The sequence below is a fragment of the Virgibacillus oceani genome (assembly GCF_041521345.1).
GTDB classification, from domain to species: domain Bacteria; phylum Bacillota; class Bacilli; order Bacillales; family Amphibacillaceae; genus Virgibacillus_N; species Virgibacillus_N oceani_A.
Map to the genome: position 1 here is coordinate 115,343 of NZ_JBGOHB010000006.1, position 55,287 is coordinate 170,629.

The 55,287-nt window shown below is 40.0% G+C and carries 47 protein-coding genes, 1 tRNA gene and 1 pseudogene (1 of these 49 running past the window's edge); 38 read left to right on the forward strand and 11 right to left on the reverse strand.

What is annotated here, in order from left to right; genetic code table 11:
• The 4 genes in view from ACDX78_RS06630 to ACDX78_RS06645 are tightly spaced (at most 4 nt apart) and all read left to right on the forward strand, a layout consistent with a single transcriptional unit that may run on beyond the window.
• On the forward strand, positions 1–708 hold the 3' portion of the coding sequence (locus ACDX78_RS06630; protein WP_486026350.1) for an ABC transporter ATP-binding protein. The gene continues 75 nt to the left of window position 1, outside the view; the window shows 708 of its 783 coding nt (coding positions 76–783); its start codon lies off the left edge, out of view; its stop codon occupies positions 706–708.
• Positions 709–711: 3 nt separating this feature from the next.
• Positions 712–1,719: an NAD(P)/FAD-dependent oxidoreductase gene (locus ACDX78_RS06635; RefSeq protein WP_486026352.1), complete on the forward strand. Its 1,008-nt coding sequence runs from the start codon at positions 712–714 to the stop codon at positions 1,717–1,719.
• 3 nt (positions 1,720–1,722) lie between these two features.
• The gene (locus ACDX78_RS06640) at positions 1,723–2,700 is read left to right on the forward strand and encodes an ABC transporter substrate-binding protein (RefSeq protein ID WP_486026354.1); all 978 of its coding nucleotides are present in this window, start codon (positions 1,723–1,725) and stop codon (positions 2,698–2,700) included.
• Between the two features lie 4 nt (positions 2,701–2,704).
• Positions 2,705–4,690, forward strand: a complete 1,986-nt coding sequence (locus tag ACDX78_RS06645) for an iron ABC transporter permease (RefSeq protein WP_486026356.1) — start codon at positions 2,705–2,707, stop codon at positions 4,688–4,690.
• A gap of 284 nt (positions 4,691–4,974) precedes the next feature.
• Here the strand turns inward: ACDX78_RS06645 and ACDX78_RS06650 are convergent, their stop codons facing one another.
• Positions 4,975–5,931 carry an arsenic resistance protein gene (locus ACDX78_RS06650; RefSeq protein WP_486026357.1) on the reverse strand — a complete coding sequence of 319 codons (957 nt, stop codon included), beginning with the start codon at positions 5,929–5,931 and terminating at the stop codon, positions 4,975–4,977.
• Positions 5,932–6,059: 128 nt separating this feature from the next.
• On the opposite strand from ACDX78_RS06650, the gene ACDX78_RS06655 reads away from it, so the two are divergent.
• Together ACDX78_RS06655 and ACDX78_RS06660 are read left to right on the forward strand one after the other, a co-directional pair.
• Positions 6,060–6,608 carry an Ada metal-binding domain-containing protein gene (locus ACDX78_RS06655; protein WP_486026359.1) on the forward strand — a complete coding sequence of 183 codons (549 nt, stop codon included), beginning with the start codon at positions 6,060–6,062 and terminating at the stop codon, positions 6,606–6,608.
• Positions 6,609–6,617: 9 nt separating this feature from the next.
• Positions 6,618–7,238 (forward strand): annotated as a pseudogene (locus ACDX78_RS06660) (DMT family transporter); the annotation flags it as partial.
• Positions 7,239–8,008: 770 nt separating this feature from the next.
• Here ACDX78_RS06660 and ACDX78_RS06665 read toward each other — a convergent pair.
• From ACDX78_RS06665 to dat, 3 genes are all read right to left on the reverse strand, one after another.
• A complete protein-coding gene (locus ACDX78_RS06665; RefSeq protein WP_486026361.1) occupies positions 8,009–10,027 on the reverse strand; it encodes a S9 family peptidase in 2,019 nt (672 codons plus the stop codon).
• A 59-nt stretch (positions 10,028–10,086) separates the two neighbouring features.
• Positions 10,087–10,602: a DNA topology modulation protein gene (locus ACDX78_RS06670; protein ID WP_486026363.1), complete on the reverse strand. Its 516-nt coding sequence runs from the start codon at positions 10,600–10,602 to the stop codon at positions 10,087–10,089.
• A 150-nt stretch (positions 10,603–10,752) separates the two neighbouring features.
• A complete protein-coding gene (gene dat, locus ACDX78_RS06675) occupies positions 10,753–11,622 on the reverse strand; it encodes a D-amino-acid transaminase (RefSeq protein ID WP_486026365.1) in 870 nt (289 codons plus the stop codon).
• Positions 11,623–12,329: 707 nt separating this feature from the next.
• Between dat and ACDX78_RS06680 the strand changes: the two genes are divergently transcribed.
• The 14 genes from ACDX78_RS06680 (at position 12,330) to ACDX78_RS06745 (ending at position 30,140) form a co-directional block, all read left to right on the forward strand.
• Positions 12,330–12,485 (forward strand): helix-turn-helix domain-containing protein, encoded by a 156-nt coding sequence (locus ACDX78_RS06680; protein ID WP_486026366.1) that lies wholly within the window; start codon positions 12,330–12,332, stop codon positions 12,483–12,485.
• Between the two features lie 256 nt (positions 12,486–12,741).
• Positions 12,742–12,815: transfer RNA gene (locus ACDX78_RS06685), tRNA-Gly, on the forward strand.
• 430 nt (positions 12,816–13,245) lie between these two features.
• Positions 13,246–14,949 carry an ABC-ATPase domain-containing protein gene (locus tag ACDX78_RS06690; protein ID WP_486026368.1) on the forward strand — a complete coding sequence of 568 codons (1,704 nt, stop codon included), beginning with the start codon at positions 13,246–13,248 and terminating at the stop codon, positions 14,947–14,949.
• A 17-nt stretch (positions 14,950–14,966) separates the two neighbouring features.
• On the forward strand, positions 14,967–16,112 hold the full coding sequence (gene queG, locus ACDX78_RS06695; RefSeq protein ID WP_486026370.1) for a tRNA epoxyqueuosine(34) reductase QueG: 1,146 nt from the start codon (positions 14,967–14,969) through the stop codon (positions 16,110–16,112).
• An 81-nt stretch (positions 16,113–16,193) separates the two neighbouring features.
• A complete protein-coding gene (locus ACDX78_RS06700) occupies positions 16,194–17,039 on the forward strand; it encodes an amidase domain-containing protein (RefSeq protein ID WP_486026372.1) in 846 nt (281 codons plus the stop codon).
• A 42-nt stretch (positions 17,040–17,081) separates the two neighbouring features.
• Entirely contained in the window at positions 17,082–17,555 is a 474-nt protein-coding gene (trmL, locus tag ACDX78_RS06705) for a tRNA (uridine(34)/cytosine(34)/5-carboxymethylaminomethyluridine(34)-2'-O)-methyltransferase TrmL (protein WP_486026373.1), read from the forward strand.
• 459 nt (positions 17,556–18,014) lie between these two features.
• Positions 18,015–20,879 (forward strand): 2-oxoglutarate dehydrogenase E1 component, encoded by a 2,865-nt coding sequence (locus ACDX78_RS06710; protein WP_486026375.1) that lies wholly within the window; start codon positions 18,015–18,017, stop codon positions 20,877–20,879.
• Positions 20,866–22,140, forward strand: a complete 1,275-nt coding sequence (gene odhB, locus ACDX78_RS06715; protein WP_486026377.1) for a 2-oxoglutarate dehydrogenase complex dihydrolipoyllysine-residue succinyltransferase — start codon at positions 20,866–20,868, stop codon at positions 22,138–22,140. The genes ACDX78_RS06710 and odhB overlap by 14 nt, the downstream gene beginning before the upstream one ends.
• Positions 22,141–22,560: 420 nt before the next feature.
• The gene (locus ACDX78_RS06720; protein WP_486026379.1) at positions 22,561–23,853 is read left to right on the forward strand and encodes an NCS2 family permease; all 1,293 of its coding nucleotides are present in this window, start codon (positions 22,561–22,563) and stop codon (positions 23,851–23,853) included.
• A 129-nt stretch (positions 23,854–23,982) separates the two neighbouring features.
• Complete coding sequence (locus tag ACDX78_RS06725) at positions 23,983–25,176, forward strand: NupC/NupG family nucleoside CNT transporter (RefSeq protein WP_486026381.1); 1,194 nt, start codon at positions 23,983–23,985, stop codon at positions 25,174–25,176.
• 139 nt (positions 25,177–25,315) lie between these two features.
• Positions 25,316–26,386 (forward strand): undecaprenyldiphospho-muramoylpentapeptide beta-N-acetylglucosaminyltransferase, encoded by a 1,071-nt coding sequence (locus tag ACDX78_RS06730; RefSeq protein WP_486026383.1) that lies wholly within the window; start codon positions 25,316–25,318, stop codon positions 26,384–26,386.
• 569 nt (positions 26,387–26,955) lie between these two features.
• Entirely contained in the window at positions 26,956–27,993 is a 1,038-nt protein-coding gene (locus ACDX78_RS06735; protein WP_486026385.1) for an ABC transporter substrate-binding protein, read from the forward strand.
• 80 nt (positions 27,994–28,073) lie between these two features.
• Entirely contained in the window at positions 28,074–28,928 is an 855-nt protein-coding gene (locus tag ACDX78_RS06740; RefSeq protein ID WP_486026387.1) for an ABC transporter permease, read from the forward strand.
• Between the two features lie 3 nt (positions 28,929–28,931).
• Positions 28,932–30,140 carry a quaternary amine ABC transporter ATP-binding protein gene (locus ACDX78_RS06745; RefSeq protein ID WP_486026389.1) on the forward strand — a complete coding sequence of 403 codons (1,209 nt, stop codon included), beginning with the start codon at positions 28,932–28,934 and terminating at the stop codon, positions 30,138–30,140.
• A 717-nt stretch (positions 30,141–30,857) separates the two neighbouring features.
• Here the strand turns inward: ACDX78_RS06745 and ACDX78_RS06750 are convergent.
• Positions 30,858–31,427 carry a beta-class carbonic anhydrase gene (locus tag ACDX78_RS06750; RefSeq protein ID WP_486026391.1) on the reverse strand — a complete coding sequence of 190 codons (570 nt, stop codon included), beginning with the start codon at positions 31,425–31,427 and terminating at the stop codon, positions 30,858–30,860.
• A gap of 413 nt (positions 31,428–31,840) precedes the next feature.
• Here ACDX78_RS06750 and ACDX78_RS06755 point away from each other — a divergent pair, with 413 nt between their 5' ends.
• Both ACDX78_RS06755 and fdhA read left to right on the forward strand, forming a co-directional pair.
• Positions 31,841–32,071 (forward strand): hypothetical protein, encoded by a 231-nt coding sequence (locus tag ACDX78_RS06755; protein ID WP_486026393.1) that lies wholly within the window; start codon positions 31,841–31,843, stop codon positions 32,069–32,071.
• 309 nt (positions 32,072–32,380) lie between these two features.
• Positions 32,381–33,634 (forward strand): formaldehyde dehydrogenase, glutathione-independent, encoded by a 1,254-nt coding sequence (gene fdhA, locus ACDX78_RS06760; protein WP_486026395.1) that lies wholly within the window; start codon positions 32,381–32,383, stop codon positions 33,632–33,634.
• 366 nt (positions 33,635–34,000) lie between these two features.
• Here fdhA and ACDX78_RS06765 read toward each other — a convergent pair whose 3' ends face one another.
• Positions 34,001–34,156: a hypothetical protein gene (locus ACDX78_RS06765; RefSeq protein WP_486026397.1), complete on the reverse strand. Its 156-nt coding sequence runs from the start codon at positions 34,154–34,156 to the stop codon at positions 34,001–34,003.
• 142 nt (positions 34,157–34,298) lie between these two features.
• On the opposite strand from ACDX78_RS06765, the gene ACDX78_RS06770 reads away from it, so the two are divergent.
• The 5 genes from ACDX78_RS06770 (at position 34,299) to dhaM (ending at position 38,747) form a co-directional block, all read left to right on the forward strand.
• Entirely contained in the window at positions 34,299–35,129 is an 831-nt protein-coding gene (locus tag ACDX78_RS06770) for an MIP/aquaporin family protein (RefSeq protein ID WP_486026399.1), read from the forward strand.
• Positions 35,130–35,141: 12 nt separating this feature from the next.
• The gene (gene glpK / locus ACDX78_RS06775) at positions 35,142–36,635 is read left to right on the forward strand and encodes a glycerol kinase GlpK (RefSeq protein ID WP_486026401.1); all 1,494 of its coding nucleotides are present in this window, start codon (positions 35,142–35,144) and stop codon (positions 36,633–36,635) included.
• A 107-nt stretch (positions 36,636–36,742) separates the two neighbouring features.
• Positions 36,743–37,738, forward strand: a complete 996-nt coding sequence (gene dhaK, locus ACDX78_RS06780) for a dihydroxyacetone kinase subunit DhaK (RefSeq protein ID WP_486026403.1) — start codon at positions 36,743–36,745, stop codon at positions 37,736–37,738.
• A 15-nt stretch (positions 37,739–37,753) separates the two neighbouring features.
• On the forward strand, positions 37,754–38,374 hold the full coding sequence (gene dhaL / locus ACDX78_RS06785) for a dihydroxyacetone kinase subunit DhaL (RefSeq protein ID WP_486026405.1): 621 nt from the start codon (positions 37,754–37,756) through the stop codon (positions 38,372–38,374).
• 1 nt (position 38,375) lies between these two features.
• Complete coding sequence (dhaM, locus tag ACDX78_RS06790; protein WP_486026407.1) at positions 38,376–38,747, forward strand: dihydroxyacetone kinase phosphoryl donor subunit DhaM; 372 nt, start codon at positions 38,376–38,378, stop codon at positions 38,745–38,747.
• A gap of 283 nt (positions 38,748–39,030) precedes the next feature.
• Here dhaM and ACDX78_RS06795 read toward each other — a convergent pair whose 3' ends face one another.
• The 3 genes from ACDX78_RS06795 to ACDX78_RS06805 are packed head-to-tail and all read right to left on the reverse strand — an operon-like array spanning position 39,031 to position 42,132.
• Positions 39,031–40,302, reverse strand: coding sequence for an ATP-grasp domain-containing protein (locus ACDX78_RS06795; RefSeq protein WP_486026409.1), 1,272 nt, complete (start codon positions 40,300–40,302; stop codon positions 39,031–39,033).
• A gap of 26 nt (positions 40,303–40,328) precedes the next feature.
• Positions 40,329–41,567 carry an MFS transporter gene (locus tag ACDX78_RS06800; protein WP_486026411.1) on the reverse strand — a complete coding sequence of 413 codons (1,239 nt, stop codon included), beginning with the start codon at positions 41,565–41,567 and terminating at the stop codon, positions 40,329–40,331.
• The gene (locus ACDX78_RS06805) at positions 41,557–42,132 is read right to left on the reverse strand and encodes an NAD(P)H-dependent oxidoreductase (protein WP_486026413.1); all 576 of its coding nucleotides are present in this window, start codon (positions 42,130–42,132) and stop codon (positions 41,557–41,559) included. The genes ACDX78_RS06800 and ACDX78_RS06805 overlap by 11 nt, the downstream gene beginning before the upstream one ends.
• 125 nt (positions 42,133–42,257) lie before the next feature.
• On the opposite strand from ACDX78_RS06805, the gene ACDX78_RS06810 reads away from it, so the two are divergent.
• The 6 genes from ACDX78_RS06810 (at position 42,258) to sigI (ending at position 50,521) form a co-directional block, all read left to right on the forward strand.
• Complete coding sequence (locus tag ACDX78_RS06810; RefSeq protein ID WP_486026415.1) at positions 42,258–43,169, forward strand: LysR family transcriptional regulator; 912 nt, start codon at positions 42,258–42,260, stop codon at positions 43,167–43,169.
• A 782-nt stretch (positions 43,170–43,951) separates the two neighbouring features.
• Positions 43,952–45,712 carry an ABC transporter ATP-binding protein gene (locus tag ACDX78_RS06815; protein WP_486026417.1) on the forward strand — a complete coding sequence of 587 codons (1,761 nt, stop codon included), beginning with the start codon at positions 43,952–43,954 and terminating at the stop codon, positions 45,710–45,712.
• On the forward strand, positions 45,705–47,741 hold the full coding sequence (locus tag ACDX78_RS06820; protein WP_486026419.1) for an ABC transporter ATP-binding protein: 2,037 nt from the start codon (positions 45,705–45,707) through the stop codon (positions 47,739–47,741). Before ACDX78_RS06815 ends, ACDX78_RS06820 begins: the two co-directional genes overlap by 8 nt.
• A 22-nt stretch (positions 47,742–47,763) precedes the next feature.
• Positions 47,764–48,579, forward strand: a complete 816-nt coding sequence (locus ACDX78_RS06825; RefSeq protein ID WP_486026420.1) for a S1C family serine protease — start codon at positions 47,764–47,766, stop codon at positions 48,577–48,579.
• 77 nt (positions 48,580–48,656) lie between these two features.
• Positions 48,657–49,373 carry a PRC-barrel domain-containing protein gene (locus tag ACDX78_RS06830; protein WP_486026422.1) on the forward strand — a complete coding sequence of 239 codons (717 nt, stop codon included), beginning with the start codon at positions 48,657–48,659 and terminating at the stop codon, positions 49,371–49,373.
• Between the two features lie 416 nt (positions 49,374–49,789).
• On the forward strand, positions 49,790–50,521 hold the full coding sequence (sigI, locus tag ACDX78_RS06835; protein ID WP_486026423.1) for an RNA polymerase sigma-I factor: 732 nt from the start codon (positions 49,790–49,792) through the stop codon (positions 50,519–50,521).
• A 67-nt stretch (positions 50,522–50,588) separates the two neighbouring features.
• Here sigI and ACDX78_RS06840 read toward each other — a convergent pair whose 3' ends face one another.
• Positions 50,589–50,825 (reverse strand): YhdB family protein, encoded by a 237-nt coding sequence (locus ACDX78_RS06840; protein ID WP_486026425.1) that lies wholly within the window; start codon positions 50,823–50,825, stop codon positions 50,589–50,591.
• Positions 50,826–50,994: 169 nt separating this feature from the next.
• Here ACDX78_RS06840 and ACDX78_RS06845 point away from each other — a divergent pair, with 169 nt between their 5' ends.
• The 5 genes from ACDX78_RS06845 (at position 50,995) to ACDX78_RS06865 (ending at position 55,104) form a co-directional block, all read left to right on the forward strand.
• Positions 50,995–51,705 carry a YhcN/YlaJ family sporulation lipoprotein gene (locus tag ACDX78_RS06845; RefSeq protein ID WP_486026426.1) on the forward strand — a complete coding sequence of 237 codons (711 nt, stop codon included), beginning with the start codon at positions 50,995–50,997 and terminating at the stop codon, positions 51,703–51,705.
• Between the two features lie 184 nt (positions 51,706–51,889).
• Complete coding sequence (locus ACDX78_RS06850) at positions 51,890–52,531, forward strand: class I SAM-dependent DNA methyltransferase (protein ID WP_486026428.1); 642 nt, start codon at positions 51,890–51,892, stop codon at positions 52,529–52,531.
• A gap of 14 nt (positions 52,532–52,545) precedes the next feature.
• Positions 52,546–53,007: an S-ribosylhomocysteine lyase gene (locus tag ACDX78_RS06855; protein WP_486026430.1), complete on the forward strand. Its 462-nt coding sequence runs from the start codon at positions 52,546–52,548 to the stop codon at positions 53,005–53,007.
• 27 nt (positions 53,008–53,034) lie between these two features.
• The gene (locus ACDX78_RS06860; protein WP_486026432.1) at positions 53,035–53,955 is read left to right on the forward strand and encodes a PLP-dependent cysteine synthase family protein; all 921 of its coding nucleotides are present in this window, start codon (positions 53,035–53,037) and stop codon (positions 53,953–53,955) included.
• Between the two features lie 12 nt (positions 53,956–53,967).
• Positions 53,968–55,104, forward strand: coding sequence for a bifunctional cystathionine gamma-lyase/homocysteine desulfhydrase (locus ACDX78_RS06865; protein ID WP_486026433.1), 1,137 nt, complete (start codon positions 53,968–53,970; stop codon positions 55,102–55,104).
• A gap of 85 nt (positions 55,105–55,189) precedes the next feature.
• On the opposite strand, the gene ACDX78_RS06870 is transcribed toward ACDX78_RS06865, so the two are convergent.
• Positions 55,190–55,287, reverse strand: a 98-nt coding sequence (locus tag ACDX78_RS06870) for an IS3 family transposase (protein WP_486026446.1), incomplete at its 5' end; no start/stop codon positions are given.

The window sequence follows — 55,287 nt, forward strand, 5'->3', positions numbered from 1 at the left end:
AGAGGGAAAATTACCACGGTAATTGGTCCGAACGGCTGTGGAAAATCTACACTAATTAAGACGATTTCCCGTGTATTAAAAGCCAAAAATGGTGCTATTTATTTAGACGGAAAGGCAATCAGCGAGACTTCTACAAAAAATATAGCGCGTAGAATGGCTATCTTACCGCAATCTGCGGAAGCACCTGCTGGTTTAACGGTGAGGGAACTTATTACATATGGACGCTTTCCTCACCAATCGAAGTTTGGCAAGTTAAAACAGGACGATCTTGATGCGATTGATTGGGCGCTTGAGGTAACAGGGTTAAGTCAATTAGAAAAACGCCCGGTTGAGGCATTATCTGGCGGTCAGCGTCAGCGCGTTTGGATTGCCATGGCGCTCGCACAGGATACAGAAGTTGTTATTTTAGACGAACCAACAACATATCTGGATATGGCACATCAGCTTGATATTTTGCAACTACTGGAGAAGCTGAATAGAGAACAGCATAAAACGATCTTAATGGTACTCCACGACTTGAATCACGCTTCCCGGTTTTCACATCATATGATTGCCATGCGGGATGGAAAATTAGTCCAGCAAGGTGCACCACATGAAGTGATGACAGCACCGAATCTTCAAGAAATTTTTCAGATTCAGGCGATGCTAACGGTATGTCCATTTAGTCAAAAACCTATTTGCCTTTCATATGGCATGAAGGAGGCGTAGCCCATGTATGATGTGACGATAATTGGAGCAGGCCCAGCAGGGTTATACGCGGCTTTTTATAGTGGGTTACGTGGGATGAAGACAAAAATCATAGACAGTCAGCATGTATTAGGCGGAAAGCTGCATGCTTATCCTGAAAAGATGATCTGGGATGTCGGCGGGATGAGACCACTCTTGGGAGAGCAACTCATTACCCAGGTTTCTGAACAGGCCGTTCTTTTCGATCCAGCTGTTGTGCTAAATTCCAAAGTGGAGGGAATTTCAAAACAAGAGGATGGATTCCTGCTGTCTACCGAAAAGGGAAAAAGTCATGCTAGTAAAACGGTTATTCTGGCAACAGGGAGTGGTATCCTTACACCGAAAAAGATCGGTCTAGCGGGTGAGGATAGATTCATTCAAACAAATTTACATTATACAGTGAAATCACTAGCCCGTTTTAAAGATAAAGTCGTGTTAATATCAGGTGGTGGCAATTCGGCAGTAGATTGGGCAAATACCTTAGAGCCTATTGCTAAAAAGGTATATGTAACCTACCGCAAGGACCGCCTGACTGGACATGAAGCAGACATTCAAAAACTAGTAAACAGCTCTGTAGAAGTGATCTATGAATCTGTTATTACCGGGTTAAATGGAAAAGAATCTATTGAGCGCGTTACCTTGAATGAGGCGGAACAGCTCCCAGTTGAGGAAGTTATCATAAATCATGGATATGACAATCAAAACGACTTACAGCAGCATAGCGATGTTGACATAAACATGCATCCCGAGTTCGGTATCCAAGGAACCAGTATGGGAGAAACCTCTGTGCCAGGAATTTTTGCTGCAGGAGATGCAATTAATTATGACGGGAAGGTCCATTTAATTGCCGGCGCATTTCATGATGCAGCGAATTCTGTGAATCGGGCAAAGCAATTTGTAGAGCCTACTGCTGTTAAAACAGGAATGGTCTCATCTCATCATGAATCATTTAAAAATAAAAACAAAAAATTATATGCAGAATTGGAGATATAAGCAATGAAAAAGATTTTATTTGTATTATTAGTTGTTGTACTTATTTTAACAGGTTGTATGCAAGAAGATAATAAAGGAACTAATTCATCCGGTTCTGAAGACACAGAAAGCGAAAAAATCGTGATTGAAGATGGGTTTGGTGAACAGGCGTTTGACCAGGCACCAGAAAAAGTGGTCGCATTGGAATGGAGTATTGTAGAGGAATTATTAGCTGTTGGTGTACAACCAGTTGGTGTGGCAGATATTGAAGGTTTCAACAAATGGGTCACCATTGATGCTCAATTAGATGATAGTGTAGCAGAAGTTGGACTAAGAACAGAGCCAAATATTGAAGAGATTGCAAAGCTTGAGCCGGATGTCATTATTGGGATGAAAGGCCATCAGGGTAACCTGAAGGAAGATCTTGAAAAAATTGCCCCTGTTGTCATGTATGATGGTACAACAGAGGAAGCGATTGCAGATTTATATGCCGATATGTTAAAGACATTTAATGAAACTGCAACACTAGTTGGAAAAGCGGAAGAGGCAGAAGAGCATATCAATCATTTGGATGAGCGCATGGCTGAAGCAAAGGAAAAGATCGAAGCAGCAGATCTGCCTACGAAGGATTTTGTGTTTACACAGGCTTTTTCCGTGAATGAAGCACCTACCTTCCGACTATTTACCGAAAACTCCACTGTAAGCCATGTTCTGGAAGGGATTGGGTTAACAAATAAAATTCAGGATCAGGAACCACAGTCAAGTGGATTCATTGAATCGAATGTAGAAGGCGTATCCAACTATGAAGAATCCCTATTCATCCATACGGTGCAAGAGGATGATCCCTTGTTCGATAACCTAGCAGGAAACAGCGCATGGAGTGGCCTGCACTTCGTTGAAGAAGATACAATGTATGATGTTGGAGCAGGGGTATGGACGTTTGGAAGCGTGTTATCAATGGAAACGTTAATCGAGCATGTAGAAGTAGCCCTCGTGAAGTAATGCTATGAATGTAAAGGCTACGCTCTATTTCATTGGAAGTATCCTCTTGTTTCTTGTCCTTGGGCTCATTCATGTGAGCCAGGGACAGGCATCAGGCGAATTTTTCGCCTTTTGGACAGAAGTCTGGCACGATGAACAGCAAATGAACTTCTTATTATATAGTCGCATGCCCCGTTTCGTAATTGGGTGCCTTGCGGGTGCTGCATTGGCAGTAGCTGGCATGCTGTTACAAACGGTGACAAAAAACCCTCTTGCAAGTGCCAGTACACTAGGTATCCATGCAGGAGCCTATTTCTTTGTTGTCTTCTTTACCATTTTCTTCCCTGGTGTCAGTGGTGCTTCTCCAATAGCTGTCACGATGGCCGGGGGTGTATTGGCGGCACTTTGTGTGACGTTTCTTGTAGGGAAGTCACTGGATCCTGTTCGTATTGCGTTAACAGGGATGATTGTGACCATGCTCTTTTCTTCCTTTACAAGTGCGTTACAATTATTATTTCAGAATGAAGTTTCCGGGCTTTTTCTATGGGGAGCAGGCACCTTACTGCAGCTTGACTGGGGCGGGGTGCAATTTGCGGCACCATGGATCCTGATCACCCTGGTTGTTGCACTTATCGTGAGCCGTCGCTTTGATATTTTATTATTAGGTGATGAAACAGCGATTGGCTTGGGTCAGAATATTACGTTAAGCAAGGTGTTGGGCTGGGTCATTGCGATCTTGCTCGCAGCTGTCACGGTAACCGTTGTTGGTCCAATTGGATTTGTCGGCATTATTGCACCGCACTTAGTACGCTTAATGGGCTTCAGAATGCACAGGACTATGATTCTAGGCAATATGGTGGTAGGGGCCAGTTTATTAATCGCGGCTGATATTTTAGTTCGTATCGTCTCGCAAACTTCGGAGTTGCCAGTTGGAGCAATGACTGCAATTGTCGGAGCGCCGTGGCTTGTCTATTTGGCACTAAAAATGAGCTCGCAGTCACGAGCTTCAGGAAATGCTTTAGAAGGAAAAGTACGCATAACTCGCTACAAGCTATTTTATCCAATCCTTGCTATCGTAACGGTATTGATTATTGTAACAAGCCTGTCCTTTGGTGGGACAAGCTTTACAAAATTACTTGCTTTACCACAGGAGCTCATGTATAACAGCTTTGTTTGGGACTTTCGTGTTCCGCGAGTACTGGTAAGTTTCGGTATCGGGATGATGATGGCGATCAGTGGCTTGTTAATGCAAACTGTGTTGCGTAACCCGCTTGCAGATGCCTCCGTTCTTGGGATCACATCCGGGGCCAGTGTGTTTGCCATGCTATTTTTAGTCGTCTTCCCACAGGCACCCTTTATTTTTGTGCCGGTTGGTGCATTAATTGGTGCATTATTAACGATGGGGATTGTCTTAGCCATTAGTGCTCGAAGTGGATTCCAGCCGATGATTCTCTTATTAATGGGGATTGCCATCTCCGCAGTCGGTGCTGCCATTATTCAAATATTGCTCGTAAAGGCAAACGTACATGCCAGCCAGGCCCTGACATGGCTCGCAGGCAGTACATATGGCGTCGACTGGGGTCATTTTATCATTTTTATCATCACCATTATTATTATCCTGCCTATCGTGGTTTCCTTGGCTACTACATTTGATATCTTATCCTTTGGAGATGCTATCTCGATTGGTCTGGGTGTAAAAACTGATCGCATGCGATTACTCATGATTGTCCTTGGGGTCGTATTATCCGCTATCAGTGTTTCCGTTGTCGGGGCGATCAGCTTTGTTGGTTTACTGGCTCCACATATTGCAAGACAGCTTGTAGGACCTAAACTACTCAGGTTATTGCCACTAACATTAGCTATTGGTGGGATTCTACTGCTTTCGGCTGATTTCCTTGGTCGCTTTGTTCTCGCACCTAAGGAAATTCCAGCAGGGATCATCGTCTCTTTAATCGGAGCACCTTATTTACTTTATTTATTAAAGAAAACGAACACGGTGAAGAGTAAATAAGTAGAGGCACCCTTTCTTTGCATAAGCTTTTTATAAAACCGAAACTAAAATTTGTCAGATAAGAATCCATTTTGATCAAACTTTATTTTAAACCTACATTTAATATTTGAAATGATCTATGGGGAAGTCTGTGAAGAAGTATACTTAAACTATTTGGTAGTTTAGTGGAAGAGTCAAAATTAATCTTTGTTCAGCAATCAGGCCAGACTCTTGAGTAAATCTTCTTGAATTAACAGGAATATAGTTCAAGAAAAAAGAACTGCATTCACAGTTCTTTAATGAATTTATTTATTTGTTCTTCCTCTTAATGAAAGTAATTTTTGAGATACAATAGCTAACATAGGTAGCTCAATGAGTGGTCCAATTAACAAAGATAACGCAATTAGTGGTTGATCTGGGAAGGCTGTTACAGCAATAGCTAAAGCAACAGGTGAATTTCGAGCAATAATAGTGAGACTCAGACTCACTGTATCTTCGTAAGAAAACTTCATTGCTTTTCCAACAGTTTGTGCAACAATAAAGTTAATGACAAAGTAAAGTAAAATTGGAATAATTAATATATAAATGACATCAAGGTTGTTGATTAAATAATTGCCTTGAGATGCAAACATGGCTGTGATGGCTAATGATAAAAATATAATCTGTACAGATGAGAAAAAAGGGACGAGTTTCTTATTCAAGAATGTTTCCTTATTCCTCAATAAATAACGAGTTAAATGAGCAAGTGTAAAAGGTATAACTAAAACCAGTACAATACTTTCTATAAAAGTCGATAATGGAACGGGTTGAATGGTTCCTGCAAAAATGAAAAGATATACAGGTAAAAGTAACACCTGAAAAATTAAGTTAATCGGTAATACAGAAGTGGATAATGACACATTACCTTTGGCGATAGAAGTGAACATCAAATACCAGTCTGTACAGGGTGTAACCATTAACATGATAAATCCGATCCATAATGCAGGGTGATCTGCAAGAAAGATTGCACCAAGCCCCCATGCTAATACTGGTGTCCATATAAAATTAAGGATCGTACTAGATCCAAGGAATTTAATATTTGAAAAGGCCTTTTTAAATTGGTCCAATGGAATCGTTAGAAACAACCCATATAGCATGAGTAACAAAAATGGCATTATAAATGACCCTGCATTCTGTGCAAAAAAGGTGAAGTGACCTAGTAAAAGTCCGATGCCTACTGCGATTAAAATAATCGCCGTTTGAAATTTTTCTAATATATTCAAGATTATACCTCCCCAATTAAATAGAAGTAGGCGCGCACTACTAACTCTTTGTTTGATTATGATAACTTATATTGGCTAAAGTTACTTTGATAATATTGACTTCCAATTCGAAAAGAGGATTAGAAACAATGAACAACAAACAATGGAAGGCGATTTATAATAATGATCGTAGTTTTGACGGAAATTTCTATTATGCACTTTCGACAACTAAAACCATATGTAGACCTTCTTGTACATCCCGAACTCCAAACCCCAAGAATGTATCCATATTTAATGATGTTGTTACAGCAATACAAGAAGGTTTTCGCCTCTGCAATCGATGTAAACCCGATCAATTAGAATGGAAGGGATATAAAGAAGAACTGGTAGAAAAAGCAAAGCATTATATCGATCATCATTATGAAATGAATGTCACTTTAAAAAGTTTAAGCAGTATCTTACAAAAAAACTCCTACTATATTCAACGTTCGTTTAAAGAAATATTGGGTATTTCTCCTCTGCGTTATTTACATGAGGTTAGAATCGAAAAAGCAAAAGCACTGCTTAGAAATCATTCTTATTCAATCACAGATGTTGGAATAGAGGTTGGATACAGTGATAGCGCACACTTTTCAACGAAATTTAAGGAATTTGAGAATATAACACCAAAGGAGTTTCGTCAAACAGCTATTAAGTAATTTTAGTGAACAGCGGGGGAATCATCGATATTAACCTCTATGAATCCTCTTTTGGTTGTTATATTTGGAACATTTTTCATGAAAATGACATATGGCTGGCGACAATGGGCCGGTGTTCTTTTAGGTTTTGTGGGCGTATTTATTACACTTAGAGCACAGTTGGACTTACAAATCGGAACACTTTTGGCTTTTCTCTCAGCCGTTTCGTGGGCCATCGAAACGCTGCTGATCAAAAGGTGGGGCATACATATCAATACATGGGTTTTAACTGCCTATCAAATGCTGTTTGGCGGTCTGATTTTATTGATGGGAAGTTTCCTGTTGGAAAACCCTTCATTTCAAATCACAGCCGCATCCATCGCTATTTTGTTATGGCTGGTATTAATGGCCTCCATTGTACAATTTGCCGTCTGGTTTTACCTTTTACAAACAGGCGATCCAGGCAAGACAAGCGCATTCTTGTTTTTGGCACCGTTTTTTGGCGTTCTCACGGGCTTGTTATTGTTGGATGAAATCATTGAATGGTACGTAATACTCGGTGGTGTTTGCATATTCGTGGGCATATTCATGGTTAATTGGAGACCTCAGTCAAGAGTTCAAACAGATAATAATTATTTAGGATCAAGATAATATGGATATGTTTTGAATGATTCGGGAATAAGATTCTAGCTCATAGATTTCTGTTTCTATGAAATATACCTCTCTTGCTTACGATTGGTTGGTTAGTAGATATTTTCCTGTACTGTCCCTCATGGTGTTTTTTATCTATTGATAGTACACGATACTTAATTATTTGTTCCATCCCATGCTGCTAAGAATGTATCCCCATGTGAAATATATACCAAATATAAGCGTTTTCTCCAATGTAGAGAAGCTCTTTTTTTGGATACAAGATTATTTTTAGTTTTAAAGTTTTACCGTAAACAAAAGAATCCATTTTGAAAAAAAGACCGATCAAAATGGATTCTTTCTTCGTGAAATATTTTCCATTTTTATAATAAAAAAGTTTGATTACTTTCTAATGGGATCTTAAACAATTGCGCCCGCTTACGATACACCTGATTCAACTTACATTCATTACATATCTGATTTTTTATTTCGCAAATTCAATGTGTTTCCTTTTTTCACTGGTGTCTAATTCGGGAATACTTTTCTCGTCTAAAGTAATAACCTCATTGATCAACATTTCCAGTTCCACTATTGCATTTTGGGGCGGCCCACCTATTAAGATACGATTCATGCAGTCTTCAAGGTTTTCAGGCTTAATCATCATGTTCTATATTGACTTAAAAATCTGCTTGTAAACATACATTTGGTTCAGGCCAAAAGAACTTTATTGTCAATCAACTTAGAAAACTTAGCTTATCATCATACTTTAGTTGCACTTATGCAGTAAAGTTTTATGCTTTCTTGTCTGCCAAATAATAGTCAAACCAGTCGCAAATATGATTTAGACGCTCCAGTCGCATTTCAGGTTTTCCGCTGCGGCTGAGTTCATGGTTTGCATCTGGGAAGCGGACAAATTCCACATCCTTACGCAGGTGCTTCAATGTAATAAATAGTTGTTCTCCCTGTTCAACAGGACAGCGGAAATCCAGTTCACCATGTAAAATCAGTAACGGAGTTTCCACATTTTCAGCATATTTCAGCGGAGAGAAGTCCCATAGCTTTGCCGGGTCATCCAAAAGGTTTAAACCATGCTCCCATTCGGTGAAAAAGTATCCAATATCACTCACGCCGTAAAAACTGAGCCAATTGGAAATGGAACGCTGGGTGACAGCGGCTTTGAAGCGTTTTGTATGACTGACGATCCAGTTCGTCATAAAGCCGCCGTAGCTTCCACCGGTAACACCAAGCCGATTTTTATCAATAAAGCTGTAGTTTTCAAGCGCATAATCCACTGCACTCATCAAATCGGTGTAATCTCCTCCACCATAATCTGTCCGGCAAGCATCGACAAAATCCTGGCCATAACCATGACTTCCGCGGGGATTTGTATATAAAACAACATACCCTTTTGCCGCCAAAAGCTGCAGCTCATGGAAATAGGTTTGGCCGTACATTGCATGCGGTCCGCCATGGATTTCCAGTATGAATGGATATTTCTTGCCTTCTGTAAATCCATATGGACGCAGCAGCCAGCCCTGAATTTCCCATCCGTCTTCTGCAGTAACGGTTAATGTTTCGGGTTCAGATAACGAAACTTCCTTCAAAAAGCTTTCATTGCCATTAGTGAGCCGCTTCAATGCTCCCTCATTATTCAAATGATAGAAATTACATGGATTTGTCGGTGTACTGATTCCTAGAATGAAAGATTCCGATTCAGCATCATAAGAAAAGCCAAATACATGATTATCATTTTTATAGTGTACTTCAAGTTCACCGTCCTTTGTTACCTCATACAAGCCGGTGGCACCAAAATCTGTTGCAATGAAAAATAATCGCTGTTCATCTTTCGACCAGACAGGACCTGTTTCTGACTGTCCCAATCTGGTGTCCCCAATCATTAAATCACCAAGCTGCATATCCCATTTCTCACTTAAACAAAAACGTTCCTTTGTCGCGGCATCAAATATATACAGCTCATTTAAGGTAGCCCCTTTGTATGCAAACTCATGACCAAAGCTAGAAATTTTATCACCACTCGGGGAAAAGGAGGCACTATGGTAGCTCCCTGTGCCACTGGTTAGCTTAGTTATCTCTTTAGTTGTTACATTTACTGTATAAAGATCATTTTTTAATTCATAATCTGCATCATCACTTAAGTTGGCGGAAAAAAGAACAAGATTTCCGTCCGGGGAAATATCCTGATACACATGGTCCGCATCATGATTGGTAAGCTGGGTAAAAGTTTCGTTTTTTACATCGAATAAAATGAGTTGTGTACGTTTCTCATCATGAAACCCTATTGCATCTGATTTGTATTTTAAACGGTTAACGACGAGTGGCTTTTTCTTTTTATTTTCCTGCTCCTTTTGCTTTTCTTCCTTCGTGGGCTCTTTCTGATTTTTGACATCATCATTTGAATCTAGTGAGGTGCTGAATATGATAGACCTTCCATCCTTGGACCAGTCGGGTGTGGACACCCCGTTTTGGAACGTAGTCAGCTGTCGAGCTTCACCGCCGTATGTTGGGAGCAGCCAAAGTTGTGATGTGCCGCTTCGCGTAGAGATGAACAGGGCATTTTTTCCATCTGGCGAAATACGCAAATTACTATTGTTCTCTTCGCCAAAAGTCCATTGTTTCGAAGTTTTTTCTTTTAAGTTTTGGTGAAATAAATGAGATTCATATTCTTTGTTTTCATTAATCGTTGTAGAGACGTATGTATAGCTGTTTCCATCAGGTGAGAATTGCGGGTCGCTGAATACTTCTATTTCAGTCAGATCCGCTGCAGTTAAAGCCTGTTTTTTGTGATCCATATTAAGTCCTCCTTGGAATATATGTAATAGTTTGATTTTAAACTACTTCGGGATTCGAATCAATTGCGGAGGTGAAGCTTAACTAAATATTTTCTCACTTCTTTTCTGTTTTTAAAGATAAGAATGCGCTTGTTTTCCAGGTTGGAAAGTCTATCATATATGACAGGTACTTTTTTCTGGTTGAATTGCCTGACCCATTGAAAAAATTCCCAATCCAGCTTTTCTGGACAATCTTTTCCCATATCAGGTCTTGTTTTATTGTGGTATTGGATCCTCCGTTTTGTGATGCCATACAGACAGGTTACAGTTTTAAAATGGAGAAAAATAACTGTATCTGCCTGTTCCAGCCGAATATCCATTGTAGCGCCATAATTTCCATCAATAATCCAGGAATTATTTTCATCCAAGATTTTTGTGGTTTCTTTTATTAATTCCTCCCGGCCGATGCTTTGCCAGCCCGGCTTCCAAAAAATCGCATCCATATGGTAGACCGGGATGTGCAATAATTTCCCTAGTTGCTGAGCCAATGTTGATTTACCTGCACCTCCACTTCCGATAATGGCAATCTTTTTCATACAACATTCTCCTCTTTACATAATGTGGGAGTATTATAGCATGTTTTATTGACAATTTTTCAAATAGATTCACTATTATTATGAGTTTTTAAAGACAGAAATGGCATAAAAAACACTTGAGAGTCCTTCACCCAAGTGTTTTTAAACGCTTTACGCATTGATTTTGTGTTTGGTGATATTTGCATCCTTTTCATAGGCTTCTTGAAGTCGTCTTGTGATTTCTCCGGGTTTTCCATCATTGATTTGAGTATTATCTACCTTAACAATCGGCATAATTTCTGATGTGCTGCTTGTTAAAAACAGTTCATCAGCTATTTGAATATCTTCCACTTCAAACGCTTCTTCTTTAAACGGGATTTTTAGTTCTCCCGCAAAATCTTCAACTCGCATACGAACGCAGCCGTGCAGGATATTATTTGAAGCTGGGTGGGTAAAAATTTCACCATCTTTTATCATATAGACATTGGAAGAACTGCATTCAGTTACCAGCCCATCTTTATGCAAAATCGCTTCATACCCGCCATGCTCTTTTGCTTCCTGTTTTGCAAGCACATTTGGTAATAGGTTCAAACTTTTTATATAGCAGTATTCCCATCGCACATCCCGGTGTGTAATTGTACTTACGCCATTTTTTAATAGTTCTACATTTCGCGGGAAATCTTCAATATAGCCATACATATTTGCCGTGACATCTGCCGGAAAGATATGATCTCTGGGTGCTGAACCACGGGAGACCTGCAAATACATTTTTCCGTCCTCTGTCACTTCATTTTTCTCAAGCAATTCCAATAATAAATCAGTAAGTTCCTTATTTGTTATATCGAGCTTGATTTTTACTGCTTCTGCTGATCGGAATAATCGATCCACATGCTCCTTCAGCAAATGATATTCTCCCTGATAAATACGGATAACCTCATAAACACCATCTCCGAACTGCAATGCTCTTTCCTCATAAGGGTATTTTAAACTATCCCGGTGCGTAAACCTTGTTTGGTTCAAAATGATTGGATAAACTGACATTGATCTTTGCCCTCCCTGTTATCTATACCTATTCTATAATGTCTTATACAGTATGTAAACTCTTTGAAAATATCTTACCAGACTAAGTGAAATTAACTTGGGTTTTTGACCTTTATTTGAAAAAGTGATTTATGTCACGGAACGAGGTTTAAAGGTGCTATTATTATGGTATATATGTGATGATCATTGAAACCATTGCTGACCAGATTAAGTGAAGCAGACTGCGATAATTTGCTGGATTATTCCCGGAGAATGGAAATCGAAAAAGATGATATTATATATAAAGAAAAAAGTGTCTCTGACTATTTATATTCTATACATACAGGTAAGATTCGGATATTAAAAAAATGGGCATAAAAAAAGAGCTGACCATTTTTACAAGAAAAGAAATAATGCTTTTGGAGAGATTGGGGTTTTTAGCGGAGCGAACTACTCCAATACAGCACAGGCAGTAAAGAAAAGCATTATATACAAGATGAAAAAAAGGAAGCAGCAAAGCACATTGAAATAAACGGCACACTGGGTTTACATTTTACCAAATGGGTAGCAGCGTTCTTTGGAAACAAGCAAAGCAAAAATCAGAGATTATATTTCTTTTGGGTCAGAGGGAGCAATTGCATCTGTTTTTGTACGCTATTCCAATATGAATGGCATTCACAAAGGAAGGAGTGCGCCTTACTGAGCCAATTATGATCATGGATATCAGTATGCATATCGGAATTTCAAGAGAAACTGTCAGCCGCATTATCAGTAAGTGGAAGGAACAGGGCATTGAGGATATGAATTTTTTCAGAAGATGCTGGCCAGTGAATATTGCGGTGTTGAAAATGACGTGCTGTAGAATGAACGCTAGGATTGATTAGGTGTTTATTGAGTAACTGTTCCACATTCTGTTTTTCGTCTTTATTTTTGGAGGTGATATGGATGATTTATATTCATTCATGTCGAAAATAGTAAAATTTACTATTGCATTCAGAGAAATGTGTTGCTATAATAATTATTGTGTTAAAAAAACAAGTTAAATATATCACAAGCACGAGCAAAGCATCAACCGAGTAAACTAGCAGATGTTTGGGCATGGAGTGCGGAATTAAAACAAAATATTTTTTCATACACCGTGCGGGTGTAGTTTAGTGGTAAAACCTCAGCCTTCCAAGCTGATGACGAGGGTTCGATTCCCTTCACCCGCTCCATACATATGTCATAACGCAGTATTTCGTAGAATAGTTACGAAGTATTGCGTTTTTAATTATTGGTAGGTGGTATTTATGCAAGATGCTAGGATCGTCATTAAGCATTTTCACTCGGTGAGGTACCCGAGAATGGTTCTCGCGTCCAAACCGTGTGTGTCTGCTGCTGAAAAGTCATCGAGAATTGTTTTCGCGTCCCCAAATCACGTGTGTTTGTATTTGAAATGCCGACCAATAAGCAATCTTGTTTTCGCCATAAATCATTTTTTACTCAATGAGCTACCCGGGAAGCCTGTCTCTAATCCAAAATGATTAAAAATATGTCGAAGTGGCCATAGGACAAGAAAATATCTCTCCCCCTCCACGCTTCACTTGAATCCGGTGTTTTGTTCGTTGTATTCTTAAACAAAAGAAATAGGATCGAGGGGTTTTTATGAATACATTAATCAGACAGCTGAAACAATTGGATAACAAAGGGTATAAAGCATATAAAAGTGTGCAAGGTCACTACAAGTTTCGTGATTTTGATTTATATATAGATTATGTACAGGGAGATCCATTTGCATCTCCATCTAAAATCCGCCTGGTTATTCCAGACAAGACCCGCACCATTCAGAAAGAGTGGCTGCAAACGAAAGAAAGAAAAGCTGCAGCAGCAGATGCATTTGCCCGAAGTGTTGGTAAGTCTGTTCAGCGCCAGCAATTCTCCATTAAAGGATCCGGCAAAAGTGGTATGATTCTTTTTGATACTCCCGGGCAGGAAGTGATGGAGCGTAGTGCTGTTCAACTAAGTGAGACGTCTATTACTGTGTGTATGTCTGTTGGACTCCCGGCAAATGGCAGGAAAATCAATGGAAGAGAAGCAGAGAAATTACTGATCGATGCACTTCCAGCCATTATTCAACATTCCATTCTTACTATAGAAGATAAAAAAGTAGAAGAAGCGATTAAATTAGCTGACCAGCAGGAAGCGATCAGAAAACAAATGAAGGAAAATGACTGGATTGCCTTTATTGCGAACGGTGCGATCCTGCCGAGAGAAAGCGGCGTCAGCAATCGGCCGATGAAAAATGCTGTGGCTTTTCAGAGTCCGAAAGAAAATGAAATAGAGCTGGAAATTCCGCATCAGCATGAATCAATCAGGGGCATGGCGGTTAAAAAAGGGATTACCCTTATCGTTGGCGGTGGTTATCATGGAAAAAGCACGATACTTCAGGCGATGGAGCGCGGTGTTTACTCCCATACGAAAGGGGATGGACGTGAGTTTGTTTTAACAGATACGAATGCAGTGAAAATACGCTCAGAAGATGGAAGAAAGATCACAGGCGTGAATATTTCACCATTTATTTCCAATCTGCCACACGGAAAGGATACGGACTTTTTCTCCACGGAAAATGCCAGTGGCAGTACGTCGCAGGCTGCAAATGTGATGGAAGCATTGGAAGCGGGGGCGAACAGTTTACTCATTGATGAAGATACGAGTGCGACAAACTTCATGATTCGTGACCACCGAATGCAGCAGCTTGTAACAAAAGATAAAGAACCAATCACGCCATTCATTGATAAAGTAAAACAATTAAATGATCAGCATGATGTATCCACCGTACTTGTCATGGGAGGATCCGGAGATTATTTTTCAGTAGCGGATACGGTAATTATGATGAAAAACTATGTACCTTATAATGTTACCGAAGAAGCGAATGAGATTATGCAAAACGATCCAATGAAGCGGGAACCTTTAATAGAGAAGAATTTTGGGCAAATTGCCGATCGCCATTTCCAACAGAATTCGCTGCAAACCAAAAAAGGAAAACGGGAAAAAACGCAGGCAAAAGGATTAACAAAGATTTTAATGGGGAGAACGGAGATCACATTTGATGCTACAGAGCAGCTGGTTGATCCATCCCAAACAAGAATGATTGCAGAGATCATACAGTATCTGGATAAAACGAATGGGCTTCAAGTAAAAAGCTTAAGCGAACTGCTGGGTGACATAGAACGGCAAATGGATCAAAAGGGCCTGGCATCGTTTACCGGTTTTAAAGATCAGCATCCCGGTGATATTGCAAGACCGCGGAGATATGAAATTGCAGCTGTATTAAACCGCATGCGGACTGCACAAGTAACACAAAAATAAAAAGGGAGGGGCAGCCAATGAATACTGCAAAGCTTAAACAGGAAATTATTGATTTCAGCAAAGAAATAGGTATTGATAAAATTGGTTTTGCTTCTGCAGATGTATTTGGTGAATTGAAAGAAAGACTGCGCCGCCAACAGGAACTACGTTATCAATCAGGTTTTGAAAAAGGAAGCAATGAGGAACGAACAGAACCGCAGCGCCTATTACCTGAAGCCCAGTCGATACTGTCTATTGCCCTTGCCTATCCATCCCGCATGATCAACCCGCCGAAAGGAAAGAAAGAAGACAGACGCGGGATTTTCGCTCGTGCATCATGGGGAATGGATTATCATCATGTTTTGCGTGACAGGCTGGAAAAGTTGGAGAATTTTATAAATGAAAAAGTGCCGGATGCCAGCACCAAACTGATGGTGGACACAGGAGAGCTATCCGACCGGGCAGTTGCTGAACGTGCAGGCATCGGATTCAGCGGAAAAAATACAGCAATTATTACGGAAGAGTTTGGATCCTTTGTTTATTTGGGAGAGCTCCTCACAAACATCCCGTTTATTCCGGATGACCCTGTTGAAGACAGCTGCGGGGATTGCCGCAAATGTCTTGATGCCTGTCCAACAGGTGCACTTGTCCAAGGTGGGCAGTTAAACGCCCAGCGCTGTATTGCATTTTTAACGCAGACAAAGGATTTTCTTCCTGATGAATTTCGTGCAAAGATTGGGAACCGTGTTTACGGATGTGATACTTGTCAGGTGGTTTGTCCGCGAAATAAAGGTATTGATTTTCATATTCATCCCGAGTTTGAACCGGACAATGAAACAGAGAAACCGAGATTAAAACCGATGCTGCGGATTTCCAACCGGGAATTCAAAGAAACTTTTGGGCATCTTGCCGGTTCCTGGCGCGGAAAAAAACCGCTGCAGCGCAATGCATTGATCGCGCTTGGCCATTTTAAAGATAAAACAGCTGTAGAAGAAATTATCGCTGTTTTAAATAATGATCCTCGCCCGGTTATTCGTGGAACAGCGGCATGGACACTCGGTAAAATCGGCACAGAAGAAGCATTTGCTGCTATTGAAGAAACAATGGAAAAGGAGCAGGATGAAAATGTTCTGGCTGAAATGGAAAAAGGTCTGCAGTTCAGGAGTGGTTATTCGATTAAATAATGTGAGGTCTGCCGACTCATAGATTGAAATAGTTTTAGGGCAAGCCTTCCCCCCATATGCTATCAATGGAGGGGATTTTTTATGGAAAAATTAAAAACATACTGGACGGATTTTTTCAGGTCAGATCGTCTATCCGATAACTGGTGGGGAAGAAAGAAAAAATTATATGAGGAACGAAATGCTGAAATAGTCAGTATTAAAGGTGATGGTCATATTCACCGAACACTTAGGTATGATCATAAAACGATATATAATTATTTTCTGCATTTGGCGTTTTTAATAAAGCAAGAAGGACAATTTTATCGGGAAGAAGCAGTGACTCCATATCAATTTCGGTTGAAAAATGGGGAAATTACAGCGCACAGGCAAATTAGCGTCCTGCCTGAAAGTAAAATTCCAACGATACAACCGGAAGAAGGAAGAGAAGACAGTTTGCTGCGTTTTTCTTATGACCGCCATGCTGCGGTTCAATATGCCGAGCGATGGTGGAACAACTACAACCCTGAATTTCGAAAGTTTGAGGTGGATTGTACGAATTATGTCTCCCAGTGCCTTTACGCTGGAGGTGCTCCAATGTGGGGCCAGCCAAACAGGGAACAGGGCTGGTGGTATGGAGATAGCAACTGGAGTTTCAGTTGGGCAGTCGCGCATTCACTTCGCTGGTATTTAAGCGGCTCTGAAAAAGGATTGAAGGGAAAAGAAGTAGAAAGTGCATCTGATTTAACACCAGGCGATATTATCTGTTATGATTTTCAAGGTGATGGCAGATACGATCATAATACGATTGTTGTTGCTAAAGATGCACAAGGCATGCCATTGGTTAACGCGCATACGGATAATAGCCGGAATCGCTATTGGTCTTATGAAGATTCAACAGCTTGGACAGCAAATATTCAGTATAAGTTTTTCAGGATTGGTGACGATTAGTGGTATACTATACTGCGAAAAAAGAATAAGGAGTAGGGGAAAGTGAGTTTACATGTTGTTTTATACCAGCCGGAAATTCCGGCAAATACCGGAAATATTGCCAGAACCTGCCTGGCTACGGATACGACACTTCATTTAATTCATCCGCTTGGCTTTTCCACAGATGATAAAATGCTAAGAAGAGCAGGACTGGATTACTGGGAGCACGTTGATATAGAGGATTACGATTCCATTGAGTCACTCTACAGGCGATACCCGCATGGGTCTTTTTACTATATAGAAAACTTTGGAACGAAGAAATATACGGATTTTGATTTTAGTCATACAGAGGAAGATTTGTTTTTTGTGTTTGGCAGAGAAACGGACGGAATCCCCCGCGACCTATTACAGGGAAAAGAAGATAGATGCCTCCGTATTCATATGAACGGAAAAGTACGCTCTCTTAATTTATCCAATACAGCTGCAATTATTATTTATGAAGTGCTTAGACAACAGAGCTTTCCGGGGGTAGAATAAGCAGAGCCACCATGATCATACATGGTGGCTCTCATTTGGTCTTCTTTGCCAAAGGAAATATGTTTATTTTTTATACGTCAGATTAAGCAGTAGATTGATCTTTTCTAGGTACTCCTGGTTTTGATTCGTAACCTGAAGTAAAGAAAGATATAAAGAATACCACGATTACGCCGCCTAGCAACAGCAATTTCATAAGGTCATCCTCCTAAGCAATATTTCTATATTATGCCTCTATTATACCTAATAATGCCGCTAATGTGAACTAATGATACAGAAAATTTTATGGATGTAATCATCAAAAAATTTCATCAATAAAAAACAGTTCCCCATTATATTGTATACTGCCGGAAAATAAGGTATATTAGTTGAAGTAGTGCATAGACAGTTTTATAATGAAAAAAGAGTGTAAAACGCCGTTATATAAACGGAAATAGTTAACTTCTAATGGGGGTATAAAAGGTGGCACAAACTGAAGAATCTCATCAAAGATTCTGGGCAGATTTTCATGGTCCCAATATGGGGTATATTGAAGAACAATATGATTTATACAAAGAGGATCCAGAAGCGGTCGATCCAACAATTAAGGAAATGTTCGATTCTCATGGCGCTCCAAAGTGGCTCACGGAACAGCATTCGCAGCAAGTGAGTACAGAGGGTGCATCGATTGATAACGTGAAGAAACTTACCTCAGCAATGAAACTTGTTGAGGCTATTCGTCGTTTCGGTCATTTGGAAGCAGACATCTATCCAGTAGGATTGGAAAAAGAGAGAGTGTCTGAATTGGTTGATCCTGAAACATACGGGTTGACTGAAGATGATTTGAAAAATATACCGGCCTCCTGGTTATGGGAGAAAGCTTCAGGCAATGTGGAGAATGGCTGGGATGTAATTAACACACTGAAAAAATACTATTCAGGTACCATTACCTTTGAATATGATCACGTAAATAATGATGAAGAGCGACAATGGCTGCTCGATTTAATTGAGTCTGGCAATGCTCGTCTGGATTTAACCGATGAAGAAAAGACACAGCTTTTGGAGCGACTTGCTCATGTGGAAGGCTTTGAAGGATTTTTGGCAAAAACATTCGTTGGCCAGAAGCGTTTTTCTATTGAAGGATTGGAAGCAATGGTTCCGATGCTTGATCAGGTAGTTGAATTTGCTATAGCTGATAAAGTGGAAAATATTATGGTTGGAATGGCACACCGCGGCAGGCTGGCAGTATTGGCTCATGTTCTGGGAAAACCATATGATAAAATTTTTTCCGAGTTTCACCATTCACCGGATAAGGAATTAATGCCATCAGAAGGTTCCATGGGTATTAATTACGGTTGGACGGGTGATGTGAAATATCATTTTGGTGCCAAAAAAGTGGTTAAAGAAGATGATAAAATACAAACACGCATTACACTGGCGCATAACCCTTCACACTTGGAATTTGTTAATCCGGTTGTGGAAGGTTTTGCACGGGCAGCACAGGATGACCGTTCAGAAGGCGGATATCCTAAACAGGACATAAATAAGGCAATTCCTGTTTTAATTCATGGTGATGCGGCATTTATCGGGGAAGGCGTTGTGGCAGAAACGCTGAACATGAGCGGACTGCCTGGTTATCGTACGGGTGGAACACTGCATATCATAGCAAATAACCTTGTCGGCTATACAACGAATCAGCAAGATGGCAGATCAACAAGATATGCGAGTGATTTAGCGAAAGGTTTTGAAATCCCAATCATTCATGTAAACGCAGACGATCCAATTTCCTGTATTTCTGCAATGAAAATCGCTTATGATTACAGACAAAAATACCATAAAGATATACTGATAGATCTGGTTGGATATCGCCGTTATGGTCATAACGAAATGGATGAGCCGAGAAGCACACAGCCTTTATTATATAAAGATATTGACGCGCATCCTTCTGCAGCAAATGTCTTTGCAAAAGCACTGGAAGAAAAGGGCACATTGGATGCGGAAGGTTTCACAAAAATAACAAAAAATGTAGAAGATGATCTTCGCTCTATTTATGACAGTATGAAAGAAAATGAAACAGTTGCTGCGGAGGCAGACGATATACCCGAAGCATTGGCGAACGGGCTGGGGCTATTTGAAACAGCTGTACAACTGGACAGGCTGAAATCTTTAAATGAAGGAATGCTGAATCGTCCGGATGGATTCAATGCCTTTAAAAAAGTGGAAAGAATTCTTAAGCGTCGTGCAGAAGCCCTTGAAGAAGGGAATAAAGCCGATTGGGGTACTGCTGAAGCATTAGCCTATGCATCAATTTTAGAGGATGGCATCCCGATCCGGTTGACCGGCCAGGATACGGAAAGAGGTACTTTTGCACATCGTCATAGTGTGCTGCATGATGTGGAAACGAGTGAAAAATTCAGTCCTTTACATGGTTTTGGTAAAGCAAATGCATCATTTGATATACGGAACAGCCCATTATCCGAGACCGGTGTGCTCGGTTTTGAATATGGCTATAGTGTACAGTCACCGGAAACACTCGTTATTTGGGAGGCACAGTTTGGTGATTTTGCCAATGCTGCCCAGGTAATATTTGATCAATTTATTTCAGCAGCACGTGCAAAATGGGGAGAAAAGTCAAATATGGTTCTCCTGCTGCCTCATGGATATGAAGGACAGGGGCCGGAGCATTCCAGTGCTCGTCTGGAACGTTTTTTGCAAATGGCAGCAGAAAATAACTGGATTGTCGCATACCCGACATCATCTGCACAATTTTTCCATTTGCTCAGAAGGCAGGCTGCTTTGCGTGACAGGGAAGAATCAAGACCATTAATCGTCATGACACCAAAAAGCAGCTTAATCCGTAATCAGAGAGTAGCCTCGGCTGCCGAAGCGTTTACAGATGGCAAGTTTCAGTTATTACGGGAACAGCCAGAATTTGAAGTGAATAAGGAAAAAGCGAAAAGCTTGCTGATCGGAAGCGGGAAGGTCATGGTGGATATTGAGGATACGATCGATAATTCAGAGGAGAACTATGAGCATTTGCAGATTTTAAGGCTGGAACAAATTTATCCTTTCCCTGCGAAAGCATTAGCGGAAAAGTTAAATGAATTACCGAACCTGGAAGAAATCGTCTGGGTACAGGAAGAACCGAAAAATATGGGAAGCTGGGATTTTGTGGATGACTATTTAAGGGATTTGCTGAAAGAGGGTCAGACACTTAGGTATGTTGGCAGAGAGAATCGCTCGTCCCCGGCAGTAGGTGTACCGAACGTGCATAAAACAGAACAGGCGCAATTAGTAGAAAAAGCAATTAATCCATCAAAAGGAGGGGATTCTGGTGCAGGAAATTAAAATACCAGAACTGGCAGAATCAATTACAGAAGGAACCATTGCCGAGTGGCTTGTCAAAGAAGGAGACAAAATTGAAAAAGGGGATCCAGTTGTAGAACTAGAAACGGATAAAGTAAACGTGGAAGTGAACGCGGAAGTTTCCGGTGTGCTTGCTGAAATTACAGCAGGTGAAGGAGAAGATGTAGAAGTTGGAGATGTGATCGGTAAAGTAGATGAGAACGCGGAAGCCGGAAGCGCTCCATCCGAACCGGAAGAAAAACCCAAAGAAGAACCGAAAGAAGAGAAAAAAGCAGAACAGCCTAAAGAAGAAGCTCCGAAAAAAGAGGAAAAAACTGAAGAGACTGCCGGTGGCTCCAAAGGAGATGTCATCGCCTCCCCTGCTGCCAGAAAACGCGCAAGAGAGCTAAATATTGATTTATCAGAAGTGAGCCCGCGCGATCCGCTTGGACGAGTACGTCCTGAAGATGTGGATGCTGCTGCTAAAGGATCCAGTGATAAAGCAAGCTCTAAGTCTTCCGATAAAAAGGAAGCAAAAGAAACGGAAAAAACCGAATTTGATAAGCCGGTAGATCGCGTTAAAATGTCCCGCCGCCGTCAGACCATTGCTAAAAACCTGGTTGGTGTGCAGCATGAAGCAGCCATGTTAACGACGTTTAACGAAGTGGACTTAACGAAAATCATGAAACTTCGCAGTGAACGGAAAGAAAAATTTGTGGAAAAACATGGCGTAAAGCTCGGCTTCATGTCTTTTTTCACAAAAGCAGTAGTCGGCGCGCTCAAAGAATTCCCGCTGTTAAATGCAGAAATTCAAGGCAATGAAATCGTTATGAAGAAATTTTATGATATCGGAATTGCGGTTTCCACAGATGATGGCTTAGTAGTTCCAGTGGTACGTGATGCCGACCGTCTTGATTTTGCCGGTGTTGAACGCGAAATTGCCGAACTTGGCACAAAAGCAAGAGATAAAAAACTGAAAATGGATGACTTGCAAGGCGGATCATTCTCAATTACCAATGGCGGTATTTTTGGATCCATGCTATCAACCCCAATCCTGAACGCACCTCAAGTAGGGATTTTGGGAATGCATAACATCCAAAAACGGGCAATGGTGATGCCAGATGATACAATTGAAGTTCGTCCAATGATGTACCTTGCTTTATCCTATGACCACCGAATTGTTGATGGAAAAGAAGCAGTTCAGTTCCTTGTACGCATGAAAGAAATGCTGGAAGATCCATATGATCTGCTATTGGAAGGCTAAATAAATACAGAAATCTATAGAGACCTTGCATGGGTGGAGATCCCATGCGAGGTCTTTTTTTTGCTTCCTATGGTACTTCATTATACCTTTTGCGCTGGATGAGGTACCATAGGTGCTTTCTATGGCACGTCATTATATTTAGGTAGGGGAACTTATGAAGCACTTTCATCTGTCGCTTGTTTTAATAAACTTATTCTAAAGGAAAGTGGTCTGCCGAAGTATACCGTGATGAATTAAGCTGCTGAATAAAAAATCCTTTTGAAGCTATAAATAAAAATAGTATTATTCTAAAATCATACTCATTTCGCCTGCTCGATCAGAGAAATATTTTATAAAACGATATTTATATATTGCAATATGGATAAAAAACAAATATTATTTATAATGTTGTTTATTTTATTCGGAAAGCTAGGTGTAAACATGCGAAAATTCTTCAAGCTAAAGAAAAAAAACACGGATATCCGAACAGAGATAGTTGCTGGAATGACTACTTTTTTGACAATGGTTTATATTATTATAGTGAATCCGGCGATTTTATCTTCAGCAGGAGTACCATTTGATCAAGTATTCATGGCTACAATAATTGCAGCTGTGATAGGAACATTATACATGGCCTTTTTTGCTAATTATCCTATTGCTATTGCTCCTGGTATGGGGATGAATGCTTATTTTGCCACAGTGGTTGCAGCACATGGTGTTTCTTATCAAGTTGTGCTAGGCACTGTCTTTTTGGCGGGTATTATATTTGTTTTATTAAGTTTAACGAATCTCAGGGAGACTTTAATCACCGCTATCCCAGCTTCTTTAAAGTTTGGCATCACATCAGGTATCGGACTTTTTATCGCTTTTATCGGGCTGAGAATGGCGGGGATTGTCGTACCAAATGAGGAAAATATTGTCGGTTTCGGTGATTTAAGGGATCCAATGACGCAACTAACTATTGCTGGACTTTTTATTACGCTCATATTATTTGTCTGGAAAGTGAAAGGTGCACTATTTTTAGGGATGATTGTTACCGGTCTGATTGCTATGATGACGGGTTATTTGAATTTTAATGAAGGATATATTTCCACTCCTCCTGTCCCGGTGTTCTTTGATATGGATATTGCCGGGGTATTCACACATGGCCTTTATACAGTCGTGTTGGCATTCCTCCTCGTTACGATTTTTGATACAACGGGGACTATGATTGGAGTTGCTGAACAGGCAGGTTTAATGAAAAACGGAACGATGCCCCGATCTAAATCGGCATTGCTGGCAGATGCTACGTCAACTACGGTAGGCGCGATGTTTGGGACAAGTCCCTCCTCTGCTTATGTTGAATCATCTTCAGGCGTAGCTGTAGGTGGAAGAACGGGATTGACTTCGCTTGTTGTTGCTATATTATTTGCATTGTCAATTTTCTTCACGCCTATCATCGGAAAAATTGCAGATCTTCCTGCCATCACTGCGCCTGTTCTAATTATTGTAGGTTGCTTTATGATGGAAGGACTTGCCAGAATTGACTGGAAAACTTTTGATGAAGCATTTCCGGCTTTTGCCATCATTCTCACTATGCCGCTGACATCGAGTATTGCTACCGGAATAGCGATCGGTTTTATTACGTATCCATTATTAAAATTAGTCAGTGGTAAAGGGAAAGATGTTCATTGGATTATTTATTTCTTTGGCGTTGTTTTCGTTCTGCAAATGATATTCTTTCCTGCACACTAAACATAAAAAAGAAGGTTATGTGAAAAAATCAGCAGATCTTTCTTTTTTGTGTTAGTTAAAAAGATAACAGGGAACAACTAACTAAGATGAATTATATTTTTTTAAATAAATATAAAGGAGAGTAGCGTTATGGGAGTTCTCCTCGGTATTTTAGCAATCATTGTTGTTATAGGGATCGCTTTTTCACTTTCCAATGACAGGAAGAATATAAATTATAAAGGCATAGGAATTATGCTGCTCTTGCAGGTCTTGATTGCATGGTTTATGTTTTCCACCCAAATTGGACAAAACATGATAAATGGAATAGCTGCTGTTTTTAATCAATTGATTGAATATGGAATGGTAGGAATAGAGTTTGTCGTTGGCGGTTTTGTAATTAATGAGGATGGCGTATTTTTCTTTAATGTGCTGCTCTTAATTATCTTTTTTGCTACAATTCTTTCGGTACTTACTTATATAAGAATATTACCGACGATCATCAAGTATATTGGTGGCGTTATTTCAAAAATCACCGGACTTCCTAGGGTAGAATCATTTAATGCAGTAAACAGTATCTTTTTTGGACAGTCTGAGGCTTTGATTGCAATTAGAACACAATTTCATCATTTAAGCAGAAATCGGTTATATATTGTCAGCGCCTCAGCGATGAGTTCTGTGTCAGCTTCGATCGTTGGTGCTTATCTGCAAATGCTGCCGCCAACCTATGTTCTGCTGGCATTGCCGCTAAACATGTTTAGTGCGCTTATTGTTGCTTCCATCGTTGCACCTGTGAATGTGCGAAAAGAGGAAGATGTCGTGGATATAAAAAATGTAACCAATGACAGAAGTGTGTTTGAAGCAATGGGTAATGGTGCGTTGGAAGGTGGTAAAATTGCATTAATTGTTGCCGCCATGTTAATTGCTTTTATAGCTTCTTTAGAACTGGTTAATGGATTGATTCAGTTAGTGTTTGCGGGAATTACTTTACAGGATATTTTGGGTTATGTTTTGGCACCAATTGGTGTATTAATGGGAATTCCGCTAAATGAAGTAATCCAGGCAGGTTCTGTAATGGGAACAAAAATTGTTACAAATGAATTTGTCGCCATGCTTGATTTTCAGGGGATGATGGATGAAAATGAGGTATCAGAGAAGACAATAGGCATTGTAACCGTCTTTCTAACAAGTTTTGCAAACTTCTCTTCTATCGGAATCATTGCTGGTACCGTAAAAGGGATTGACAGTGAAAAAGCAATCAGTGTATCCGGTTTTGGTATGAAATTATTAGTTGGAGCTACATTGGCTTCTGTTTTGTCAGCAACCATAGTAGGACTTTTCTTATAGAGCAGGTAAAATATAAAAGCTTAGCAGTTGGGAATAAATTTCACTTCCTTTTTTTATTGTTTTTTTATAGGATAGAGAAGGAGTAGTAAAGAATAATATACCGTTTTCCTTCGTTGTGTGGAAGAAAGGAAGAATTTTAATGAAAAAGCGTATCATTTTTACAGGCGGGGGTACCGCTGGGCATGTAGTTGTTAACCTGGCTTTGATCCCCGCTTATTTGAATAAAGGCTGGGAAGTTGATTATATTGGTTCAATAGACGGAATTGAGCGAAATCTTATTGAACCATTGGAGGGGGTGACATATCATCCGATTTCCACTGGAAAGCTTCGCAGATATATGTCAAAGGAAAACCTGAAGGATCCATTTAAAGTATTAAAAGGGACGATGCAGGCAAGGAAAATAATTAAAAAACGAAAGCCTGCCGTTATATTTTCTAAGGGTGGTTTTGTTTCCGTACCTGTGGTACTGGCGGCAAAAATGCAAAGGGTACCTGCAGTTATTCATGAGTCTGATTACACCCCGGGACTCGCCAATAAAATAGCAATTCCATTTGCAAGGAAGGTTTTGGCCACATTTTCAGAGACGATGGAATATTTGCCTGAGAAGAAAAGAGAGTATGTTGGTGCTGTCATTCGTGAGGAGCTTTTTCAGGGGGAAAAGGATAAAGGCTTGTATTTTGCGGGTCTCACAGGGAGGAGACTGCCAATATTATTGATCATGGGAGGAAGTGCCGGATCGCAAAAATTAAACAGCATCATAAGAGACAATCTGCAGGAATTATTACAATCATTCCAAATCATTCATATTTGCGGAAAAGATAATATAGATACGTCGGCTTATGCTGCAGGTTATGCACAATTTGAATATGTAAATGAAGAGCTAAAGGATATTTTTGCAGCAACGGATTTCGTTGTTTCCAGAGCTGGATCGAATGCCATATTTGAGTTTGTGGCATTGCGCATCCCGATGCTGCTCATTCCTTTGTCTTTAAAGGCAAGCAGGGGAGACCAGATTGTGAATGCAAAGTCCTTCAAGGAAAAACAGTATGCACTTGTGCTGCAGGAAGAGGAGCTTACAGAAGAGACATTATTGTCAGAGCTAGAACAGCTGCAAAATCGTGCACCTGTCATGATCGATAAGATGGAAAATTTTAAAAGCGAAAAAGCACGTGAACGTGTAATGGATATTATTGATGAAGTGCAAAGATAAAAGAACAGTCTCCTGTGTTCAAGCAGGAGGCTGTTCTTTTAATACGTTGGAAAGTATTAAACTTTGGAAGTCATGGATAAAATAGCTATATTGTTTAGGCTTTTTTGTTAAAGTGGCCAGCAATAGTGAGGTATTAGGATGGTATGAGCATATTTCGCAGTCCCAGGGTGCAATTTATACATAAATAGTCGGTCTCTATGGTTCTTTTTCCATATATTTTCAATTAAACATGAGAGAAAAGTAATAGAATATCATATGATTCGTGATCTTCAGCTCATTTGCAGTATTTTAAAGTTATTTTGACTATATTGCCAATATACCAAGTATATATCACAGTGATTGCGGAATAAACATGCTTTATCGTTCATTTTGCCGATTTTGCCGAATTGATTAAAGTACGTTAATTTATTAAACTTAATTTGTTACAAAATAATTACAGCGATTTCCCCCCTCCACTTCTTATTATTTTTGTCCACACCTGCTATATTTTCATTTATGGAATAGTGAATTGTATGAAGGACAGATGATAAAGCTATATGAAAAGAACTAGACGGAAGGAGTAATAATTAATGAAAAAACTATTATTTTTATTGTCTGCTGCAGCTTTAATGGTACTTGCTGCATGCGGCGGTGATTCGGAGTCGGAAAGAGATTCCGGTACAAATGATGAAGCCGGATCGAATGGTGGAGACATCGATACCATTGTGTTCGCTGATGCTGGATGGGACAGTATTAGAGTACATAACAGTATTGCCCAGATGATTATTGAAGAAGGATATGGTTTTGATACGGATGTAACTGCAGGGTCAACAGCTGCTACCATTCAAGGTTTACGTGATGGGGATATTAATGCATACACGGAAGTCTGGACAGACAATATAAGAGAAGTTCATGAAGAAGCGGTTGAAGCAGGGGATTATGAAGTGGTGTCCACAAATTTCGACGATAACGATCAGGGACTGTACGTTCCGACTTATGTAATAGAAGGGGATTCGGAGCGAGACATTGAGCCTATGGCACCTGATTTAAGAACAGTGGAAGACCTGAAAAACTTCCCTGAGGTATTTGAAGATCCAGAAGATCCGGAACGCGGCCGAGTAATAAATGCACCAAGCGGCTGGGCTGTAGCGGATCATATTGATGATAAATTTGAAGTATACGGGCTTGATGAAACATTAAATAACTTTATGCCTGGTTCGGATGCTGCGATTGTGGCAGATTTGGCATCAGCCTATGAGGGTGGCGAAGCATGGGTCGGCTACTATTGGTCTCCAACCTGGGTTACGGCAGAGTTTGACTTAACACTGCTGGAAGAGGACCCTTATGATGAAGAAACATGGAATGAAACAAGAGCTACTGAATTCCCTCCGAATGACGTAGTAGTTGCTGTTCACAAAGACTTACCGGATCAAGCACCGGATGTCGTGGAATTTCTCAGTAATTATGAAACAAGCACTGAATTGACAGAAGAAGCATTGGTGTATATGGACGAAAATGATGCATCTCCGGAAGAGGCGGCAATCTGGTGGATGAATGAACATGAAAATCTCTGGACAGGATGGGTTTCCGAAGAAGTAGCTGAAGATGTAAAAGCTGCTATGCAATAATAGGGGGAGCAGCTGGCAGTCCAGCTGCTTTTCTGTATGAATTTGGAGGTGAAGAGACCATTTAACCTTGTGGTCGGATTATGAATGAATTTCCCGATATACAGACACAATTAGGAGATTATGTTGATCAGTTTGTCAGCTTTCTCGATACAACATTTGAAGGTTTTTTTGATTTTATTTATTTTGTGGCTTCCCGAACCATTAATATGATCGATGATGTTCTCGTTTGGCTGCCGTGGTGGCTATTCATCGTTTTTATTTTTTTATTGGGATGGTACTTTAAATCGGTTTTTGCAGGTCTGCTTTATAGTCTTTTTATATTTTTAATTGGAACATTCGGCTTATGGACTGATATGATGACAACCATAGCGATTATTATCACAGCGGTACTTATTTGTTTAATCATCGGTATTCCTTTAGGGGTTTGGATGTCATTCAGCAAAGGATTTTCAACGGTTATGCGGCCAATCCTGGATGCAATGCAGACGATGCCAAGCTTTGTTTATTTGATACCGGCGATATTTTTCTTCGGTTTAGGAAATGTGTCGGCTATTTTCGCGACATTAATTTATGCGGTGCCTCCGGTTATACGTTTAACGGAACTGGCCATCCGCGGTGTGGATAAAGAAGTTGTCGAATCTGCTCAATCATTTGGTTCATCCAGATGGCAAATGCTCGGGAAGGTTCAACTTCCGCAGGCAGTTCCGACGATCATGGCTGGTGTAAACCAGACAACCATGATGGCACTGGCTATGGTAGTTATCGCATCCATGGTAGGTGCGTCAGGGCTTGGTGAACAGGTATTAGTTTCCATTAATCGGATTGATATTGCATTAGGATTCGAAGCAGGAATCAGTATCGTATTTTTGGCGATTATCATTGACAGGATTACCAATGGACTTGTAGAAAAACTGCAAAATAAGAGGGGAGGTTAATACATGACAACACAGGTGAAAGTGGAACAGGTATCTAAGATTTTCGGGTCAAGACCAAAATCCGTCATCCCTTTAATAAAAGAAGGAAAAACAAAGGATGAGATTTTAGAAGAAGCGAATCATACTGTTGGCGTGTATGATGCCTCGTTCGAGATTAATAAAGGTGAAGTTTTTGTCATTATGGGTTTATCAGGCAGTGGAAAATCCACATTAATACGCTGCTTTAATATGCTGAACAAACCGACAACCGGATCTATCCATGTTGAAGACGAGGATATTGTTCAATATTCACCCAGCCAGCTGAAAAAATTCAGGCAGGAAAAAGTAGCGATGGTATTCCAGCATTTTGGTTTATTCAGCCATCGTACGATATTGGCGAATGTGGAATATGGCCTGGAAATTCGGGGTGTTCCAAAAGAAGAGAGACGGGAAACAGCAATGAAAAACATCGAAAATGTCGGTCTGAAGGGATATGAATACAAATTTCCTGATGAATTATCAGGAGGGATGCAGCAGCGTGTCGGTTTGGCACGTGCGTTAGCCAATGACCCGGATATTTTGTTAATGGATGAACCTTTCAGTGCGCTGGATCCACTTATTCGCCGCGAGATGCAGCTGGAGCTCCTCGATCTTCAGGAACGTCTGCAAAAAACAATTATTTTCATTACCCATGATGTGAATGAAGCATTTAAGCTTGGTGATCGTGTGGCAGTGATGAAAGACGGTCGTGTCGTGCAGGTGGGAACACCGGAGGAAATCATTGAACAGCCTGCGAATGATTATATATCTGATTTCATCAAGGATATTGACAGATCGAAAGTATTTCAGGCAGAGCACATAATGATTAAGCCCAATGCTTTAGTTTCCATGAAAGACGGCTTAAATGTAGCGGTGAAAGAAATGAGAGAAAACGGCATATCCAGTGTATTCGTTGTTGATCGGGGCCGTCATTTAAAAGGAATTGTCACGATAGATGATGCCATTAAAGGAATAAAGGAAAAGCAGACACTAGAAGAAGTGATGACAGAAAATATTACTTCCGTAAAACCGGATGAATTTGTAAGTGATTTAATTCCAAAAGCATTGGAATCAAGCCTTCCATTAGTTGTCGTAGATGATACAAATAAAGTACTCGGTATCATCTTACGGGTACATGTTTTGTCCGGATTAGTAGCCGAAGATGTAGAAGAAACAGAAGAATATAATGGATAATTAATTGAGATTGTTCCCACAAGGGCAATCTCTTTTTTTATGTTGTTTTAAGTCATAAAACTAGAGGATATTTCTAGTGGAAAATTTATGGTAGAAAAAGGTCTCATGGACAAAGGCTATTCTAAATGCAGTGCAGGTTTCTCGAAATTACGATGCAGGTCGAATAGAGGATAACTATCTGCCGTATGGAAGTTAGAAATCACCGTGCAAGTCATATAGAGCAAATCTATTTGCCGTTTTGATGTTAAAAATTACCGTGCAGGTCAGATAGAGCCTTTCTATCTGCCCTTTAGAAGTTAGAAGTTACCGTGCAGGTCAGATAGAGCCTTTCTATCTGCCCTTTAGAAGTTAGAAATCACCGTGCAGGTCAGATAGAGCCTTCTATCTGCCCTTTAGAAGTTAGAAATCACCGTGCAGGTCAGATAGAGCCTTTCTATCTGCCCTTTAGAAGTTAGAAATTACCGTGCAGGTCAGATAGAGCCTTTCTATCTGCCCTTTAGAAGTTAGAAATCACCGTGCAGGTCAGATAGAGCCTTTCTATCTGCCCTTTAGAAGTTAGAAATCACCGTGCAGGTCAGATAGAGCTTTTCTATCTGCCCTTTAGAAGTTAGAAATTACCGTGCAGGTCAGATAGAGCTTTTCTATCTGCCCTTCAGAGATCTGAAGCCGCTGATGAAATGTCCATGAGAATAATTTTTCAAGAATGTTTAAAGCACCTTAACGCATTTCGTTACTTTCATCCTTCGTCACTACATCTACTTTTCCCGTACCCGGGTCGATAACGAGGCCGTGTACTTTGACTTCTGCTGGCAGGAGGGGATGGTTTCGGATAATGTTAACACTTTGCTGCACAGATTCTTCCACTGTATCAAATCCGTGAAATTCCTCATTGAAATCAATTCCTGCATGTTCGAGAGCATTCAGTGTATCAACCGGAATTCCGCGCATTGCCATTTCCTCTGTTAATGCATTTGTGTCCACATTCGACATGCCGCAATCATGATGTCCAATGACGGTCACTTCCTCAGCCTGCAATTTATAAACTGCTACGAGAATACTCTTCATCACACTGTCAAAGGGCTTCCGGATAATTGCGCCTGCGTTTTTTACCATTTTCACGTCACCATTTTCCAGGTTTAAAGCTCGCTGAAGCAATTCAATGAGACGGGATTCCATACAGGTGAAAATAACCATTCGTTTATTTGGTATACTATCGGTTTGATAGGCTTCATAACTTTTTTCTCCAACAAATTTCCTATTATAAGCAAGCATTTCTTCTAGATGCATAGATTACAGCTCCTTTAGTGTAAGTACTTTAGTTTTGGGGATAGCAGGAGGATCAATTTCCATTGAACCTTGTTGTATTTGCTGAATTCTTTATATTATTATATGTTTTTATTCTTATTACATCAAATCTGAACCAACATAACAAACAGGTTACTTCTCCCGGATATTAAAAAACTGTCATTCTGAAAATAATTAACTTAGCTGGTAATAAGAAACATATTATAAATTGACAGGCAGCAATAAATAATACATTTTGTTAAGCGGTAAATTAAAGGGGTTACATTGTTCCATTTACTCTTGAACCCTTTGCACTAAGACAAAAGGATTATTAACAAAAAATTCACACAAAACTATTGTTTGTATTTGTAGATTATTGTATAATGGTGTTACAAAATAAATAAGGGGTGAAGGAAATGGGAGAATTGGTTCGCAATTGCCGTTTATGTCAACAACCAATGGAAAGAAGTCCGTTTATGCTTTGCATGACATGCCTGACAGAGACTGATAGAGTGCAAAGTTTTATCAGGAAAAACCCTCTCGTTTCTATTGAAGAAATATCCCGTTCGACAAATGTGCCTTATGAAAAAGTGGAAAAGATGGTTCATTTAGGTGTGGAACATAAAAATGATGTAAAAGTGAAGTGACATAAAAAGGATCATTAACGAAACGCTATATGGTAAAAAAGATATATATGCAAAAATGACTCTATCATACAGGAGTCATTTTTTCATGGAAAATTATTAAGACCATAACTACAACATAGAAAAAAGCAGAGATTTTAAGTGCCAAGTTCTCAAGATTCGCTAAAAAATCCGAACATTCCGGATGAAACTGTCGAATTCAGTCAAAAAATCTATTTATTTGCAATTAATATAACCATTGAAACTTTCAGTAATATATAATATAGTTAGTAACAGAAAATGCTTGTCAATTCAATTAAAAGGAGTGGTAACATGTCAGGAAATAAAGCAGTTGTTTACGTGAAACCAGGAGAAGTAGAGATTCGGGATATTAGTTATCCGGATCTTGTTTTGCGCGATGGTCCTGGAGTTAACCCATTAAATGTGGGCAGGAAATGTAACCATGGGGTGATTGTTAAGGTTGTTTCAACGAATATTTGCGGCAGTGATCAGCATATGGTGAGGGGACGGACAACTGCGCCAAGCGGATTGGTATTGGGGCATGAAATTACCGGTGAAGTTATCGAAGCAGGCAGCGATGTGGAATTTATTAAAAAGGGGGATTTAGTATCCGTTCCATTTAACATTGCTTGCGGTCGTTGTCCAAGCTGCCGGAAACAGGATACACATATTTGTGAAAATGTAAATCCGGATCGTCCCGGATCGGCTTATGGATATGTTGATATGGGAGGATGGGTTGGCGGTCAATCCGAGTATGTAATGGTTCCTTATGCAGATTTCCAATTATTGAAATTTCCTGATAAAGATCAAGCTATGGAAAAAATACTTGATTTAACTATGCTTTCCGATATTTTCCCGACCGGCTATCATGGGGCTGTAAGCGCAGGAGTGAAAACTGGATCCACAGTTTATATCGCCGGAGCGGGTCCTGTAGGATTGGCAGCTGCACATTCTGCCCAATTGTTAGGCGCTTCTGCAGTAATTGTCGGGGATTTAATCGAAGAACGATTAGCACAGGCAAGAAGCTTTGGCTGTGAGACGATAAATTTACGTGAGCATGATGATCCCGGTGAGCAAATTGAGGAAATCCTAGGCACTCCGGAGGTGGATTGTGCCATTGATGCGGTAGGATTCGAGGCGAGTGGTCATGGAGAAGGAGCAGAAGAAGCCCCTGCTACTGTATTGAACTCCATTATGGGACTGACAAAAGCCGGCGGACGCTTGGGGATTCCTGGCTTGTATGTAACCGGAGACCCTGGGTCAGCAGATGAAGATGCAAAAGAGGGAACACTAAAAATCCGTTTCGGCTTAGGTTTCGCTAAAGCACATACATTTGTTACCGGTCAAACACCTGTTATGAGATATAATCGAGATTTAATGAAGGCAATATTAAGTGGAAGAGCGCAGATTGCTAAGGCTGTGAATGCTACCGTAATTTCACTTGATCAGGCTCCTGACAGCTATAAAGCATTCAATGGCGGAGCTTCAAGGAAATTTGTTATAGATCCGCATGGAATGGTTAAAAATCGACACCATCTGGAAGCTTCACAGCAATTAACAAACTAATAATTTTCAAGGATTATTTGCAGCCCTTGAAATGTGCGTTTGATAGAGGAAAATGATCACTGCCATTATCCGAAACACGGCGGAGGAGATAACCCGTACTTTAATAGAATTTTCCTGTTGGAAGTGTGTCTATTAGGGGGCGGGTTTATTTCCTTATACATAATCAAACTTCATATTATTCTTTAAAATGATATTGGACTGAACTCAGATATGCATCAGTCAAATATATTAAGAGATAAAAAGAAAGAGAACCCCAACACCTGCAGACGAACATAATTAGGTTGCCACCAGCAATTATCAAAGTTATAAAAGGTATATTCACAGCCAAACTTTCATAGATATAAGTTGGATAAGCTGCACAATTAACTAAACGGCAAGCACGGCAAAAAAAGGTTTGCAGGCACAGTCAATAACAAGTGTTATAGAACTATGCACAGCCGGAATGTTAGTGTTAAAAAAGATCGGCGGGAGCATATCATCAATAGCTGTAATAGGTATATTTCCAGTCATAACTTTATTCATTTATATCATCCCGGCAACATTTTATCCTTACAAAAATAATAGTGCAGCTTAGCTTATGGGTAAGCTTGGCAATAAGTCTGTATGCGAATTTTGCTTTTGGAATCTGGCAATTAACGATTAATAAAAAAGGGGTGTATTACGGATGTCAGTCTTTCTGGCTGAGCTAATTGGTACGATGATTCTCATTATCTTAGGTGCTGGTGTCGTAGGTGGCGTAGTTTTAAAGAAATCAAAGGCAGAAGGTGCTGGTTGGGTAGTTATTACGATTGGATGGGGACTTGGTGTTGCTATGGGTGTATATGCAGTCGGCAATTTTTCAGGTGCACATATTAACCCGGCAGTAACATTAGGCTTTGCGGCTGCAGGAGAGTTTCCATGGTCACAGGTTCCGGTGTATATTACAGCACAGATGATTGGTGCAACCATTGGTGCTGCGATTGTCTTTTTCAATTATTTGCCGCACTGGAAAGAAACCGATGATCAGGGGGCTAAACTGGGGGTTTTTGCGACAGGACCGGCGATTCGCAGTCCTTTCGCCAATTTAGTCAGTGAAATGGTTGGTACATTTGTACTTTTGATGGGGCTTATGTTCATTGGCGCAAATGAATTTACCGAGGGGCTTAACCCACTTATTGTTGGTGCATTAATTATAGCGATTGGTATGTCTCTGGGTGGTGCAACAGGGTATGCGATAAATCCAGCGCGTGACCTTGGCCCAAGAATTGCCCATGCACTTTTGCCAATTCCGGGGAAAGGCGGGTCTGATTGGGGCTATGCCTATATTCCAGTTGTTGGGCCTATTATTGGCGGTATATATGGTGCAGTTTTTTATAATGCCATGTTCTTAGGAGACTTTTCCGTGATATTTTGGTTATTTACTGTTATTGTAGCTATCATCCTAATTGGTGCTGCCAGTGCTGAATTGAAAAACACCAATTTATCACAGAAAAATAATCAAAATGAAGCTGTATAGGGGGGAATGAACATGAATGATCAATTTATTTTATCCATTGATCAGGGAACTACCAGCTCTCGTGCCATACTATTTAATCATCTAGGAGAGATTGTTGCAACGGCACAAAAAGAGTTTGAACAATTTTTTCCAAAACCCGGCTGGGTGGAGCATGATGCGAATGAAATATGGACTTCTGTTCTTGGCTGCATAGCTGAAGTGCTGCGAAAAGCTGATGTAAGCCCCGCTCAAATTGCCGGTATCGGTATTACAAATCAGCGGGAAACGACAGTGGTATGGGATAAAAATACCGGAAAACCGATTTATAAAGCTATCGTCTGGCAATCCAGACAGACTGATAGTATCTGTAAAGAATTAAGGAAAGCTGGCCATAACGATTTATTCAGAGAGAAAACGGGATTATTGCTTGACCCGTATTTTTCCGGCACAAAAGTAAAATGGATATTGGACAATGTGGATGGTGCCCGGCAAAAAGCGGAAAATGGAGAACTGCTTTTTGGCACAATGGACACATGGCTTGTTTACAAGTTGTCTGGAGAGAAAACGCATATTACCGATTATTCGAATGCTTCGAGAACGTTAATGTTTAACATTTATGAACTTACGTGGGATGAGGAGCTTCTCGATATTTTAACCGTTCCAAAGAGTATGCTTCCGGATGTTCGTCCGTCTTCAGAAGTGTATGCAAATACCGTGGATTATCATTTCTTTGGGTATGAGGTTCCAATCGCCGGTATTGCCGGTGATCAACAGGCAGCACTATTCGGGCAGGCGTGCTTTGAAAAAGGGATGGCAAAAAATACGTATGGAACCGGCTGCTTCATGCTAATGAACACCGGTGAAAATGGTGTAGCTTCAGAACATGGTTTGCTTACGACATTGGCCTGGGGTATCGACGGAAAAGTGGAATATGCGCTGGAAGGCAGCATTTTTGTTGCTGGATCAGCGATTCAGTGGCTGCGTGACGGGTTGAAAATCATTGAAAATGCACCGCAAAGTGAAATGTTTGCAACAAATGTGGACGCGACAGACGGTGTATACATGGTACCTGCATTTGTGGGTCTTGGTACACCGTACTGGGATAGTGATGCACGAGGTGCCGTATTCGGATTAACGCGTGGTACAACGAAAGACCACTTTATCCGTGCTGCATTGGAATCGTTGGCCTATCAGACAAAGGATGTGTTAGATGCCATGACTGCAGATTCCGGTATTGATCTGAAAACATTAAGAGTGGATGGCGGAGCAGTTAAAAATAATTTTTTAATGCAATTCCAAAGTGATATGCTCGGTGTTCCGGTAGAAAGGCCGGTGGTTCGGGAGACAACAGCTTTAGGATCTGCCTATTTAGCTGGATTAGCTGTCGGGTTTTGGAAAGACAAACAAGAAATTGCAAAACAATGGCAGAACGAGAAAACTTTTAAAGATAAACTGGAAGGCGAAAAACGTGATAAACTTTACGCCGGATGGAAAAAGGCTGTAGAAGCAGCCAGAACATTCAAATAAATAATTTCGTACGAGAGGTCTGCATTATCTTCGTCAATAAAGATAAGGTTGACCTCTTTTTTTAGGGAAATATTGTATAATAGAAGTGATGAAAGGAGAGAAGGCGGATGAAGAAAATAATTAATGATCCAAATCAAGTGGTACGGGATATGGTACAAGGTATGATAACAGCTCATCCTGATGCATTTAAGCAGATACCGGATACGATGGTACTTGCCAGAAGCGATGCCCCTGTTACAGGTAAAGTTGGCATTGTCAGCGGCGGTGGAAGTGGACACGAGCCGGCACATGCGGGTTACATAGGGAAAGGTATGCTTGACGCGGCAGCAACCGGTGAGGTTTTTACTTCTCCAACTCCTGATCAAGTGCTTGAAGCAATTAAAGCTGCTGATGGAGGTACAGGCGTACTATTAGTTACTAAGAATTATACCGGTGATGTGCTTAACTTTGAAATGGCGGCAGAACTTGCAGAGGCAGAAGGAATTCAAGTGGAAACAGTAATTGTAAATGATGATGTGGCAGTAGAAGACAGTTCATTTACCAGCGGACGAAGAGGGATTGCTGGAACCATCTTTGTTCATAAAATTGCCGGTGCAAAAGCAGAAAGTGGTGCAATGCTTGCGGAAGTGAAAGCAGCGGCGGAAAAGGTAATTGCAAATGTGCGTTCCATAGGAATGGCACTGACGCCGTGTATCGTGCCCGCTGCGGGTAAACCAAGCTTCGAATTGCAAGGTAAAGAAATGGAAATTGGCATCGGGATTCATGGTGAACCCGGGATAGAACGAAAGCCAATTGCATCTGCGGATGAGATTGCAACAGAATTAACCGATAAAATTTTTCGTGATTTTGATTTTGGAAACGGCAGTGATGTTGCGGTCATGATTAATGGATTAGGTTCTACACCGCAAATGGAACTGTACATCATAAACAAAAAAGTAAATAAAATATTAGCGGCAAAAGGAATGAACATATATAAAACGTTAATCGGAGAATACATGACATCACTGGAAATGGCTGGTTGTTCTGTTACCATACTGAAATTGGATGATGAACTGAAATCATTATTGGATGCCGAATCAAACGCACTAGCTTTTCGCAGCTAAGGAGATGAGTTAAGCATGGAACTTACAGTAAAGGATTTAGTTCAATGGTTTGAAATAGTCAATGAAAAAATACAAGCAAATAAAGATTATTTGACATCTCTTGATCAGCCAATAGGAGACGGGGATCATGGCATTAATATGGCTCGGGGCTTCCAGGAGACAGTGAATAAAATAACGTCACAGGACTATGAAGATGTTTCTGCTGTGTTCAAAGATATTGCGATGACAGTAATGGCCAAGGTCGGAGGTGCTGCCGGGCCGCTATATGGCACTGCATTTCTAAAATTTTCGATGGCAGTAAAAGGAAGCCGCTCCGTAAATTATGAGCAATTTACAAGAGGACTTGAAGCAGCAGTAGTCGGTGTGAAACAACGTGGGAAATCGGCTGCAGGGGAAAAAACCATAGTGGACGTCTGGCAGCCAGTAACTGAACACTTCAAGGATGAAAGAGGTTTTCGATCAGTTCAGTTATTCGAGGTTGCGAAACAGGCTGTGGAAGATACGAAAGAAATGATGGCTACAAAAGGACGAGCTTCCTATTTTAAGGAGAAGTCGATTGGACATATCGACCCGGGAGCCTTTTCATCTTTTCTTATTTTCGATGCACTTGATCAAGTTTTAAAGGGGGATGCCTAACATGTCCCATGTAGGTATCGTGCTGATCTCCCACAGTCCCAAAATAGCTGAGGGGCTAAAGGATCTGATTCGGCAAGTGATACAGGTTGTTCCAATTGAGCTGGCCGGTGGAACAGATGAAAATGACATTGGAACAAGTATAGATAAAATAATGAATGCCATCAGAAATGCAAACAACGGCAAAGGTGTATTGCTTTTCTACGATATTGGCAGTGCAAAAATGAATGCGGAAATGGCCATCGAAATGGCTGAAACAGAAGATGTAAGACTTGTGGAAGCACCACTGGTAGAAGGCGCTTATACAGCAGCAGTCGAATCCGGCATGGGAAAAGGTTTGCAAGATGTCCATGATGCGGTGATCAAGTCTTGTTAAGAAAGTCCTGAAAATGTTTCGTTCACGTGGTGGGGTAGATGAAAAATTATATATGCAGGTAAGAGGTTTCTTACCTGCATATTTGCCTTTGGCGCATTAAAGGTTTTACCAGAAAACATAAGGGTTTTTTAGAGAGTAAAATACACTGTCAGACCGAGTGTTGCATAGTCAAAATTACATGATCTATTAAGATATTTAAAATAACGGTTATGGCATTTTCTTTAACATACGTTTTCTTTTGAATGGTCTCGCCACTCAATAACTACAATGCTAACTCCGTTACCTAATTACTATGCCTAGTTAAGGAAAATTCTGTCTTATACTTAATTTCTATTGAATTAATCAAGCTTAGTGCAATATTCTTTGCTGATTCAGGAGTATCGCCAACTGTAATGATATATCCTAATCGATCATCAGAACTTTTTGGTTTGTATATATTCTCAGCTGACTGTACTTCAAATGTTGTTCGAACAACCCCCGAATGACTATTCAAATTTTCGATATTCGTATATCTTTCTAAAATCCCTTCTTTCTCTGCAGTCAAGAAAGCAACTGCAGATCCTTTATTCTTGGTTGCTTTTAAATCAATAGGCATATTTAGATAAAAATCAATTGTGGCATCAAAAATGTTAATTCCCTTAGCTTGTATTAATAAATCTGAAGCTATTTGATCTCCTCCAGGTCTACCGTTAATCTCAATGATTTTGGGCCTCTCCTTTGTCATCTTTACTTCTACATGGCTCGGACCGTTAATGAGGCCAATGGCATGAAGAGCTTGAACAGCAGCATTGACGAGCCTTTCCTCTGTATCCCTATCAATCATTGCAGGGATGACATGGGCGGTTTCAACGAAATAAGGTGGATTACTGATAGTTTTTTCCGTGACAACGCTCATAAGTGTTTTACCCTCTTCCAGAAAAAGCTCAATACTGTACTCTTGTCCTTCAAGGTATTCTTCTAACAAATACTCATCCCTTACAGCAAACCCAAGATAGCTTTGTTTGAACAATGACAGTTTCTTTAATGCACTTTTTAATTCCTCTTCGTTCCTTACTAAATATACACCCTGGCTACTTGCTGCATTCGTTGGTTTAATAACAGCCGGATATTTTATATATTGAATAGCTGTTAGTGCTTCTTCATAGCTTTTTATAATTTGATACTTTGCACAAGGAACCTTATGATTCTTAAAAGCTTCTTTCGCCAAATCTTTATTTCTAGCCTTTACCGCTGCATCATAGGTGATATTTTTTAAGCCTAGTCTCTCTGCTGCCATTGCCGTTATATGTGATGCAAAGTCTGTAGCAGGTATTAAAGCATCCAATTTTTGATTATAGGGCGACTCCTGAATTGCTTTAAATATAGATTGCGCATTTCGGATGTCTGCCATAATGAGATCATGATAATACCCTTCGTAACCATATTTATTAGGATTCTTCTCGGAATGGGTAATAACTACTACTATATGACCTTTATTAAAAGCCGATTTTACAAAGTCAACTCCATAAAAGCTTGGTTCAACTAAAGCTACCACGTGGTTCATTCTTTTTTTCACAACAACTTCTTCCCTTCTATATAAACTTATGACTGTGACTGTACAACAGTAATTTCTTTCACTTTTGATTTAGACATGGAGTGATGGACAGAGATAAATAAGACAATGCCTATAAGCATCAGGCCACCCATTAAGATAAATCCAATACCTGCATGGGTAAAGTCAATTGCGAGACCAATGCTATAAGCTAAAACTGATTGTAACAATAGAGAAATTCCCATCCAGACAGACATAGATCGCCCCATGTACCTTTCTGATACCAATTGCATCAGGAGTGCATTCATTTGTATTCTTATGGACGAATTGGAAAGACCAATCAACATACTTCCTAAAAATAACCAAGTAACATGGTGTTGAAGGGCTAGAGATACCATTACCACGGTAGCAAGACTGAAGAACATCGCAATGGTATAGGCTTTAGTTAATTTCTTAACAATTGGAGCAGCTAAAAAACCTGAAAGTAATCCCCCGACCCCATAAAACATGTCTGCTGTACCGAAGACTACAGAATCGGCTTGTAATAAATCTTGAACATAACCCGGCAATATAACATTGAAAACCATGGTTGCAGTTAACGGGATGATGGAAACTAGTCCAAATAGGAATAACATTGGTTTGCTTTTTAAGTAACCAATTCCACTTTTGAAACTCTGTATAAAAGATTCCTCTTTTTCTTTAATATTGATTTTGGTACGGTAAGTGACACGCATTAAAAAGATACTACTAAGCAGAAATGCAGATGCATTCATGAGCAGAATGAACTCAAAACCAAAGTATTTGTAGAGAATTCCAGAGACAGCACCTGCGAAAAACATTCCGACCTGCAAACTAATCTCAATAAGCGAATTGCCATTCACAAGTTCCTCTTTTGTTAAAATCTCTTGGGTTAAGCTCCTTGAAGCAGACATATAGACCGTCCATCCAACACCGTTAATGATGGTGAAAAGATAAATATAAATCATGCTAAATCCATCGATAAAAAATATAAAAGTGATGGTAAAAATTAAGATGGCACGTATAACATGTGCCCAGAAAATGATTTGTTTTCGACTAAAACGATCCGTTAAGTAACCTACAAGAGGAAAACATAGAAATCCTGCCAAAAGATTAAGTGCTAATAAAAACCCGACTGCTGCAGCTGAACCTGTTTGATCAAGTACATACCAGTTTGCACCGATCGTACTCATGCCAACACCGAACCCTTGTATAATATCAGAAAGGAAAAAGTTTCTGAAATTCCTGTCTTTCAACATGTTAAAGAGCATTGCTTTCTTCTCCTTTGATGATATGACGTTGAAGGTAATCTTGTAATTGACTTTTATACTCTTTTAAAGGTGGATTTTTCATCGCTGAATAAATTGAAAAAGACGGTAAACGATTCAAACCGCAGTATTCAAATATTTTATATATGGTAGCTAATATCTGATCTTCGGAGTCCCCCTCTAAAAAGCTATCCTGACTCACGGTAACTACCTTTATATTCGCTCCCCATGTAACGGAAAGCATGTATTCTTTTTGAGTAAGTAAACCACCTCGCCCAAACCCCTTAGCCTTCTTAAAAAATACATCTGGAATAAACACATCATCGAAGTATTTTTTTAAATTGCCCGGAATACTAAACCAATAAATAGGTGTTTGTATGAGCGCAATATCTGTCCATTGAAATTTTCCAATTTCTTCTTTGATGTTATAACCTTTATAAATATTTGTTTCCTTCAGTTCAAAATGGGGATTTAATTTATCCCTGATGAGATCAATCATGTAATCTGTTAATTGCCCCCTTGTTCTTTGAAATACGTCATGACCATAAATAAGTAATAGATTTTTCATTTTGTCTTCCCCTCTCTCATGTTGTTTTTGAACTACATTTAGTGTAAACTAAGCCTATCGATTATAAAAGCTGATAATTTTGATGATATCAATCACTTTTATCGATTATTGAGAGGGAGATATATATGGAATATAAATATTTACAAACATTTTTAGTTGCCAGCGAAACCATGAACTTCACGAAAACGGCCGCCAAACTTCAATATGCTCAGTCCAGTGTCACGGCTCAAATCAAATCTCTGGAACAAGATCTGGAAACACCTCTCTTTGAGAGGCTTGGGAAGAAACTTGTTTTGACCCAGGCGGGAAGCCAATTAAAACGTTATGCCCACCAGATTGTTCACTTAACAGATGAAGCACGCACCGCAATTGATGCCGGGGAGAAAACAGGAACAATTATTGTAGGGGCACAGGAAAGCCAGTGCACGTATCGTTTACCTGAACTTCTTAAAGAATTTAAATCAAAATATCCACTTGTAAATTTGATTTTTAAACCTGCTCACTCTGACGAAAGTGCAACAGAGTCTTTGCTGCAGGGAGAATTAGATCTAGCTTTTATTATGGATACAAACAAAACAAATCCTTATTTAGAAACCAATCCTTTATTACAAGAGAAACTTATATTAATTGCTTCACCATCAAACACATTAGTTTCAAAACCTGCCGTACTACCAGGTGATTTACAAGAAGAAACGGTCTTATTGACAGAGAAAGGCTGCTCTTACCGGATTATGTTTGAACAAAAGCTTCACGAATATCAAGTATCACCGAAAAACACGCTTGAATTTGTAAGTCTTGAAGCTATCAAAAAATGCGTAATCGCCAATTTAGGAGTTGCTATGCTTCCAGAAATGGCCGTTGCGGAGGATTTAGAAGAAGGCTTATTAGTGGAATTAAATTGGGACGTAAAAATGCCCGTATTAACTACACAAATGGCTCTACACAAAAACAAATGGTTCACACCTCAATTACATGATTTTGCAGACCTGACAAAAACGTACTTTGCTGCAGAAATCGACCATTCATCTGCGGGGTGACCAAAAGTCATTTATCTACTGAATTGTGTCAAAAAACTTATATTACGCTAATGGCTTTTATATGCAAAAGGGGCGCTGGTCTTTTTACAGATTAGCACCCGTTTGATCTATGTTGGATTGAAAAGCTCTCTTATCGAGCTGTAAAGATTACAATAAGAGGTAAAGCTGGATTGTACGAAACTTTAGGTATTATTGACGACTATTTGTATTGTGGATATTTGCTTAGTAATTACTTAAACAACTTTTCCAAAGTAAAAAGCTTTTTTTGCCACGGAATCTTTAAAAGAACTTTGGATTAAATCGTGCTTCTGTTGTCTATTTCCAATTTATAAACGGTGTTTTGGTTCACTCTAACCGCAGTATTTTTTTATTAAAAATATTACTAAAATAAAAAAAGTGTTGACTTTAAAATTTTCCAATAATATAATTATCCTGGAAATGAAAAAGAATGGAGGGCGCGAATCATGCAAAATAATAATCAGCAATCCAAAAAAAACAACTTAATTATTTCTGTGGCCTTCCCGGGAAAGCTTTATTGATTTATTCATATGTATAGCTTCGGTGTAGGAAGGTCACCCATGCTGTGACCTTTTTAATATTTTCGGAGCTGGTGCACACTTTAATGTTTAGCCCGTTTAGAAAGTATAAAAAACTTGCATCGGCATTCACTTAAAGATTTGGTGAATGGCTGTTTTTTTATAATGCATACGTCAGTCATTGGCGTATGCATTTTTGCGTTTTATACAGTTTTTTAAAAGAGAGAGATAAAGAAGGTGAAAAGTATGTTTCAGGTTTTTAAGAAGCTTGACTGGTTTTTTAAATATTATTGGAAGAGGTATATATTTGCGATTATTGCCCTGATCGTGGCAAGTGCGATTGGTCTTATTCCTCCGCAAATTGTCGGGTTTACGATTGACCATATTCAATTTAATACGCTGACGAGCCAGCTTTTAACAGCAATCATTATGGCTTTTCTTGCATTGACTATTGCTCATTATGCGATTTCTTTTTTATGGGATTATACCCTGTTTGGCGGGGCGGCTATATTGGAAAGGTGGACCCGGAGCCGTTTGATGGATCATTTTCTCAGCATGACGCCAACTTTCTTTGGCAGATACCGGACAGGGGATTTGATGGCAAGAAGCACAAATGACCTTAAGGCGATTAGTTTAACGGCGGGTTTTGGGGTGTTAACACTGGTTGACTCGAGTATTTTTATGCTGATGATTGTGGCAATGATGGGTTTCACGATAAATTGGCAGCTCACCTTGGCGGCTCTCGTTCCGCTGCCGATCATGGCTGTAGTCATGCAGAAATACGGTGCTGCAATCCATGCCCGTTTTACGAAAGCACAGGATGCTTTTGGAGAAATGAATAATGATGTATTGGAATCCATCCGCGGTGTACGCGTGATCAGGGCATTTGTACAGGAAGAACAGGACAGTGCACGTTTTCAAAAAATGACGGAGGATGTATATGAGAAAAATATGGCGGTGGCAAGAATAGATGCTTTATTTGAACCAACGATGAAAATTCTTGTCGGTTTGTCCTACACGATCGGATTGGGGTATGGTGCATTTTTGGTGTTTGAAAACCAATTAACATTGGGCGACCTCGTTACATTTAATGTATATTTGGGGATGCTGATCTGGCCGATGTTTGCTGTTGGCGAGCTGATTAATATACTTCAAAGGGGAAATGCTTCCTTGGATCGGGTGAATCATACGCTTGACTATGAAGCGGATATAAAAGATACGGAGCTGCCGAAACAAGTTTCCAATGTTTATTCAATCCTTTTTGACAGCATTTCTTTTTCCTATCCAAATACGGAAAGAAAGCAATTAAAACAGTTTTCCCTAACCGTGAAACAAGGTGAAACCATTGGTGTGGTTGGAAAAACCGGGGCAGGAAAGACCACCCTGTTTAAATTATTGCTCAGACAATTCCCGGATGTGATAGGGAAGATTTATATCTCCGGAGTGGATTTACTGGATATCAGCCTGGATGAACTCCGCTCATGGATTGGCTATGTACCGCAGGATCAAATCATGTTTTCCAAAACAATCCGGGAAAATATCCAGTTCGGCAAACCTGGTGCCAGTGATGAGGAAATATACCGGGTTATGCAGCTTGCTCATTTTCTGGATGATATGAAACAGCTTCCGAACGGTCTGGACACTGAGGTGGGAGAAAGCGGTGTAACATTATCCGGTGGGCAAAAACAGCGGGTTGCGCTGGCAAGGGCATTTATTAAAAATCCGGAAATTCTTATTCTTGATGATTCCATGTCAGCAGTGGATGGCAAGACAGAGACAAGGATATTGGATCACCTAAGGAAAGAACGTAAAAATAAAACGACTTTTATTGCAGCTCATCGCATGTCTGCAGTGAAGCATGCAGACCACATTATTGTACTCGAAGATGGAGAAATAATTGAAGAAGGAAACCATAAAGAGCTGATGTCTATAAACGGCTGGTATAAAGAGCAATATAACCAGCAGCAGAAGGGCAGCCAGAGGGCGGAGGTGAATAAGGATGAATAAATCAACTGAAAGAAGGCTATTCGATTATGCTTTACACTATAAAAAAGGGATATTAATCGGATTTGTCTGTTTAATTATCTCGGTTGCCTTCGAGCTGGCAGGCCCTCTGATTGCAAAAACAGTTATTGATGACCATATTGTCGGTGTAGAGGGTGCCTGGCATGAAGTAGCTGTAGATAAAGACAGATATACTGTTCTATATGAGGGCAATTTCTATAAAAGAGAGAGCAGGCTGGATGAGGGTGATGAAACAATTGGTGACCCTGTTACTGTTATGCAGGTTGGCACCTCTTACTATTTTATTGATGAGCCGGTGCCATTAACGGGAAGCAGGGATGCAGAAGAGGATGGTACAGTAACGATCACTACGGCAGAAGAATCATTGACTTATGAAGGGGAGGAGCTATCTCTATTAGAAATCTATCCTTTCTTTCAGCCTGAACAGCGACCAATTTTGCTTTTATTAACCCTGTATATGGTATTGCTTTTATTATCTGGTTTCTTTCTGTATTTTGAGACATTTTTATTACAAAAGTCCTCGAATCAAATTGTTAAAAAAATGCGAAATGACTTATTTCAGCATACCCAGCGCATACCAATGGATTATTTTGTGGATCAGCCGGCAGGAAAGATTGTTGCCAGAATTACGAATGATACCGAGGCGATCAGGGATCTTTATGAAAGGGTATTGTCCATTGTACTGGCAAGTATTGTATATATGGCAGGGATTTTTGTCGCACTGTTTATTTTGGATACGACACTTGCGCTGATGGCTTTGGGGCTCATACCGATTATTTTTGTATGGATGAGGGTGTATAAGTACTTTGGTTCCAAATATAATAAAGTAATTCGTTCTACCAACAGTGAAATAAATGCAAATATTAATGAGGCGATCCAGGGAATGCAAGTTATTCAGGCGTTTCAGCAGGAAGATAAAACAAAAGAGGAATTTGAGGTATTAAATACACGCCATTATACATTTCAGAAAAAGCTGGTGAAATTAAGTGCAATTACCTCCTATAATCTAGTGACGGTTATCCGAAACCTTACGTTTGTAGCTTTTATCTGGTATTTCGGTTCCGGCTCATTTGAACCGGGTACAATAGTTTCTATCGGATTGCTTTATGCAGTTGTTGATTATCTAAACAGATTATTTGAACCGGTAACAGACATTATTAACCAGCTTCCATTAATTGAACAGGCAAGGGCTGCGGGCAATCGAGTGTTTGAACTGCTGGATCATGATGGAGAAGATGTTGTAAATGAAAAGGTGAAAAGATTTCAGGGTGAAATTTTGTTTGACAATGTAACATTCGCTTATGAGGAACCGGACTACGTGCTGAATAACATTTCGTTTCAAATTAAACCCGGTCAAACTGCTGCGTTTGCCGGGCATACGGGTTCGGGGAAAAGTTCGATTATGAATCTGTTATTCCGTTTTTACGACCCGCAGAAAGGGAAAATCACGATTGATGGCTGTTCCACAAAGGAATGGTCCAGACAGCAGGTCCGAAGTCACATGGGAATTGTTTTACAGGACCCATTTCTGTTTTCGGGGACCATTGTATCCAATGTAACCATGAATGACCCTGCCATTACGAGAGAGCGAGCCATTGAGTCTTTGAAAGCAGTCGGCGCAGACCGGTTTATTGAAAAACTGCCGAATAAGTACGATGCGGCAGTAACAGAGGGCGGCAGCACGTTTTCCCTCGGAGAAAGACAATTAATCTCGTTTGCAAGGGCACTCGCATTTGATCCGGCCATTTTAATTTTAGATGAGGCAACTGCTAATATTGATACGGAAACAGAAGTCGTGATTCAGCAGGCACTTGAAGTATTAAAGAAGGACAGAACGACGCTGGTGATTGCACATCGTCTATCAACTATACAGCAAGCTGATATTATTTTTGTACTGGAACGTGGTATGATAAAAGAACAGGGAAATCACGAAACATTGTTGCGTGATAAGGGTCTCTATTATCAAATGTATCAGATGCAGCAGGGCAGATTAGGTCAAGCCGCTGTATAATCGCTAAAGGCCGGGTGACCGTATGCAAAATGATGATCGAAAAGACCATGATATTATAGATGAGGATTTGTACGAGGAATTTGATGATGAAGAGCTTTATGAGCTTGTAGAAGAAGAGCGAAAAAAAGCACTGGAAAGGGCAAGGCGGGAAAAAGACGAGCAAAAGCCAAAGCGTCCCTTTCCCAAATGGGTGTTTTGGCTGATTGCGATTGCGATGGTGTTTAATGTTTTTGCGCTGGTACCACAGACGTTTTCCATTCCTGCCATTGATTTCCTGCAGACTTCTGCAAGGCTTTCCGGCCAGTATGATATCCAAACATATAAGGAATCGGTTGTTGTCGTGGAAACCATGGACTCCAGGGGAACAGGGTTTTCTATTTCTGAAGATGGAACAATCATGACAAATCATCATGTTATTGAAGGGGAGGAAGAGATAACGGTTGCTTTTCCGGAAATTGGGTTGTTTAGTGCAGAAGTGACCAAGCTATATCCCGACATTGATTTGGCTATTTTGGAAGTGGACGGGGAAGATTTGCCATACTTAACGCTGGCGGACGAAACGGAATTTGAGGAAAACGAAGAAATTTATTTTATCGGAAATCCATTGATGTTTAATGGAATTGCCAATGAAGGTACAATTTCTGGTTATACACACTTGAGCAGCTGGGACGAGCCCGTGCTTATGCTGGAAGCCCCAGTATACCGAGGGAATAGCGGCAGTCCGGTGATTAATCATGACGGGGAAGTGATTGGGGTTGTTTTTGCTACATTAAACCATGATATTGAAGGTAGAGTAGGTCTGTTTGTTCCGATTGATTATTACTACGAACGGAGATAATCTATTGCTGTCTTCGTTTACAGCAGAAAATCATAGGGTATGTATATTATATAAACTGCTAAAAGGAGGCGGTAAATATGTATGCATTCACTTCTGATTTAAAAACATATAATATTGAAGCGACAGATGGAGAGATGGGAAAGGTCCAGGATTTGTATTTTGATGATCATAAATGGGCCATACGTTATGCGATCGTGGACACGAGAAAGTGGCTTCCGGGAAGAAGGGTTCTTTTATCACCGGAATCATTTAAAGAAATAGAGAATCAAGAGAAAATACTGCATGTAGGGTATGATAAGGAGACAGTGAGAAACAGTCCTTCTGTACCTGAAAACAAAGCATTTACAAGAGATACGGAAAACACCTTAATCGGTTATTATGGCTGGAGCAGATACTGGATGGGCAGCATGCTTTGGGGTCCGGAAGACCGGCCGCTGGCTACATTTAACGTCCAGCCGCAACCAAGGCAGGTTAATGAGGAAGACGCAGTACCGTATGAAGAGAGACAATCAGAACTTCGCAGTGAAGATGAGTTAATTGACTGCCGTGTTCATGCGGATGATGGAAAACTCGGTCAGATTAAAGACATCATTTTTGATACCGACTATTGGAAACTGAGGTATATCGTGATCCAAAACAGTGAAAATTTCACGGAAGATGAGTATATACTATGCCCTGCGGAGGATATTGAATCCGTTGATTGGAACGGACGGGATGTTTACGTAAAAGGCGGAACCATTAAATTTAAAGAGAAACTTTATTACTCTGCAGATGACATTTTAAAAAGTGTTTAAATAGGAAAGAGGCTGTTCTATTTGATTATAGGACGGTCTTTTTTGTTTGATGAGTGGGTATGATGCCTTTACATTGAATTCTAGTCTTTTATCGCTGCACTGAGTCCCAACATTTGAATAATCTATCTCTGAAAGCTGAAAGAGCCAAGATAAATAGCCTCTGAATCATATTTGCATGCATCCATCTATTTATAACGAAAAAGAACAAAATCTTAGTTAACTCAATTATATTTCAAGTTTCACTCATCAAGTAAATATATTTTAAACAGATTGTTATCCGAATGTGATGGTATTACCGGCCATTGTAGGTTAAGATAAATCAAAGCTGACAAGCTTGTATAAAAAACTTTTCAGGTTTAACAAGCTTATCTGCATAAAAACAGAGAAAAAATTGAAGATAGCCGGAGGTGATTCCCTTGGTGGTAAGCGAACCTTTAAGAAGTATTTCATTGGAGGAAATGATTATATCGGCACAGCAAGGTGATGGATCTATTCAAAACTTTCTGCTGCATTCCTATCAGCCATTTATCGCCACCTGTGTTTCTGAAGTGTGCAAACGATTTATAGACCCAAAAAAAGATGATGAATTCAGTATCGGATTGTGGGCATTTAATGAAGCAATTTTATCCTATACCCCTGATCGGGGATGTTCCTTTCTATCTTTTGCTAAGCTTGTAGTTAAGCGCAAAGTCATTGACTATATCCGTTATATTAAGCGAAAACAGCCTTTTTTTTCACTGGATGAAACCTATGATGCGGAAAAAATGGAAAATCCAAGAGAAATAACAGCTGTGAAAAATAGATATATGCAAGAGCAAGACTGGATAAAACTTAAAGAAGAGCTTATGGAATATAAAGAAAAGCTGGGTATGTATAAGCTGTCACTGAAAGAGCTGACAAAAATAGCACCTAAACACCGGGATGCTCGAGAATCGGCAGTTCATACTGCGAGGATCCTTTATCAAGATAGCACTTTGCGTACATATGTATACCGAAAGAAAAAGCTGCCGATCAAAGAGTTATTGAAAAAAGTGGACGTGAGTAAAAAAACATTGGAACGAAATAGGAAATTTATTCTGGCCGTTTTTGTTGTTTTCGATGAAGATTATATTTATATAAATGATTATTTAAAAAGAATAGGAAAATAACTGGTAATCAGAAAGGAAAGGGATGCTCCTTTCCTTTCTGTGATGGAAATGGCAGAGAGTAGTGTTTTTAAACCTTCATCACCATGCTTGGGTCCTGTTTCATTGCATGGTCTAAATAAAAAAGAAGGCTATCGTGGGAATCAATGATTGTGCTTTGATCCAGCGAGTAGTGATAAGCGTTCAGGAAGTACTGGATTTTTTTTGAAAGCAAATCGTCATTTGTGCGTACCATTAATACGAGTAAATCATCCCATTGCCCCCAAAGTGTATAATACAATGCTTTATCGTAGTCAGGTATATCCATATTTCCCCTCCTTAAAAAGAATAAGGGTCATTACCTATTGTATCCCTAAGTTATATATATTGTCGTAAACAAATATGGTGTTATTACCATAAAAAGGATTTTGTTTCTCTTAAGAATAATTATAAAGCACGGTTGCATACTAAAACCAAACTCGTAAGGAGGGTAAAAAATGAAATGGAAACTTTTTAGTGTGTTATCTGTGCTTGTCCTTGCACTTGCGGGATGTGCAATGGATGGAAATAATCAAGATGGTACAATGGGTGATAATGGGGATAACAACAATGTAGAGCAGACTCGTATCAATGATACAAACGATGGAATGAATGATACGCGGGATTACGGCATGAGAAGAACTTCAGAGCGTGAGCAAGAACGTGATGATACCAATCGTAACAACAACAACAATTACGAGGTTGCAGATGAAGCAGCAGACAAGATAACCGAACAGGTGGATGAGATTGATCGTGCTTATGTGCTTACGACGGAAAATAATGCATATGTAGCTGCCGGACTTGACGTTGATCGTTCAGACAGAAATGATCGTGATGGCCAAGGTGCGGAAAATAATCAAAACCGTCATACCAATGATGGAAATGATCAGGACGCACAAAACAAAACAGAAAATCTAAGCCGTAACAATCCTAATAATGAAAATAACGATCGTTTTGATGATCAGCTATCCGATGATGTAAAGGAAGAAATATCAGAAGTTGTACAGTCTGTTGACAGTGACATCGACAATGTATATGTTACAACAAACCCAGACTTTTTCGATTTAACGAATAACTATGCAGATGATATAAATAATGGAGAGCCTGTTGAAGGTTTCTTTGACCAAATTGGAAATGCGATTGAGCGTTTATTCCCGCAGAACAGATAATACCTTAAATGCTTTTTGGGTCAGACTCCCATCGCTTAACGTTTCAACGTTATAGTGTAGGCGGGAGTTTGACCCATTTTATTTCCTTTCATAAATAAGTAACATATAGTATGCTTATACATATAATTCATACTATCCATAGTTATTTACTGTGATTAAATAAATAAGAGTGGGGTTGAATGAAATGGGCAGGGAATTTCTTCATATTTTCGATGGATGGGCAGATACGTATGATGCTAGTGTGACAGGCCATGATGCACAGTATGCCAAAGTATTTGAAAACTATGATGGGATATTAAAAGCGGTAGTGGAACATGCCAATCCCGGTACTATTCTCGAATTTGGGGTCGGAACCGGTAACCTAACGGAAAAATTGCTGGAAGCAGATAATCATGTTATCGGAATTGAACCTTCCGATGCGATGCGGGAAATGGCGAAAGAAAAACTTCCTGCACTTCATTTATATACAGGAGATTTCATTGATTATCCAAAGGTGGAAACACCGGTGAACACCATTGTAAGTACATTTGCATTCCATCATTTAACAGATTCCGAAAAAGAAATTGCCATTAAACAGTTTGCGAAACAACTGACGCAAAATGGAAAAGTGGTTTTTGGTGATACGATGTTTACATCTGATATACACAGAATGTCTGTGATCAAGGAAGCGAAAGACAATGGTTATTTTGAATTAGCAGCGGATTTGGACCGGGAATATTACCCGACGATTGAACTATTGCGAAACATTTTTACTTTACATGGATTTGAGGTAACATTTAGGCAGATGAATGATTTTGCCTGGCTTGTAGTGGCAACTAAAAAATAAAGGAGAGGTTACGAATGGCTGAAAAAATGAATGTGGAAAGCTTTAATCTGGATCATACAAAAGTAAAAGCACCGTACATTCGACTTGTTGGTGTTACTGAAGGTGAGAACGGAGATAAAGTGTATAAATACGATCTTCGTTTTAAACAGCCAAATAAAGAGCATATGGAAATGGCTGGCTTACATTCCATTGAGCACTTAATGGCAGAAAATGTCCGAAATCATATCGATAATGTCCTTGATATTGGCCCAATGGGATGTCAGACAGGATTTTACTTTGCCATTTTAAATAATGACAGGTATGAAGATGTTGCGCAAGCTTTGGAAAAAACGCTGAACGATGTGCTTAAAGCGGATGAAGTACCTGCTTGCAATGAAGTTCAATGCGGATGGGCTGCTAACCATAGTCTGGAAGGTGCAAAAGAGATTGCCCGCGATATGTTGAATAATAAAAACGGCTGGCATGAAGTATTTTAAATTAGTAAGAGATAATGAGGAGAAATCATGACATTATATCATTCCACCCATGAGTTAATTGGAGATACCCCTTTACTGGAAATAACCAAATTTTCTATTCCTGAAGGGGTCCGTTTATTTGCCAAGCTTGAATTTTTCAACCCAGGAGGAAGCGTAAAAGACAGACTCGGGGTTGCATTAATTGAAGATGCTTTAGCAAGAGGTGTACTGAAAGATGGCGGGACCATTATTGAACCAACGGCTGGAAACACCGGTATCGGACTGGCTCTGGCGGCACTTGATAAAGATCTTTCCGTCATCTTTTGTGTACCGGAGCATTTCAGTCAAGAAAAGCAAATGATTATGAAAGCTTTGGGTGCAAAAATTGTTCACACGCCAAAAAATCAAGGAATGGTTGGGGCTATTGAGAAGGCAAAAGAGCTTGTAAGCGAAATTCCAAATAGTTATACCCCTCATCAATTTCAAAACGCAGCTAACCCGGAAACATACTTTCGGACAATTGCACCGGAAATCTGGAATGATCTAGATGGCCATGTAGATGTTTTTATTGCAGGTGCAGGGTCAGGTGGTACTTTTACTGGCAGTGCGAAGTATTTTAAACAAAAGCATCCGCATGTAAAAACGGTTATTGTTGAACCTGAAGGCTCGATTATAGCAGGTGGTGAACCAGGCCCTCATCGTACAGAAGGGATTGGTATGGAATTTTTACCGGAATATATGGAGCCCGATCATATGGATGAAATTCATACGGTAAGTGATAATGATGCGTTTCGGCTTGTGAAAGAACTCGCGGAAAAAGAAGGACTGCTCGTAGGAAGTTCCTCAGGTTCTGCTATGTTTGCAGCCTTGGAGGAAGCAAAGGCTGCCCAGCCGGGTACGAACATTGTTACTATCTTTCCGGATGGCAGCGACCGTTATTTAAGCAAAAATATTTATTCAGTGGAGTGAGGGGAGAACAAAATGCGGGATAAAACAAAAATGATTCATGGCGGCATTTCCGGGGATAAGGAGACAGGTGCAGTTTCTGTTCCTATCTACCAGGTAAGCACATATAAGCAGGATGGTGTAGGGAACCTTAGAGGTGGCTACGAATATTCAAGAACAGGAAATCCAACAAGGCATGCACTGGAAACGGTCATCAGTGATTTGGAAAATGGAAAATCTGGCTTTGCGTTCGGCTCCGGCATGGCTGCGATTACTTCTGTTATGATGCTGTTAGAATCAGATGATCATATTGTTATGACAGACGATGTTTACGGCGGGAGTTACCGTCTGATGGCAAATGTATTGAATAGATTCAAGCTGGAGCATAGTTTTACCGACACGAGCGATCCGGCAAAAGTAGAAGAAGCCATTCAAGAAAATACGAAAGCTTTATTTATCGAAACGCCGACAAACCCGCTGTTAAAAATAACAGATCTTAAAAAGATGAAGGAAATCGCTCATAAGCACAATTTGCTTCTCATTGTCGATAATACGTTTGCCACACCTTATTGGCAGAAGCCGTTGGACTTTGGTGCAGACATTGTTTTGCATAGTGCCACGAAGTATATTGGCGGACATAGTGATGTTGTTTCCGGTTTAGTTGTAGTGAAAACTGAGGAGTTAGCTGAGCGTCTTCATTTTATTCAAAATTCTGCTGGAGCTGTACTCGGACCGCAGGATTCCTGGCTGTTAATGCGCGGTATCAAAACACTGGCTTTGAGAATGGAAGCCATTGAAGAAAATACGAAAAAGCTTGTACAGTTTTTGAAAAACCATCCTCAGGTGTCGACTGTCTATTATCCTGGATTGGAAGACCATCCTGGACACGACCTCGCTAAAAATCAGGCAGGCGGATTTGGCGGAATGATCTCTTTTGATGTTGGCAGTGAGGAAATGGCTGATAAATTACTGGAACGCGTAAATTATTTTATATTGGCAGAAAGTCTTGGCGCAGTGGAGAGTTTGATTTCCGTACCGGCGAAAATGACCCATGCGTCCATCCCTGCTGATCGCAGAAATGAGCTTGGGATTACCGATGGACTTATTCGGGTTTCTGTCGGAATTGAAGATGCGGAAGATTTAATTGATGATTTAAAACAGGCTTTGGAATAAGGCAATATTTCCTTTGGATTGAATGCAAATTTAAATAATGAAAAACGGCTGGGCTGGGTGGTTACCCCTAAAAGTTAGAGTTTTATTATGCAGCTGATTGGCTGGGTTGAGTTCTGTATTCTACTGGACTTAATCCAGCCAATTTTTCTTTTGATCGTTCATGGTTGTACCAGTAGATATATT

Coding starts and splice junctions, on each gene's coding strand:
- ACDX78_RS06750 (WP_486026391.1), bottom strand. CDS start 31,427: ATGCATCTAGAAGAAATGCTTGCTTATAATAGGAAATTTGTTGGAGAA.
- ACDX78_RS06740 (WP_486026387.1), top strand. CDS start 28,074: ATGAATGAATTTCCCGATATACAGACACAATTAGGAGATTATGTTGAT.
- ACDX78_RS06745 (WP_486026389.1), top strand. CDS start 28,932: ATGACAACACAGGTGAAAGTGGAACAGGTATCTAAGATTTTCGGGTCA.
- ACDX78_RS06860 (WP_486026432.1), top strand. CDS start 53,035: ATGACATTATATCATTCCACCCATGAGTTAATTGGAGATACCCCTTTA.
- ACDX78_RS06840 (WP_486026425.1), bottom strand. CDS start 50,825: ATGGATATACCTGACTACGATAAAGCATTGTATTATACACTTTGGGGG.
- queG (WP_486026370.1), top strand. CDS start 14,967: ATGAATACTGCAAAGCTTAAACAGGAAATTATTGATTTCAGCAAAGAA.
- ACDX78_RS06810 (WP_486026415.1), top strand. CDS start 42,258: ATGGAATATAAATATTTACAAACATTTTTAGTTGCCAGCGAAACCATG.
- ACDX78_RS06770 (WP_486026399.1), top strand. CDS start 34,299: ATGTCAGTCTTTCTGGCTGAGCTAATTGGTACGATGATTCTCATTATC.
- ACDX78_RS06755 (WP_486026393.1), top strand. CDS start 31,841: ATGGGAGAATTGGTTCGCAATTGCCGTTTATGTCAACAACCAATGGAA.
- ACDX78_RS06805 (WP_486026413.1), bottom strand. CDS start 42,132: ATGAAAAATCTATTACTTATTTATGGTCATGACGTATTTCAAAGAACA.
- dhaK (WP_486026403.1), top strand. CDS start 36,743: ATGAAGAAAATAATTAATGATCCAAATCAAGTGGTACGGGATATGGTA.
- ACDX78_RS06670 (WP_486026363.1), bottom strand. CDS start 10,602: ATGAAAAAGATTGCCATTATCGGAAGTGGAGGTGCAGGTAAATCAACA.
- ACDX78_RS06700 (WP_486026372.1), top strand. CDS start 16,194: ATGGAAAAATTAAAAACATACTGGACGGATTTTTTCAGGTCAGATCGT.
- ACDX78_RS06850 (WP_486026428.1), top strand. CDS start 51,890: ATGGGCAGGGAATTTCTTCATATTTTCGATGGATGGGCAGATACGTAT.
- ACDX78_RS06830 (WP_486026422.1), top strand. CDS start 48,657: ATGTATGCATTCACTTCTGATTTAAAAACATATAATATTGAAGCGACA.
- ACDX78_RS06825 (WP_486026420.1), top strand. CDS start 47,764: ATGCAAAATGATGATCGAAAAGACCATGATATTATAGATGAGGATTTG.
- ACDX78_RS06640 (WP_486026354.1), top strand. CDS start 1,723: ATGAAAAAGATTTTATTTGTATTATTAGTTGTTGTACTTATTTTAACA.
- ACDX78_RS06855 (WP_486026430.1), top strand. CDS start 52,546: ATGGCTGAAAAAATGAATGTGGAAAGCTTTAATCTGGATCATACAAAA.
- ACDX78_RS06815 (WP_486026417.1), top strand. CDS start 43,952: ATGTTTCAGGTTTTTAAGAAGCTTGACTGGTTTTTTAAATATTATTGG.
- ACDX78_RS06635 (WP_486026352.1), top strand. CDS start 712: ATGTATGATGTGACGATAATTGGAGCAGGCCCAGCAGGGTTATACGCG.
- ACDX78_RS06655 (WP_486026359.1), top strand. CDS start 6,060: ATGAACAACAAACAATGGAAGGCGATTTATAATAATGATCGTAGTTTT.
- ACDX78_RS06720 (WP_486026379.1), top strand. CDS start 22,561: ATGCGAAAATTCTTCAAGCTAAAGAAAAAAAACACGGATATCCGAACA.
- ACDX78_RS06735 (WP_486026385.1), top strand. CDS start 26,956: ATGAAAAAACTATTATTTTTATTGTCTGCTGCAGCTTTAATGGTACTT.
- glpK (WP_486026401.1), top strand. CDS start 35,142: ATGAATGATCAATTTATTTTATCCATTGATCAGGGAACTACCAGCTCT.
- ACDX78_RS06765 (WP_486026397.1), bottom strand. CDS start 34,156: ATGAATAAAGTTATGACTGGAAATATACCTATTACAGCTATTGATGAT.
- ACDX78_RS06730 (WP_486026383.1), top strand. CDS start 25,316: ATGAAAAAGCGTATCATTTTTACAGGCGGGGGTACCGCTGGGCATGTA.
- dat (WP_486026365.1), bottom strand. CDS start 11,622: ATGTCAGTTTATCCAATCATTTTGAACCAAACAAGGTTTACGCACCGG.
- ACDX78_RS06665 (WP_486026361.1), bottom strand. CDS start 10,027: ATGGATCACAAAAAACAGGCTTTAACTGCAGCGGATCTGACTGAAATA.
- fdhA (WP_486026395.1), top strand. CDS start 32,381: ATGTCAGGAAATAAAGCAGTTGTTTACGTGAAACCAGGAGAAGTAGAG.
- ACDX78_RS06845 (WP_486026426.1), top strand. CDS start 50,995: ATGAAATGGAAACTTTTTAGTGTGTTATCTGTGCTTGTCCTTGCACTT.
- ACDX78_RS06820 (WP_486026419.1), top strand. CDS start 45,705: ATGAATAAATCAACTGAAAGAAGGCTATTCGATTATGCTTTACACTAT.
- dhaL (WP_486026405.1), top strand. CDS start 37,754: ATGGAACTTACAGTAAAGGATTTAGTTCAATGGTTTGAAATAGTCAAT.
- ACDX78_RS06690 (WP_486026368.1), top strand. CDS start 13,246: ATGAATACATTAATCAGACAGCTGAAACAATTGGATAACAAAGGGTAT.
- ACDX78_RS06800 (WP_486026411.1), bottom strand. CDS start 41,567: ATGCTCTTTAACATGTTGAAAGACAGGAATTTCAGAAACTTTTTCCTT.
- ACDX78_RS06865 (WP_486026433.1), top strand. CDS start 53,968: ATGCGGGATAAAACAAAAATGATTCATGGCGGCATTTCCGGGGATAAG.
- dhaM (WP_486026407.1), top strand. CDS start 38,376: ATGTCCCATGTAGGTATCGTGCTGATCTCCCACAGTCCCAAAATAGCT.
- ACDX78_RS06725 (WP_486026381.1), top strand. CDS start 23,983: ATGGGAGTTCTCCTCGGTATTTTAGCAATCATTGTTGTTATAGGGATC.
- ACDX78_RS06645 (WP_486026356.1), top strand. CDS start 2,705: ATGAATGTAAAGGCTACGCTCTATTTCATTGGAAGTATCCTCTTGTTT.
- ACDX78_RS06680 (WP_486026366.1), top strand. CDS start 12,330: ATGCATATCGGAATTTCAAGAGAAACTGTCAGCCGCATTATCAGTAAG.